This is a genomic window from Streptomyces spirodelae, from assembly GCF_017676385.1.
GTDB lineage: Bacteria > Actinomycetota > Actinomycetes > Streptomycetales > Streptomycetaceae > Streptomyces > Streptomyces spirodelae.
Window position 1 is genome coordinate 1 of sequence record NZ_JAFFZN010000009.1, and the last position, 54,987, is coordinate 54,987.

Sequence of the window (54,987 nt, forward strand, 5' to 3'; positions counted from 1 at the left end):
CACCCTGGTACTGACGGTGCGGGACCCGGGCGGCGACCGCAGCGAGGTGCACCGGGTGCGGTTCGGCTTCCGGAAGCTGACCTTCGGCCCCGGCAAGCTGGAGATCAACGGCAAGCCGCTGCTGTTCGCGGGCACCAACCGGCACGAGACCGACCCCGTGTACGGGCAGGCCGTGCCGGAGGAGACGATGCTGCGCGACATCAAACTGATGAAGCAGCACAACATCAACGCCGTCCGCACCTCGCACTACCCCAACTCGCCCCGCTGGCTGGAGCTGTGCGACGAGTACGGGCTGTATGTCGTGGGCGAGACCAACCTGGAGACCCACGAGGTCCGCGACACCCTCCCAGGCTCACTCGCCGAGTGGACAGCGGCCTGCCTGGACCGGGCGCGCAGCATGCTGGAGCGCGACAAGAACCACCCCTGTGTGGTGCTGTGGTCGCTCGGCAACGAGGCGGGCAGTGGCGACAACTTCCGCAAGATGGCCGACTGGTTCCACCAGCGCGACCCGAGCCGTCCCGTGCACTACGAGGGCATGAGCTCCGTGGCCGACGTGGAGTCCCGGATGTACGCCAAGCCCGACGAGGTCGAGAAGTACGGCAAGTCGGGCGACAAGAAGCCGTTCATGCTGTGCGAGTACGCGCACTCCATGGGCAACAGCACCGGCAACCTCCAGGAGTACTGGGACCTCTTCGAGAAGTACCCGAACCTGCACGGCGGCTTCATCTGGGACTGGGTGGATCAGACGATCAAGAAGCCGGTGCCCTCGGACTCCTCGCGCAGCTATCTGTCGTACGGCGGCGACTGGGTCGCGGGCTATCCCACGGACGGCAACTTCTGCTGCAACGGCGTCATCCGCTCCGACCGCGAGATCAACCCCGCCATGCACGAGGTCAAGCACGTCTACCAGCGGATCGCCTTCTCGGGGGACAAGGCGGCCGAGGGCGAGGTGAAGCTCACCAACAAGCAGCTCTTCACCGGCCTGGAAGGCTACGAGCTGCGCTGGGAGGTCACCCGCGACGGCGAGCGCGTACAGCACGGCACCGTACGGCCGCCCCGCACCGGGCCCGGCGACACCAGCACGGTTCGGCTGCCACTGGACCGACCCGCCAGGCCCGCGCCCGGCGCCGAGTACTGGCTCAACCTCTCCCTCGTACTGCGGCGCGGCACCTCCTGGGCGAAGGCCGGACACGAGGTGGCGGGGGGACAGCTCCAGCTCACCGACTGGCAGCAGGCGGCCCCCAAGGAGCCGGAAGAGGCCGAACTGCCACCCGTGGAGTACGAGGAGACCGGCAAAGAGGTCACCGTCACGGGGCGGGACTTCACCCTCACGCTCGACAAGCGCCGCGGCACCCTCACCGACTTCCGGCACAGGGGCGTGGCCCTGCTCACCGAGGGCCCGGTGCCCAACTTCTGGCGCGCTCCCACCGACAACGACCGCGGCCGGAACTTCCACGAAAAGGCCAAGACGTGGAAGCAGGCCGGCGCCAAGCGCACCACCGACGCGGTGAAGGTCGCCCGCGAGAGCCGCTCGGTGGTCACCGTCGAGGTACGCAGCACCCTCCCGACCTCCCCCGCGGCCAGCGCGTACACCACCGTCTTCACCGTGCGCGGCGACGGGGAGGTGCGTGTCGAACACACCCTGGAACCCGGTGCGGGGCTGCCCGATCTCCCGCTGGTCGGAGCGCTGCTCACCCTTCCCGCGGGCCTGTCGGCCTTCACCTGGTACGGCAGGGGCCCGCACGAGAACTACCAGGACCGGGCGACCGGAGCCCCGGTCGGCCGGTACCGCTCCAGCGTGGCGGAACAGTTCACGCCGTACGTACGCCCGCAGGAGTGCGGCAACGTCACCGGGGTGCGCTGGGGCGAGCTGACCGCCAAGCACGGCGGCGGACTGCGCGTCACCACTCAGGACGGCGACCATCTGGAGCTGAGCGCCCTGCACCACGCCCCCGCCGACCTGGACGGGCCCGGGCACCCCTACGAGCTCGAACCCCGGAAGGAGACGGTGTTGGGCGTCAACCACCGGCAGATGGGCGTCGGCGGCAACGACTCGTGGGGCGCGCCGCCGCTGGAGAAGTACCTCCTTCACGCGGACCACACCTACCGCTACGGTTACTGCTTGCGCGCGGTGCGGTGATCCGCTCTGGGCAGTGGACGCGGCTGCCGCGCCGCAGCAACGCGGCAGACGAGTCGGCGAGCGGAGAGGAGCCCAGCGTGGCGGAACGGCGGGACGATTTCACGACCGTGGCGGACGGGACCCAGGTGGCCACCTACACCTGGCTGCCTCAGGGCGATGTCCGCGCGCTGGTGCAGATCGCGCACGGTGCCGCCGAACACGCGCTGCGCTACGACAGGTTCGCCCGCCGACTCGTCGCCGGCGGCTACGCCGTCGTCGCCACCGACCACCGGGGGCACGGTGCGACGGCGTCCGCCACCGGCGGCCGGGGCGCGGTGGGCGCCGAGGGCTGGCGGGCCACGGTCGCCGATCTCAAGGAGGTCGGCGACCGTGTCCGTGCCCGGATGCCCTCGGACGCCCCGCTCTTCCTCCTCGGGCACAGCATGGGCTCCCAGCTCGCCCGCGACTACGCACAGGAGCACGGCGAGGGCCTTTCCGGGCTGGTGCTTTCGGGTACGTTCCGCTCGCTGCCCGGCTGCGAGACCGAGGCCGCGGTACGGGTGCTGGAGCGGGAGATCGCACAGCGGGGCCGGGACGCGCCGTCCGAATTCACCGCCGTGCTCTTCAGCTCGTTCAACGACCCGTTCGAGCACCGCACCGGCTTCGAGTGGCTCTCCCGCGACGAGGCGGAGGTCGACGCCTACGTACAGGACGAGAGGTGCGGTTTCCCGTTCAGCGCGGGCCTGTCCCTGGACTGGGTGCTCGGCTCCCGCAAGATCAACGACCCGGAGCAGTTCTCCCGCATCCCGCGCCGGCTGCCGGTCCATATCGCCGTCGGCGACCAGGACCCGTGCAACCAGGGCATGACGCTCGTCTACGAACTGCTGGAGGACTTCCGCTACCTGGGTACGCGCGATCTGAGCTGGCGCGCGTACGAGGGCGCACGGCACGAGATCCTCAACGAGACCAACCGGGACGAGGTCGAGGCCGACCTGGTGGAGTGGTTCGAGACCCACTTGGACGTGGGGCCCTAGAGTCCTTGGACGTGGGGCCCTGGAGTCGGCCCGCCTTCACCCCGCCGTCGCCCAGTCCCTCGCGAACTCGCCAGGTGAGGACGGACGCGCGTAGTACCAGCCCTGGGCCGTATCGCAGCCCAGATCGCGCAGTTGGTCGGCCTGACTCTCGGTCTCCACCCCCTCGACGGTGACGGCGAGACCCAGCGCGTGCGCGAGCGAGACGATGCCCTCCACGAAGGTGAGGTCCACCGGGTCGGCCGGATGCCGCTGCAGGCCCTGGGTGAAGGAGCGGTCCAGTTTGAGCGTGGTGGCCGGCAGCTTGCGCAGATTGGCGAGGTTGGAGTAACCGGTGCCGAAGTCGTCCAGTGCGATGTCCACGCCGATCTCGGCCAGCTGCCACAGCGGCTTGAGCTCGTCCTCGTCCGCGCCGATCAGCGCGCTCTCGGTGACCTCGAGGCACAGCGACGAGGGCGCCACCCCCGCGGCCTCCAGTACCGCGATGGTGTCCGGTACCAGATCCGGGTGGTGCAGCTGCCGCGGGGAGAGGTTGACGTTGACGCGCAGCGGCTGCCCGCCCGCCCATGTGCACGTCTGCGCGACGGCCTGCTCCAGCACCCAGCGGCCCAACGGCACGATCAGCCCGGTGTGTTCGGCCAGTGGGATGAACCGGTCGGGGCCCAGCCGCCCGTGTACCGGATGCCTCCAGCGCACCAGCGCCTCGGCGCCGTCCACCTGGCCGTCGCTCATCCGGATCAGCGGCTGGTACTCCAGGAAGAACTCGTCCCGCTCCAGCGCGGCCGGCAGCCGGTTGGTGAGGCTGTGCCGGTCTATGGCCCGGGCCTCCGAGTCCGGGTCGGCCAGCTCGTAGCGGTTGCCGCCCGCGTCCTTGGCCCGGTACATGGTGATGTCGGCGCTGCGCAGTACCTCGGCGGGCTCCAGCTCGCCCGCCGCGCCCTCGACGATGCCGATGCTGGCGCGGACGGACAGCTCGCGCCCGTCCAGCGAGATCGGGGTCGCCAGGGCCGCCAGCAGGGCCCGGGCCAGGCAGGTGACCTCTTCCGTGCCCTGGGGGTCGGACATCAGCACGGCGAACTCGTCGCCCCCGATCCGGGCCACCAGGTGGGCGGGGGCCGTGGTGCAGGACTGGAGACGTTCGCCGACGGCGACGAGGAGCTGGTCGCCCACGGCGTGCCCCAGGCTGTCGTTGACCGTCTTGAAGCCGTCGATGTCCAGATAGCACAGCCCGAACCGGCTCACCCCGTTGCCGGGGGTCAGGATGCGGTCCAGCCGCTCGGCGAACAGCGTGCGGTTGGGCAGCCCGGTCAGCTCGTCGTGGGTCGCCTCGTAGCGCAGCCGCAGATGCAGCAGCCGGCGCTCGGTGATGTCCTCCATCAGGGCGAGCTGGTAGCGGGGTTCGCCCTCGGCGTCCCGCAGCAGCGAGACGGTCAAATTGGTCCACAGCACGGTGCCGTCGGGGCGCTGGTAGGGCTTCTCCACCCGGAAGTGGTCGCGACGTCCCGCGGCCAGTTCGCGGTGCAGCCGCCACACGTCCGGGGCGTCGTCCGGGTGCACCCAGTCGTTGATGTTGCGGCGGCGCATCTCCTCCTCGGAGTGGCCGAACATCCGGGCGAGGGCGCCGTTGGCGTCCCGCAACCGGCCGTTCATGTCAGCGATGCCGATGCCGATGGTGGCGTCCTTGAAGACGGCCCGGAACCGGGTCTCCGAGGCGTGCAGGGCCTCCTCGACGGCGGTCTGCGCGGCCAGCGCTGCCCGCGAGAGGGCTTCCTGCTCGGCCAGGGTGCGCTCCCGCACGGCGAGCGCGAACCCCGCCGCGATGGCGTGCTGGAGCCGGGCACAGCGCGACCGGGCCTCGTCGACGCCGACGCTGTCGGGGGTGCCCGCGTACAGCACGAGGTAGGACTCGATGACGCCGAGGATGTGCGGCAGCGCCTCGGGGCTGGTGCAGTGCGCCTCGTTCACCAGCACCTCGCCGACCTCACGCCCGGGTGCGGGGCTGAACGGGAAGGTCTGCAGGGCCTCTCCCAGCCGGACGGCCAGCGGGTGGAGGAAGTCCTCCAACTCGGCGCGGGAGAGCGAGGTCTGGGTGGCGGGATAGACCGTACGGCTCCAGATCCGTGCGAAGCGTCGCAGTCCGTCCTCGCCGTCCGCCGCTCCGCTGCCGTCCGGGGACGGGCTCGTATGCTTCTCGTGTTCCTCGGACGCGTCCTTGGAGGTCACTCGGCGAGTCCCGCCTTGCGGCCCACTCCGGCGAACCCGCTGAAGACGACCGGGTCCTCGTACTCCGTGGGGCTGTCGGGGCGCCAGCGTGGCAGCGCGACCAGACCCGGATCCACCATCTCGAACTCCTCGAAGAACTGCGCGATTTCGGCCTTGGACCGGATGACGAGCGGGGCGCTCGCGGCGCTGTAGACCTCCTGCAGCGCGGCGCCCCCGTCGCGTGGCGGCCCGCCCTCGGCGGAGCCGTGGGAGAGCACCAGCAGACTGCCGGGCGCCAGCCGGCGGGCCAGCTCCGCCACGCACTTGCGGGGCTCGTCGCGGTCCTCGATGAAGTGCAGCAGTGCGACAAGCATCAGCACGACCGGCCGGTCCAGGTCCAGCAGGTTCTCGGTCTCGGGGCTGCCCAGGACGTCCTGCGGCGAGCGGAAGTCCGCCGAGACCATGGCCACCCGCTGGTCGCCCTCCAGCACCGCACGGCTGTGCGCGACGGCCACCGGGTCGTTGTCGACGTAGACGACCCGTGCGCTACGGTCCAGCGCGTGGGCCACCTCGTGGACGTTGCCGAAAGTGGGGATGCCCGAGCCGATGTCGAGGAACTGGGTGATCCCCTCCTGGACGGCGAACCGGATCGCCCGGCGCATGAAGGCGCGGTTGGCCTGCATGATCTTCGGCAGCCCCGGCCACGCCCTGATCGCCTGCCGTGCCGTCTCCCTGTCGACCTCGAAGTTGTGCGACCCGCCCAGGTAGTAGTCGTACATCCGCGACACGCTCGGCACGTTGAGGTCGATGCCCTGCGGGGCCCAGGCGGGACGTTCCATCGAGGGGTCTCCAGCTCGCTTCATTCACCGGGGAGTTCCGGTCGGGCCCATGAGGCTACTGACCGAGATGCGGCGCGTGGAAGAAAACAGCGTTACTGGGGCTGGATCTTGCCCGGGCCTTGACAGCCCTCCCGGGAGGTATCCGGGCAAAGCGCACCGGATCACCCGTGATTTAATCGGTCTAATTGCGAATCGCTTGCAAGAGCGATCGTTGTTGAACAAGGAGGATGCCACATATGACTGCCCGGACGGTACGGACAGCCACCGTGACGGCGGCCGCCATGGTCGTCCTCGCGGGTACCGCGGCGTGCTCAGCGCCCGGCGACGGTGACGGTCCGGGCGACGGCAAGGACTCGCTGACGGTGGGCGTGGCGCAGGAACCGGAGACCCTCAGCCCTCTGTTGGGCTACGGCAAGGAGGGGAACTCCAAGATCTTCGACGGCCTGCTCACCCACGACGCCAAGATGCATCTGAAACCGGCACTCGCCACCCGCCTGCCGAAGGTGAGCAAGGACGGCCGCACCTACACCTACGACCTGCGCAAGGGCGTCACCTTCAGCGACGGCAAGCCCTTCACCTCCAAGGACGTCGTCTACACGTACCAGACGATCCTCGACAAGAAGACCAACAACCCCTCCAAGAGCGAACTGGACGCCGTCGACAGCGTCCGGGCCCAGGGCAAGTACCGCGTCGTCTTCCGGCTCAAGTACCCCTACGCCGCGTTCGCCGAGCGCACCGTGCTGCCCATCGCCTCCCGGGCCGTCGCCTCCAGGACGGACGTGAACACCGGCTCCTACAACACCGAGCCGGTCGGCACCGGTCCGTACGTCCTCACCAGCTGGCGCAAGGGCGAGAAGCTCAGCTTCAAGGCCAACCCGCACTACTGGGGCGGCAAGCCCAAGGTCGAGCGCTTCACCGTGGCCGTCATCGAGGACGACGACGTACGCGCCACCAGGCTGCGCTCCGGCGACCTGGACGGCGCCATCCTGCCGCCCACCCTCGCCAAGGCGTACGAGAAAGGCCCCGAGAACGCGGACAAGCGCACCTTCTCCGCCAAGACCGCCGACTACCGTGCGGTGACCCTGCCCAGCGGCAATCCCGTCACCAAGGACAAGGCCGTCCGCCGCGCCCTCGACCTCGCCGTCGACCGCAAGGCCATGGTCAAGTCCGTACTCAACGGCGCCGGCAAGCCCGCCTACGGCCCGCTGCCCACCGACAGCCCCTGGTTCGCCAAGGGCACCGAGCGCCGTCACGACCTGGGCCGCGCCAAGAAGATCCTCGACGAAGCCGGCTGGAAGCCGGGCAAGGACGGCATCCGTGTCAAGCACGGCAGGCGCGCGGCTTTCACCCTGTGGTACTTCTCCGGCGACAAGCTCCGCCAGGACCACGCGCTGGCCTACGCCTCCGACGCGAAGAAGGCCGGTATCGCCGTCAAGGTCCAGGCCGGCAGCCGCGAGGTCGTCCGGCCCAAGCTCGACCACGACGCCATGCTGATGGGCAACGGCTTCCCCGCCGACCCGGACTTCGACCTCTACCCGACGCTGCACTCCTCGCAGATCGGCGACGGCTGGAACAACCTCGCCCAGTACCACGACAAGACCGTCGACGAGCAGCTGGACATTGCTCGTCGGAGCCGCGACCCGCAGGTGCGCAAGGACGCGTACGACAAGGTGCAGCGCGCGCTGACGAAGAACCCCGGCTATACGTTCCTCACCCACATCGACCACGTCTACGTCATCGACGACAAGTGGCGCGGCCTCACCACCCAGGTCGAACCCCACGACCACGGCATCGGCGCCGGCCCCTGGTGGGACCTCCAGGACTGGCAGCCGGAAGAATGAGGGCGGGCAGGGTCGTTGCCCACAAGCGATGGGGCCCCGTGGCGCGCATGGTGGGGCGGCGGCTCGTGGCCGCGGTGCCGATCCTGGCGGCGGTCACATTCGGGGTGTTCGCCGTAGCGGCAGCGTCCCCGTTCGACCCCGTACAGCAGTACGCGGGCACCGCCGGCCTCCACGCCTCGCAGGAGACGCTGGACCAGCTGCGCGCCAACCTGAACGTCGACGGGCCGTTCCCGCAGCGCTGGTGGCACTGGGTGACCAGCGCGCTGGCGGGCGACCTGGGGGACTCCACCTCGCTGCGGCAGCCGGTCTCCCAGGTGATCGGCGAGCGGCTCGGCTGGTCGGTGCTGCTGTGCGCGGTGGGCTTCACCTTCGCCGTCCTGGCCGGTACGGCCCTCGGCGTCGCCGCGGCACGCTGCAGGGGCGGCGTGCTCGACCGGACCGTCACCTCGCTCGCCTACACGCTGGAGGCGGCGCCCCCCTTCTGGATCGGTCTGCTGGGCATCTGGCTGTTCGCCGTCCAGTTCGACCTGCTGCCGGCCGGTGGTCTCACCGACTCGGGCAGCGACCTGGTCACCGCCGGCGCGCTGCTGCGCCATCTCGCGCTGCCTGCGCTGGTGCTGGGTGTCTCCCAGTTGCCGTGGTTCGTGTTGTATGTACGCCAGGGCGTCGGGGACGCGCTGGAGGAGGACGCCGTTCGCGGGGCACGCGCCCGGGGCCTGGCGGAGCGCACGGTGCTGCTGCGGCACGCGCTGCGCTCGGGGCTGCTGCCGCTGCTGACGCTGGTCGGCTCGCGGATACCCGAACTCATCACCGGCGCACTGCTGGTGGAGACGGTCTTCAGCTGGCCCGGTATCGCCTCCGCCACCGTCAAGGCCGCGACCGCGACGGACTTCCCGCTGCTGGCGGCTCTCACCGCCCTCGCCACGGTGGCGGTGCTCGCCGGAAATCTGCTCTCCGACCTGCTGTACGGGCTGGCCGATCCGCGCGTGGCGCTGGAGGAGATGTGAGCGCCCAACTCAAGGCCGGTCCGGCGGTCGGCGCCGGCACGGGCCGCGCGCTGCGCGTGCGCGCCTCCGCCGCCGTAGTGGTGGCCGTGCTCGGCGCTGTACTCCTGGTGCCGCTGCTCTTCCCGCTGGACGAGCAGGCCGTCGACATGGCGAACAAGCTCCAGGCACCCTCGCTCGCCCACCCGTTCGGCACCGACGATGTCGGCCGTGACGTGCTGCTGCGCTGCGTCTACGGGATGCGCGTCTCGCTGCTGGTCGGCGTGGTGGCCGCGCTGACCGCCACCGTCATCGGTACTGCTGTCGGCGCGGCCGCGGGTGCCGCGGGCGGCAGAGCTGACCGCATGGTGATGCGCCTGGTGGACGTCTTCTCCTCGGTGCCGCACCTGCTGTTGGGCATCTTCATCGTCGCCATGTTCCGCCCGGGCGTCTGGCCGGTCGTCGCCTCCGTGGGGCTGACGCACTGGCTGTCCACGGCGCGGATCGTGCGCGCAGAGGTACTGTCCCTGCGCTCCAGGGACTTCATCGACGCCGCCGTCTCCGGCGGTGCCTCGCGGTGGCGGGTCGCCGTACGCCATCTGCTGCCCGGGGTGCTGCCGCGGGCTGGGCTGGCGGCAGTGCTGATGGTGCCGCACGCCATCTGGCACGAGTCCGCGCTCTCCTTCCTGGGGCTCGGCCTGCCCACGCACCGCGCCAGCCTCGGCAACATGATCCAGAGTGCGCGGGGCACGCTGCTGGCCGGTGACTGGTGGCCCACGCTCTTCCCCGGGCTGTTCCTCATCGTGCCCACCCTCGCCATCGCCTCGCTGGCGGGCGTGTGGCGGGAACGGATCAATCCGCGCCGCCGATCGGAGCTGATGCTGTGAGCCGGAAGAGCGACACCGTCCGTCCCCTGCTGCGCGTGAGGGAGCTGTCCGTACGCTTCGGGATGCGCGGCGGGCGTGACATCGCCGCTGTCAGTGACGTCTCCTTCGACCTGGCGGCGGGGGAGTGCCTGGCGCTGGTGGGGGAGAGCGGCTGCGGAAAGTCGGTGCTGGTCTCGGCGCTGCTGGGGCTGCTCCCGGCGAACGCCCGTACCAGCGGCAGCGCCCTGCTGCACCGGCCCACGCACGACGGGGGTCCCGGCCCCGCGGGGCAGGACGAGCCCCTCGACCTGCTCGCCGCCGACGAGGCCACTCTCGCCCGCACGGTACGCGGGAGGCGCGTCGGCCTCGTACCGCAGAGCCCGGCAGCCCATCTGACTCCGGTGCGCACCGTGCGCTCCCAACTCGCCGAAACCGTACGGGAGCTGAAGGGGCTGCGCGGCAAGGAACTGGCCGAGGCGACCCGCGCGGCAGCCGGCCGCGCCGCGTTCCCCGCCGACCACCTGGACCGCTATCCGCACCAGCTCTCCGGCGGGCTCGCCCAGCGGGCCGCCACGGCGCTGGCGCTGGTCGGCGACGCGCCGCTGCTGCTCGCAGACGAGCCGACCACCGGACTCGACCGCGATCTGGTGGAGCGCACCGTGGACGAACTGCGCGCCCACACCGGCGAGGCGCGCGGCCTGCTGCTGATCACCCACGATCTGGCGGCCGCCGAGCGCATCGCCGACCGGGTCGCGGTGATGTACGCGGGCCGTGTGGTCGAGGTGGCAGCGGCGGGGGACTTCTTCGGCGGACCAGGGCCCCGCCACCCCTACGCCCGCGGCCTGCTGGCGGCACTGCCCGAGCGGGACTTCACGCCCATTCCCGGAATGCCGCCCGAGCTGGGCCGCCTCCCGGACGGCTGCGCTTTCGCGTCCAGATGCACCCGGGCGAGCGCCGCATGCGCTCGGCTGCCCGCACCGGACGGCGGTGTGGCCTGTCACCACCCGGTCACCACCGGCCGGCCCGCCTGCCGACACCGCGAAGGGAGCACCGTATGACCGGGACGGCCCTCCCCGCGCTGGAGTTGGACAGCGTCACCGCTGGCTACCAGCGGCGCGCGCCCGTGCTGCGCGACGTCTCGCTGACGGTGGCCGCGGGCGAGTCCGTCGGACTGCTGGGCCCGAGCGGCTGCGGCAAGTCCACCCTGGCCAAGGTCGCGGCCCTGCTGCACCGTCCCTACGCGGGCACCGTACGGCTCGGTGGCGAACCCGCCGGGGGCTGGCGGCACCGGGCGCCGCGCGCCCAGCGCACCGCCGTCGGTGTCGTCTTCCAGCAGCCCCGGCTCGCGGCCGACCCCCGGCTCACCCTCGCCGCGCTGATCGCCGAACCGCTGCGCGCCACCGGGCGGGGCGCTCAGGCGACGGAGCGGGTCGCCCAGCTGGCACAGGCCGTCGGGCTCGGCGACGATCTGCTCGCCCGCCGCCCGCACGAGGTCAGCGACGGTCAGCTCCAACGCGCGTGCGTGGCACGCGCGCTGGCGCTGCGGCCCCGGGTACTGGTCTGTGACGAGATGACCGCGATGCTGGACGCCTCCACCACGGCGGCGCTCGTCGCCGTGGTGGAGGACTACCGGCAGCGCTCAGGAGCGGCGCTGCTGGCCGTCGGGCACGACCGCGCGCTGCTGGAGCGCTGGTGCGACCGTACGGTCGCACTCGGCGCGGTCGCGGGCCCGCGGGACGGTACGGAGCTCAGATCCGTACCCCGCGCCCCCGCAGATAGGTCAGCGGGTTGATGTCGCTGCCGTAGCCGGGGCCGGTACGGACCTCGAAGTGCAGGTGCGGGCCCGTCGAGTTGCCTGTCGACCCCGAGCGGCCGATCTGCTGGCCGGTGGCCACCGACTGCCCGGAGCGCACCGAGATGGCCGACAGATGCCCGTACTGGCTGTACTTGCCGTCCGCGTGCCGCAGCACCACCTGGTATCCGTAGGCGCCGCCCCAGCCTGCCGAGACGACCGTGCCACTGGTGACCGCCTTGACGCTGGTGCCGGTGCCGACGGGGAAGTCGACGCCGGTGTGATGCCCGGAGGACCAACTGCCGCCGGCCGCGCCGTAGGGGGTGCTGGGACCGACACCGGCCACGGGCGCGGTGGCCGCTGACGAGGGCGCCTTGTGCTTCGGAGCCTTGGGCTGCGGTGCTTTGCGCGGCGTTTCCTTGTGCGGCGTTTCCTTGTGCGGCGTTTCCTTGTGCTGCGATTTCTTGTGCTGGGGGCTCTGCTTCTGCGGGCTCTGCTTGTCCGGGGCCTGGCTGGCAGGGGCCTGCTTGTTCGGGGTCTGCTTGCTCGGCTGGTGTTTGCTGGGCGACTCGGCCTCGGGGGCGCGCTCCGTCCGGCGCGGGCTGCCGGTCAGGCTCAGCTGCTGGCCGGGCAGGATCAGGTCCGGGTCGGCGCCGATGGTGGAGCGGTTGTTGTCGTACAGGGCGTGCCAGCCGCCGGCGACCCGGTGTTCGTCCGCGATACCGGAGAGCGTGTCCCCGCTGATCACCCGATACGTCGTCAGCTGCTTGCTGCGCTGCGCCCGGGCGCGGTCGGCCTTGGCTTTGGCGGCCCGTTCAGCCTCGGCTTTTGCGGCTCGTTCAGCCTCGGCCTTCGCGGCCCGCTCCGGCTTGGCCTTCGCGGCCCGCTCCGGCTTGGCCTTCGCGGCGCTCTCCGTTTCCGGGGCGGCCTTGGGGGGCGAGGCGTCGCCGCGTGCGAGTCCCGCGCGGGGCCCGCAGTTGGGCCAGGCGCCCGGACCCTGGCCCTTGAGCACCTTCTCGGCGACGGCTATCTGCTGGCTTCTGGTGGCCAGGTCGGCGCGTGGGGCATAGGCGGTGCCGCCGTAGGCCGCCCAGGTGCTCTGGGTGAACTGGAGGCCGCCGTAGTAGCCGTTTCCGGTGTTGGTCTTCCAGTTGCCGCTGCTCTCGCACGCGGCGACTTTCTCCCACACGTCCGTGGGCGCCGCCTGTGCGACGTGGGCCCCGATCAGGGGGATGGCTATCCCCGCGCCGCCCGCTGTCACCTTCAACGAGACGCGGGATGTGGTGCTCGGCTGCGGGCGGCGATGGCGTCCACGTGGGGACATGGGGGGTTCCTCCGTTGGTAGGCGGCCTACGGCGACCGTGGCCGGGTCTACAGGTCCAGGCCCCGCTCCCGTGCGAGGCGGTGTGCTGCCTGATCGGCCACGGACTCGTCCAGGTAGACCTCGCACGCCAGACGACCGCTGCCCGTCATGTTGTGCTCCAGCTCGTACAGGCTGACCTCGGTGCCGTCGGCCAGCAGGAAGGCGTGTTCGTAGACCGAGCACCACACCTGGCAGTCGACGGTGTGCATCCGGGGACCCGGTACGTGCATGATGTGGTGCCCGAGCGCCGAGGAGAGCAGCCGCAGCGTCTCCTCGCCCGGTCGGTCGGGGTTCTCGGCCCGTCGCAGCAGCCTGCGCGCGTGCTCGGCCGAGTCGCCCTCCGGGTACTCCCGCCGGGGATAGGCGGTACCGGGTGCGCCGGTCAGGAAGTCGAACGAGACGGTCGTACGGGCGGCTCCTTCCGGTTCGCCCTCCTCGCCCATTCGGTGGTGCACGCGGCGCTCGGAGCGGCGCAGCGCGTCGGCGTCGTCGTACACCTCGTACAGCTCTCCGGTACCGTCGGGGCTGTCGTAGCACAGCTCCCACAGCAGCATGCTGCTGCCGTCGGCGAGCAGGAAGACATGGCGGAAACTGCTGCATTGCAGCGCGGGCGGCGGGGAATTGCGGTGCCGCCAGCCGTACAGCTCGATCTGGAACATCACAGCGCTGCGTAGTCGGTCGAGGACCTCGTCGCTCACGTCGAACGGGTTCTGGGCGCGGGCCAGCAGCTCGTCGAGGTGGTGAGCAGGCGTCAGGTGTGCTTTGTCGCCCATCGCGGAACCCTCCCGGCGTGCAGCAAACAACCGACCGTCCCCGCGCGCACACACCGTAGCGCTACCACCCTGCCGTGCGGGAGGAGTTGAGGAGATTCCGCTGCCGGAAACCCGGCAGCGAAGGGATTTTGAGCCGAATCCCTGCGATTTGCCGGACGCGCGGCGGGGGTGAGCGGCGTGCCAGCGGGAACCACAGGTACGAAGAACCGGGGCTGAAGGGAGGCGGCGGTGACCACATTGCCCGTCGGATACGAGTCCTACTGGATGCTCTCGGCCGCGGGGGAGCCCTGCCCGCCACTGCCGCCCGACAGCCGGATCGAGGTGGACGTGGCCGTGGTGGGCGGCGGAATGGCGGGGCTCTCGGTGGCCTGGGAACTGGCGCGTGCCGGGCGCAGCGTCGCCGTGCTGGAGTCCGACCGGCTGGCCGCGGGAGTCACCGGGCACACCACGGCCAAGCTCTCCGCGCTGCACGGGCTGCTCTACAGCTGGCTGCGGGACAGCCGGAGCCCGCAGGACGCGGAGCACTACGCCCGCTCGCAGCAGGGTGCGGTCGATCATCTGGCCGCCGTCAGCGCGCTGTTGGGGGCCGACTGCGAGCTGGAGCGGGTCCCGGCGTACACCTACGTCGAGTCGGCGGGCCATGTGGACGAGGTGCGTGCCGAGGCCGAGGCGGCCGCCGCCGCCGGGCTCGCGGCCTCGCTGGTCACCGACACCGGGCTGCCCTTCCGGGTGCGTGCCGCCGTCCGCGTCGAGAACCAGGCGCAGTTCCATCCGCGCAAGTATCTGCTGGCGCTGGCCGACGACATCCGGCGGCGCGGCGGGCTGCTGTTCGAACGCACCCGCGTCGTCGAGCTGGACGAGGGCGAGCCGTGCCTGCTGGAGACCGAGAACGGGGGAGAGGTCGCGGCGCGCGATGTGGTGGTGGCCACCCACTACCCGGTCTTCGACCGGGCGCTGATGTTCTCCCGGCTGGAGCCGCGCCGGGAGCTGGTCATCTCCGCGCTGCTGCCCGAGGACGAGGACCCGGGTGGCACCTACCTCTCGCCCGAGCGCTGCACCCGCTCGGTGCGCACCGCGCCCTACCCGTTCGGCACCGGTCGGCGGCTGCTGATCGTCACGGGGGAGCAGTTCAGCCCCGGTATGCCCGGCTTCGGTTCGGTCGGCGCCCGCTACGAGCGGCTGGCGGCCTGGGCCTACGAACGCTTCCCCAGCGCCCGTCTCGCCCACCGCTGGGCCACCCAGGACAACGAGAGCGCCGACCGGGTGCCCTATATCGGCCGCTTCCACGCGGGCACCCAGCACGTCTATGTGGCCACCGGGTTCGGCGGCTGGGGGATGAGCTCCGGGGTACTGGCCGGGCAGCTGCTGGCCGCGTACCTCACCCGTGAGCCGCTGCCGCCGTGGGCACGGCTGTACGACCCGGTCCGGCTCAGGCCCAGGGAGGCGCCCACCCTGCTGCGCCTGCAGTCGGCGGTGGCCCGGCGCTTCGTGGGGGATCGGCTGCGCCCCAGCCATGTGGACTCGGTGGACGAGATCCCGCCGGGAACGGGCGCCATCGTTCGGGTGCGGGGGCGGCGCTGCGCGGTCCACCGGACGACCGAGGGCGAGCTGCTCGCCGTATCGCCGCGCTGTACGCACCTGGGCTGCCTGGTGCGGTTCAACGACGCGGAGTCGGCGTGGGAGTGCCCCTGCCACGGCTCGCGCTTCGGTACGGACGGCGCGGTGATACAGGGCCCTGCCACCCGCCCCCTGGAGCGGCGGGACCTGGGCGAGGGCTGAGTCCTCGGCCGGGTCCCACCGCGCTCACAGCCAGTCGGGGTCGGTCTCCAGCGCGACGGTGTCCAGCGCGGCCAGCAGGTCGAACTGCGGTCCCGTACGCGGCAGTTCCGTACGGAAGAAGTACCGGGCCGCCTGCCGCTTGCCCCGCAGGAACGCCTCCCTGTCCGGGCTGCCGGGTCCGGCGTCGGCGGAGAGCGTGGCGAGGAACTGTCCCAGCCAGATCCACGCCACCACCACGTGCCCGACGGCCTCCAGGTAGACGGAGGAGTTGGCCAGCGCCACCGCCGGGTCGCCGCCCTCCCACAACCGCGCGGTCACCGTGGTCACCCGGTTCCAGCTCTCGCGCAGCGTCCCGGCCAGCTCAGCGGCCTCGCCGCCGGTGGCCTCGGCGCGGTGCAGCGTCTCCCGTACGGCTTCGTCCAGTGCCCGCAGCCCCGACCCGCCGTCCTGCACCACCTTGCGGCCCAGCAGGTCGAGCCCCTGGATTCCGTGGGTGCCCTCGTGGATGGGGTTGAGGCGGTTGTCGCGGTAGTGCTGCTCGACGTCGTACTCGCGGGTGTAGCCGTATCCGCCGTGCACCTGGATGGCGAGGCTGTTGGCCTCCAGGCACCACTGCGACGGCCAGCTTTTTGCGATCGGCGTCAGCACGTCCAGCAGCAGCCCGGCGCGGGCCCGGTCCTGCTCGGAGGCGGCCGAGCGCTGTTCGTCCACCAGCAGGGAGCAGTACAGCAGCAGCCCCAGCGCGCCCTCCACGTAGGACTTCTGGGCCAGCAGCATCCGGCGCACGTCGGTGTGCTCGACGATGGGCACCTGCGGTGCCGTCGCGTCCTTGCCGCCCGCCGCCAGCGGCCTGCCCTGCGGCCGTTCGCGGGCGTAGGCCAGGGACTTGAGGTAGCCGGTGTAGCCCAGTGCCATGGCGCCGGCGCCGACCCCGATCCGGGCGCCGTTCATCATGTGGAACATGTACGCCAGTCCGCGGTGCTCCTCGCCCACCAGGTGGCCGACGGCGCCGGCCGCGCCGCCGGGGCGGTGGCGTGCGCCCTCCCCGAAGTTGAGCAGGGTGTTGGTGGTGCCCCGGTAGCCCATCTTGTGGTTGAGCCCGGCGGCCACCACGTCGTTGCGTTCGCCGAGCGCGCCGTCCGGCCCCACCAGGTACTTGGGGACGACGAAGAGCGAGAGGCCCTTGACGCCGGGCGGTCCGCCGGGGACGCGGGCGAGCACCAGGTGGACGATGTTCTCGGACAGCTCGTGGTCGCCACCGGAGATCCACATCTTGCTTCCGAACAGCCGGTAGGTGCCGTCCTGCTGCGGTTCGGCCCGGGTGGCGACATCGGCGAGCGAGGAGCCTGCCTGCGGCTCTGACAGGCACATGGTGCCGAAGAACCGCCCTTCGAGCATCGGCCGCACATAGGTGTCGATCTGTTCCCTGGTGCCGTGGGCGCACAGCAGACGCGCGTTGCCGAGGGTGAGGAACGGGTAGGCCGAGGTGCCCACGTTGGCGGCCTGGAAGTAGGAGAAGCAGGCGGTGGCGACGGTGTGCGGCATCCCCATGCCGCCGAACTCCTCGTCCATGGCGGCCGCCAGCAGTCCCGACTCGGCGAAATGGCCCAGGGCTTCGGACACTTCCTTGACGGTGTGCACCTGTTCGCCGTCGAACCAGGGCTCTTCCTGGTCGTTCTTCTTGTTGTGCGTGGCGAAGTGCCGGGTGGCGATCCGCTCGCTCAGTTCCAGCGCGTCGTCGAAGGTCTCCCTGGAGTGCTCCGCGTAGCGTGCGCGCCGGGTGAGCGACTCGACGTCCAGCCAGTCGTAGAGCTGGAAGTCGAGGTCGCGGCGGGAGAGCAGCAGCGAGGCTGAGGGCATGAGGGTGGTCCGATCCCGGGGGCGGCGAGCATGGAGCGCTCGGTTTCTAAGCGCTTGCTTATGGTCGCGCCGGCGCCCTGCCCTGTCAACGCCGTCACGGCTTCCTGGCCACCCCCGCGTACAGCGTCAGGGTGCCCTCGGGCAGACCGCCGAGCGGGTCGCTGTCGGGACGCCACAGATGCACCTGGGTGATGCCGGGATCGAGCAGCTCAAGCCCCTCGAAGAACCGGCCGACCTGCTCGCGGCTGCGCGGGACCAGCACCGTGCCGTTCCGCTTGTAGATGTCGACGACGGCGTTGATCCGGTCGGCGCCGTCCTGGTCGGTGACATCGCCGATGCCGTGGCTCAGCGACAGGAAGCTGCCGGGCGCCAGCCGGTCGAGCAGCGTGCGCAGTATCCGCTCCGGGCCCTGCTCGTCGGGGATGAAGTGGAAGAGTGCGTTGACCGAGACGGCGACGGGACGGTCCAGATCCAGCGTCTCGGTCAGCTCGGCCGACCCCAGTACGCTCTCGGGCCGGGTGACATCCGCCTGCAGATAGGCCGTGCGGCCCTCCGGCGTACTGTGCAGCAGCGCCTGCGCGTACTGGCGCACGATGGGGTCGCTGTCGGTGTAGACGACGCGGGCCTCGGGGACCACGGACTGGGCGACCTGGTGGAGGTTGGGTTCGGTGGGGATGCCGCTGCCGATGTCCAGGAACTGCCGCACGCCGTACTCGGCCGCCAGCGTGCGGGTGACCCGGATCATGAAGTCGCGGTTGGTGCGGGCCGCTGTGACGATCTCCGGCAGTTTGGCGACCACCGCCTCGGCCGCCTGTACGTCCGCCTCGTAGTGGGTCTTCCCTCCGAGGTAGTAGTCGTACATACGCGCGGAGTGTGGTTTGGCCGTGTCGACCGGCGGTGCGCCGCCCTGCTCGGACATGCGGTTCCCCCTCGGTGATTCCTGTCTCGTGGTCCTCGTGGTCCCGGTGGTTCAGGGCTTGCGCGCCACACCGGCGAGCATGCTGGGCCGGCCCTCTTGGAGCTCGGTGGTCGTGCCGGGCTCCGGGCGCCAGTCGTGCGCCATCACGATTCCCGGCTCCACCAGCTCCAGCCCCTCGAAGAAGCGGGCGATCTCGGCGCCGCTGCGCAGCCGGAGCGTGGTGCCGCCCCTGGCGTAGATCTCCTCCACATCCCGGCCCAGCGCCGCCAGCGCCGGGTCGTCGATGTCCGAGGTGGCGTGCGAGAGGCACAGATAGCTGCCGGAGGGCAGCCGCTTCAGCAGCCCTGCGAGGATCTCGTACGGGCCCTGCTCGTCGGGGACGAAGTGGAAGAGCGCGTTGACCGAGAGCGCCACCGGCAGGCTCAGATCGAGTGTGGCGTGCAGCTCGTCGGAGTCGATGATCGTCTCCGGCTGGACGGCGTCCGCCTGCAGATAGGCGGTGCGGCCTTCGGGGGTGCTGTGCAGCAGCGCCTGCGCGTACTGCAGCACGATCGGGTCGCTGTCGGTGTAGACGACCCGCGCCTCGGGGGCCACCGACTGGGCGACCTGGTGGAGGTTGGGTTCGGTGGGGATGCCGCTGCCGATGTCCAGGAACTGCGAGATACCGGCCTCGGTCGCCAGCCAGCGGGTGGCGCGGACCATGAAATCCCGGTTGGCGCGGGCCATCGCGCCGGCGAACGGCACGGTCGCGATGACCGCCTCGGCCGCCTGTACATCCACCTCGTAGTGGGTCTTGCCCCCGAGGTAGTAGTCGTACATCCGGGCCGAGTGCGGCTTGGTGGTGTCGATGCCGGGGACGTTCCCCTTCGCGGTCATGCGGCCTCTCCCTTCTCCGGGTCCATGGCGGGGCGTGCGGTCAGTCGGAGGCCAGCAGGAAATCGGCCACGCCCTGCTTGGCGCCCTGGAGGAAGGTCTCGAACTCGTGGGTGGTGTAGATCAGCGCCGGACCTTCGGGATCGGTCGACTGACGCAGCGCGACCCGGCCGTCGCCGAGCTTCATCGCTTCGACGCAGCTGCCGCCGTTTGTGCCGCTCCACGGCTTCTGCCAGCCCTCGGTGCCGAGGTGTTTCGCGGGCATGCCGTTGTATATGTGTGGGGGGTGGCCTGAATGACCCATGGTTCTAAAACTCCTTGCGGATCTCACCGAGGACAGCCTCGGTGTGTGGTACTGGCGCGGCCTGCGCGCCCATGCGGTCCAGCACCTCCAGATAGGCGGCGGTGTCCGGACGCTGGTCCAGGTACGTCGCTCCCGTCAGCCCCTCCGTGTAGACGATGTCCGGGAGTTCCGGGATGTCGAAACGGAAGAGCTGGAACGGCCCGAACATGCCGGGGTGCGCACCTGAGGTGAACGGGATGACCTGCAGCGTGATGTTCTGCTGCCTGGACAGCTCGATGAGCCGGTCGATCTGCTCGCGCATCACCGCGGGGGAGCCCACATGGCGGCGCAGCACCTGCTCGTCGAGCACGGCCCAGAGCACCGGCGCGTCGGGGTCGTGGAGGAGCCGCTGGCGCCCCATCCTCAGCTGAACCCGACGGTCGAGCTCTTCCTCTTCGGCGGAAGGGAAACCTGTACGCAGCAGCGCGCGGGCGTACTCCTCCGTCTGGAGCAGCCCGGGTACGCAATGCGGCTCGTACGCTCTGATGAGGCTGGCCTCGCCCTCCAGGCTCACATAGAGGCTGAACCAGGGCGGCAGAACATCGCGGAAGCTGTGCCACCAGCCGGGCCGGTTCGCCTCGTCCACCAGGGACAGGAACGAGGCGGTCTCCTCGTCGGAGAGCCCGTACATCCGCAGCAGTTTCTCCACGTACGGCGGCTTGAGTCCGACCTCCGCCTTTTCCATACGACGCACCGTGGTGGTGTTGACACTGAGTGCGTACGCGGCGTCGGCGAAGGAGCAGCCCGCACGTTCCCGGAGGTCACGAAGGCGCAGGCCGAGCACTATCTGCCCCACAGTCGGCGCGGAACGAGCCTCGGCCACTACTGCCTCCTTGACTGCCTCCCCTGGCGGACCCTGGCGTCAGCAGTGTGCCATGGCTCCAATGCAGCAGCCATACTGCCCGTGCGATTCTGCGAATTGCAGAACTACTCTTGCCATCTGTGAAAGTTGCTGGGCATAGTGAACAGCGTGACCCAGCTCATGAGGCTGCGGCACCGGAGCCGCACAGCATCGCACGTGTCACCGGAGGGACGGCCGGGCCCGGCCCCCCGGTTCTTCTACGCGTGCCCCGGCCCCTCCGGGCCCTGTGCGGAGTCTTCCCCGGCAGCCGTCCCCTCACCTCACAGGTAGACGGAAGGCGTTCCCCCGTGGCCTCCTCGTATCCCCTCGCGCAGCTCTCCTCGCCCGCCCCGTCGGCCGTACCGGCTGAGGAAGCACGCCAGGAGGGGTTCGAGCTCCCCGCTCACACCTCGTCCGTCGCCCGTGCCCGCGCGCGGCTGCGCAGCCGGCTCCAGCACTGGGGTCTGACCGAGGAGCTGGGCCACACCGCGCAGCTGGTGATCTCCGAGTTCGTCACCAACGCGCTGCTGCACACCGACACCGTCCGGATAAGGTGCCGCATCCAGCTGGAGGGCGAGCGACTGCGGATAGAGGTCAGCGACGAGGGCACCCAGAACTGCGCCCCTCAGCCCCGCAGCGCGACCGAGGACGAGGTCAACGGCCGCGGGCTCCAGCTCGTCGGCGCACTCGCCCAGCGTTGGGGCGTCACCGCGCGCGGCGCCCGGTGCGGCCGCGTCGTCTGGGCCGAACTGGGCATCAGCAGCGTGTTGTGACCTCTCGCGCGGCGGCTCCACGGACCGTTCGGGCCCGCCCTGCCGACTCCTCCCGGTCTGTCCTCCGGTCGCGTCAATTTCCGTTGTACAGAAGTGACTTGGCGTTGGTCCTGGGCCAGCGGTCGTGGCATGCTTCCCGCCAGGACAGGCGCCCGCGCGGTCGGCGCGCGGTGCGCCCGTGGACTCAGTGGGGCACATACATGCGGGAAGAGAAGACCGGCAGCGGGGACGACGTGGACATCAACGTCCCGAGCGTGGCCCGGATGTACGACCACTACCTGGGCGGCAAGGACAACTACGCCGTCGACCGCGAGGCCGTCGCGGCGCTGGACGAGGTGGTGCCGCGCACCCGGGCACTCGCCCGCAACAACCGCCGCTTTCTCCAGCGTGTCGTGCGCATCCTGGCTGAGGACTACGGCATCCGCCAGTTCCTCGACCACGGCTCCGGGCTGCCGACCCAGGACAATGTCCACCAGGTCGCGCAGCGCACCGACCCCGGTGCCCGGGTCGTCTACGTCGACAACGACCCCATCGTGCTCGCCCACGGCCGGGCGCTGCTGGAGGAGAACGCCAACACGGCGGTGATCCAGGCGGACATGCGCGAGACCGGGACGATCTTCGAGAGTGCCGAGGCGCGCCGGCTGCTCGACCCGTCCCAGCCCGTCGCGCTGCTGTTCATCTCGGTGATGCACTGCATCCCTGACGAGTCCGACCCCGCCGCCGTGGTGCGCCGCGCCCTGGAGCGGGTGCCCTCGGGCAGCTTCGTCGTGCTCAACCAGCTGGTGAGCCACGAGAAGAAGACCCGCGACTTCGTCACCGACTTCATGAACAGCAGCACCAACGGCAGCTGGGGCCGGGTGCGGGAGCCGGGCGATGTGGAACCGTACTTCGCCGGGCTCGAACTGCTGGAGCCGGGCCTGGTCGAGATCAACGACTGGCGGCCCGACTCCGAACTGGACGCGCGCCGACTGGAGGACGAGACCTGGTTCGAGTTCGGCGGGGTGGGACGCAAGCCGTGACCGGCGGCCCTGCTCAGAACTCGCTCAGCAGCTTCTCCAGGAAGGCGACCGTCCCGGCCGGCGGCTCGGCCATCGCGCACAGCCGGTCCATCACCACCAGATAGCCCTCGACCTCGTCACGCTTCTCCAAGTACAGCGACGAGGTGAGCTGTTCGAGGTAGACGATGTCGGGCAGGTCCGGTTCCAGAAAGCGCAGGATGGTCACCGGGCCGCCCGCCGCCGCCAGCCCGCCCATGCTGAACGGGGCGATCTGCAGCGTGATGTTGGGCCGCTGTGCCGCCTCGATCAGATGCTCCAGCTGGGCGCGCATCACCTCGCGCGAGCCGAGCGGGCGACGCAGCGCCGCCTCGTCCATCACGGCCCACAGGCGCGGTGCGTGCGGCTTGTCGAGAATGGCCTGCCGCTCCATGCGCAGTTCGATACGGCGTTCGCTGCGCCTGCCGTCGTCGCGCGGGTGGCCCAGCCGGATCACCTCGCGGGCGTAGTCGCGAGTCTGCAGCAGGCCGGGCACGAACTGCACCTCGTAGGTGCGGATCATGGAGGCGGCCTCCTCCAGGCCGAGCAGCCGGTCGAACCACGGCGACATCACGTCGTTGTACTTCTGCCACCAGCCCGGGGAGCCGGCCTGCCGGGCCAGCTCCAGATACTCCTCGCGCTCCTGCTCGTCCCACACCTCGTACAGCGTCAGCAGGTCGGCGATGTCGCGCTCCTTGCAGCCGACGCGGCCGAGCTCCAGGCGGCTGATCTTGGCGTGCGAGCCGCGGATCGCGTCGCCCGCCGCCTCCCGGGAGATGCCCCGCTCCTCGCGCAGCCGGCGCAGTTGGGTGCCCAGGACGATACGCAGAATCGTGGGCCCGCCCCTGGGGGTGTCCAGGATGCGTCCGAGCGACTCCTCGCGCCGCGGCTGTGCTCCCATCGGCCCGCCTTGCTCCCCTGAGTGATTGTTCGGATGCTCAGTGTCCCACTCCGCCAAGTGGGCGTACAGCCATAACGGTTATGCGACCGGATTCCGACCCTGGCATGTGAACCGCCGCCGCACGTCCGTGTCGTGCGGCGGCGGTGTCCTGGTGTTGCCCTTGGCGCTGTCCGGCCGTGTCCACGGCTGATCCGTGGTCAGCAGCCGTGGGGGCGGCTCAGTTCTGGGCGTCGAGCAGGTCGTCGAAGTCGCCGTCCTTGGCGCCCTGGACGAACGCCGCGATCTCGGCCGGCGTGTAGACCAGAGCGGGGCCCGACGGGAAGCGGGAGTTGCGTACGGCGACTCCCTGCCCGGGAAGAGTGGCGACCTCGACGCAGTTGCCGTTGGGGTTGCTGCGGCGGCTCTTGCGCCAGACCGCGCCCTCGATCTTCGTGGCCTCGATGCCGTTCTCGATCTGCATGTACGTCTCTCCCTACGTCACTTTCCCCCGTGAGCGGTTGCGACATCTGGAAGCGTCTCACAGCCGAGCGTGATTGCAGATGTACTTGCAGACGTGCTTGCAGAAGTAAGTACGGAGCAGTCACAATGCCCGCGTACTCCACCCCTGGCCCCGAAGAAGCGGACTCAACTCCGCGAGCGGCCAGCGGAGTTCACAACCTTCGGGGTGCACGGTCGTCCGTCCGTCTACAGGAGTCCCAGTGACCACACCAGGCGCACAATTCCCCGCCCCTGCGGACCAGGCGGACGGCAGCCTCAGTTGCGACCACCCGCTCACCCGGCTGCTGCTCCTGTTGGAGATCGCCGATCAGCCCGACTGGCTGCGCGACCTTGCCGCGACCGCCCGGACGCCTGCCGGTGCGGCCTCAGCCGCGCAGGGCCTCGGGTAGCCCGGCCGCGTGCAGGATCTCCAGCCGTGAGACCGCACGGGTGAGCGCGACATACAGGCGCTGGGGTCCGTACGGCCCGCTGTCGGCCATCTCGGCCGGCTCCACCAGCACCACGTGGTCGTACTCCAGGCCCTTGGCCAGCTCCGCACCGACCACGGTCACCCGCTCGGCGCCCTGCTCGCCGCCCGGCTCCTCCGTGGCGATCCCGGCCGCGGCCAGGGCCGCGCGCAGGTCCGCGACGCGCTCCGCGTGCGCGATCACCCCGACGGAGCCCTCCCGGCCGAGGGCGGCGGCCACTCGCGTCGTCACGCCCTCGGCCAGCCCCCGCGCCGTCGGCACCCGTACTGTCCGCAACTCCCCGCCGGTGCGCAGCGATCTGGCGTGCGGCACCCGCACCGGCAAGGAGTCCAGCAGCCGGTTGGCCGGCGCCAGCAGTTCGGACGGCACCCGGAAGCCGGTGGTCAGCGGGGCCACCGTCGCATCCGGCGCGCCCAGGTGCGCCAGCTGCTCCGGCCAGTCGCGCGCCGCCCACGGGGTGGTGCCCTGGGCCAGGTCACCCAGCACGGTCAGCGAGCCGAAGCGGCTGCGGCGGGCGAGCACCCGGCACTGCATGGGGGAGAGGTCCTGCGCCTCGTCCACCACCACGTGCCCGTAGCTCTCCGGTGGGTGGGCGATCAGCCCCGCCACCTCGTCCAGCAACAGCAGGTCCGGCTCCGACCAGTGGGCCGTCCGGGACGACCGCGGGCGGCGCCCCCGCCACACCAGCGCGAGCTGTTCGTCCTCGCTCAGCAGCCCCTCGGCCGCCCGGGCCAGCGCCTCGGCGTCGCCCAGCAGTCCGGCCACCACTTCCTCGGGCCGCACCCGCGGCCAGACGGAGTTCAAAAAGGCGGTCAGCTCCTTGGTTCTGCCCATCCGGCGCAGCCATGCGTCGCCCGGCGGCCCGGCCCTGCGCTCGGCCTGGTCCCGCAGCAGCGCCACGGTACGGGCCCGCACCCGCTCCCTGCCGACTTCGTACGGTGGCCGCTGCGCCAGCGTCTCCCGTACCACGGCGCGCAGTTCGTCCTCGTCGAGCCGCCAGCGATAGGAGCCGTCCGGGACCGTCACCGGGCCTTCGGGCAGCCGTACGCGGGCATGTAGCGCGTTCCGCAGCACCGTCGCCATCCGCGCGCTGTGCTTGAGCTCCACCGCCTGCGGGCCGTCCTCGGCGCGCACCGGCTGGTCGGGTAGCAGGTCGCGCACCGTGCACTGGCGCACCCCTACCTCGCCCAGCGCGGGCAGCACGGCCGAAATGTAGCCGAGGAACGCCGGGTTGGGGCCGACGACCAGCATGCCGCCGCGCTCGATGCGGCGGGGGTAGGTGTAGAGGAGGTAGGCGGCGCGGTGCAGGCCGACGGCGGTCTTCCCGGTGCCCGGCGCGCCCTGGACGCACAGCGAGCCGTCGGGGCCCGAGCGCACCAGATCGTCCTGCTCGGGCTGGATGGTGGCGACGATGTCGCGCATCGGCCCGACCCGCGGGCGCTCGATCTCCCCGGCGACGATCCGGGAGGCGAGGCCCCCACCGGCCGCCGCGGCCCTGCCTGCGCCGTCCGTGCTGCCGGTCCCGGCCTGGCCGCCTGCGCCGTCCGTTCCCTCCGCACGGTCCCGCAACCACTCGTCCTCAAGGCCCGTCAGGTCCTCCGCTGTGCCTGTGCCGCCCGGAGTCCATCCGAACCGCCGCCGCGTCACCACGCCCTGCGGGTCCCGCGCGGTCGCCTGGTAGAAGGCGCGGGAGACGGGAGCCCGCCAGTCCAGCACCAGCGGTGGCGCCGAGGGATGTTCGCCGACCCTGCGGCGGCCGATGTAATAGCGCTGGCCGCGGTGTTCGCCGGCCTGCTCGCCGCCGTCGGCCTCGGTGGCGAAGTCGAGACGCCCGAAGAACGGCGGCCCGTCGGCCTCCTCCTGCAGCTCCTTGGCCTGGCTGCGCAGATAGCGGCCAAGCGCCTCGGCGCTCGCCCCGTCGCCCGCGACCCCTTCTCCCGCGGCCTCGCCCGAGTGCTGTCCGGTCAGCACCCCGGCGCCCTCCAGCACCCGGCGCTGCGCGGCGGCCTTCGTACGGTCGAGCGTGGCGCGGCACCGGTCGGTATAGGCGCGCTCGGCGGCCAGTTCAGCCTGCAGGACGTCCTCCTCGGCGGTGCTGTCGCCCTCCTCGGCGGTGCTGTCCCCCGGCATGTCGTCACTCGGCGTGGAGTCCTTCGGCATGTCGTCCCCCGGTGTGTCGTTCCCCGGTCTGTTGTCCCCCGGCATGAGGTGGCGTTCCTCTCTTCCCGTTCCGTCCGGGCTGTCGTTCCTGTCTCCCCGTCAGGCGAGCGGTCTCAGGCCGGTACGCAGCAGGGCGAAGGCGTGGTGTGCTTCGTCGCGGGCCGCCTCGAAGGTGCTGTCGGCGTCGGCGCCCTGGGCGATCCGCTGCCAGTTGGCGGTCGCCAGCACCCGCTGGGACGTCACGATCTGCCCGGCCGCCAGCCGCGCGGTCAGCTGCGGGCCGCCCCGCACCGCGGGGACCTGGGCCAGCTCGGCGGCCAGGGCCTCCTCGGAGCGCGCGGTGTAGGAGTGCAGGCGGGCCACCAGGCTCGGGGTGCCGTACAGCAGCCGGTGGAAGGCGAGCACTTCCGGCTCGTCGCACAGGCCGGTGACCGGGTCGCGGGACTCCAGCCCGGCCAGGAAGTGCTCCTCCAGCGCGGTGAGCGGGGAGACGCCCGTGCCGCGTCCGGCGACCACCCGGGCTGCCTCGTCCTCGTGGTCGGCGAAGCGGTGGAGGGCCATGTCCTCCTTGGCAGGGAAGTAGCGGAAGAGGGTCGGCTTGGAGACCTCGGCGGCCTCCGCGATCTCGGAGACGGAGACCGCGTCGAAGCCCTTCTCCAGAAAGAGGGAGACGGCCGCTTCGGAGATCGTCTGGTAGGTGCGTTGCCGCTTGCGTCGGCGGAGCCCGGTCGGTTGCTCGCTCATGGGGATGAACGTACCAGCAAAATGTAACCGAGTTAAATTTGTTCCCGAGTTGCCCACCGCTTCCCCAGGGGACTCGCGACGGCTCCTACCGCATCAACCCCGTGTGCACCAGACTGACGGGGTACCCGCGTATCGAGGCGAGGACGCGAGGAGAGGACGGACATGTCGGAGACCAACCAGCCCCCCGAGGAAACCCCCGCACCCGCCCCCGCAGCCGGCCGTGTGGTGGTCGGCGTCGATGGTTCCCCGCACTCCCTCCGCGCGCTGGACCGTGCCGCGGACGAGGCGCACCGCAGGGGCGCCGAACTGGAGGTCGTGTGCGGCGGGCTGTCGGCCAGGCGCAGCGCCTACCCGGAGACGGAGGCGGACCGGGAGCGGATGCGCCAGGCCACCCGGGAGGTCGCCGTCGGCGCCGCCGACCGGGCCCGCGAGCGCGTACCGGGGCTGACCGTCACAGCGATCGGGCTGAGCGAACCGGCGGCCGACGCGCTGGTGCACCGCAGCCGCACCGCCGAGCTGACCGTGGTGGGGACCCGTGGCCACGGCGGGTTCCGCGGGCTGATGGTCGGCTCGGTCAGCCTGCGGCTGGCCGCACACGCCGCCGGCCCGCTGATGGTCGTACGCGGCGACTCGCCCGAGCCGGGCGCACCGCCCGGTGAGACGGTCGTCGGCCTCAAGTGGGAGGGCGCCACCGAACCGGTCGAGTTCGGTTTCGAGGCAGCGCGGCGCACCGGGGCGCCGCTGTGGGTGGTGCACAGCTGGATCTACCCCATGCTGCCCGGGGTGGCGCTGCGGCTGTCACCGAGGGAGCCCTCGACGGAGACCAAGCGCGCCGAGCAGTTCCTCGAGGACACGCTGCGGCCCTTCCGCGAGCGCTTCCCCGATGTCCAGCTCGGTGCCGAGCAGCACCAGGGGCAGGCGGCCGAGCATCTGATCAAGCTGAGCGAGGGCGCCGACATGCTCGTGCTGGGCGTACGGCGCCAGCACCGGCGACTCGGCCTCCAGTTGGGTCCGGTGGTGCATCAGGTGCTGCACCACGCAAAGTGCTCGGTGGTGCTGGTGCCGGTGGCCTGAGGGCCGGCGTGTGAGGCCGAGTGGCGTCGGCCGCGTGTGGCGAGGGCCCGCTCCGGTGCGGGCCCCGGTCGGAGGGGTGCGGGCTGCGCGCCGCTGTGGTCGTGCGCGTAAGTCCCGACGCTCCTGTGGCGGGGAGCGGCTCCCCTTTTGAGCCCCTCTCGGGGCCCCTGTTGAGCCCTTTGGAGGTTCGCCCGACGCGCGAGGGGCCGATCGTGTGACTCTGTACGATGGAGGGCGTCTTGCAACGCGCGTAGAGTCCCCGGCACGTCCTGGTCAGGACCCTGCAATGACGCACGTCGCACCAGAGAACCACGCACGGAGCCCCACCCATGGCAGTCTCCCCCGGCGTCTCCGACGCCGACGGCGCCGCCCCGGCGCCCTCCTCCGCCTCCCCGTCCTCCTCGGCCGCCCCGGCCACCGCCGTGCTCGACGAGACCGTCGAGACCCGCGGTATCGAGCCCGTTCCCGATCACGAGCGCCGGGGCCGGGTGCGCGAGCTGTTCCCCACCTGGGTGGCCGCCAACATCAGCGTCCTGCTGCTCACCATGGGCGCCGGACTGGTCGTCTTCAACGGCCTCAACTTCTGGCAGGTGCTGCTCGCGGCCGCCGTCGCCGGCAGCGTCTCCTTCGGTCTCGTCGGGCTGCTGTCCGTGTCCGGCAAGTGGGGCGGCGCGCCCGGTGCCATGCTCTCGCGGGCGACCTTCGGCGTGCGGGGCAACTACTTCCCCGGCATGATCCTGTGGGTCGCGCGCTTCGGCTGGGAGACGATCAACGCGGTCACCGGCGCCTACGCCGTCCTCACGGTGCTCAGGCTGCTGTTCGGCGTGCGGAGCAGCACGCCGCTCATCGTCGTCACGCTGCTGCTGTTCGTGGGTGTCACGTTCCTGGTCAGCGGGATGGGGCGGAAGGTCCTCAACCTGTGCAACACGTGGTCGACGTACTTCTTCGGGCTCTTCACCGTTCTCGTCCTGGGCTACCTGGTCACCACCATGGACTGGGCCGATGTCTTCTCCAGGCCGGCGGGCAGCACCGCCATGCTCATCGCGGGCGTCGGCACCATCGCGGCCGGCGGCATCAGCTGGATTCCCACGGGCCCGGACTTCGCCCGCTACCTGCCGCACAGCGCCGAGGGACGGAAGATCTTCGGTACCACTGTCTCGGGCGCCCTGCTGGTGCTGGTGCCGATGGTGCTGATGGGTGGCGTGATGTCGGTGAAGGACCCGGCGCTGGCCAAGACCGACGACCCGGTCTCCTTCCTCGGTGAGGCGCTGCCGATGTGGCTGGCCGTGCCGTACCTGGTCATCGCGGTGATCGGCATGCTGCTGATCAACAGCCTCTCGATGTACTCGGCCGGCTTCACCGCGCAGACCATGGGCGTGAAGCTGCCGCGCGCCTGGGCCGTCAGCGTCAACGCCGTGATCAGCCTGGTCGGCGGTCTGCTGCTGATGCTGGTCGCCAAGAGCTTCTACGGCTCGTTCATCTCCTTCCTCTCGCTGCTCGCCGTCTCCTTCTCCGCCTGGGTCGGCGTCTACGGGATCGACATGCTGCGCCGCCGCAACCGGGCCGTGCGCTACGACCCCGCGGGACTGGTCGACACCTCGCGCACCAGCCGCTACTGGTACGTCGGCGGCTACTGCTGGCAGGCCATGACGGCCTGGGGTATCGCCTTGCTGCTGGGCCTCGCCTTCACCAAGTGCGACTGGTTCACCGGCCCGCTGGTCTCCACCTGGATCGGTGAGAACGGGCTGGGCTGGGCCGCCACCGCGCTGCTGGCCGCACTGCTGTACGCGGCGCTCCCGGTGCCCCGCGAGGGCGAGCCGGCCGCATCGGTCCCCGCCTCCCGCGAGGGCGAGCCCGCCGCGCGGACAGTGCGGGGCTGACCGGCACGGGCAGCCGGACCGCAGGGCAACCGACGCCGCCGGGCCCGCAGGGGTGAGGAACCCCCGCGGGCCCGGCGGCGTATTCGTGAATGGATCTCGGCAGAGCGGAAACCCCGGCTGACGGACAACGCCAGTGGGCGCCCCAGCGGCGTCACCCCTACAGAGCCGAGGTCGCACAGTGAGCAGCGCACACGTCCCCACTGTCCTGCTGAACAGCGGCACCGAGATGCCGCAGCTCGGGTTCGGGGTGTACCAGGTGCCGGACGACGAGGCCGCGGACACCGTCTCCGCCGCGCTGGAGGCCGGCTACCGCAGCGTCGACACCGCCGCGCTCTACGGCAACGAAGGCGGCACCGGCAAGGCTCTGCGCGAGTCGGGAATCCCCCGCGAGGAGCTGTTCGTCACCACGAAGCTCTGGAACACCGACCAGGGCCACGACACCGCGCTGCGGGCCTTCGACGACTCTCTGGAGCGGCTCGGGCTCGACTACATCGATCTGTATCTCATCCACTGGCCCGCCCCAGCGCGCGAGCTGTACGTCCAGACCTGGCGGGCGCTCGCGGAGATCCACGACAGCGGCCGCGCCCGCGCCATCGGCGTCTCCAACTTCGAGACCGACCACCTCCACCGGCTCTTCGACGAGACCGGCGTGGTGCCCGCCGTCAACCAGATCGAGCTGCACCCACGGCTCCAGCAGCCGGAGCTGCGGCGCTTCGACGCGGCCAACGCCATCGTGACCGAGGCGTGGTCCCCGCTCGGCCGGGGCAACGGCGTCCTCGACGATCCCGTCGTGCGCAAGGCCGCGGCCAAGCACGGCAAGACACCGGCGCAAGTGGTGCTGCGCTGGCACATCCAGCTCGGCAACGTCGTCATCCCCAAGTCCGTCACCCCCTCCCGGATCAAGGAGAACCTCGACGTCTTCGACTTCGAGCTGGACGGCGACGACCTGCGGGAGATCCAGCACCTGGAGAGCGGCACCCGGATCGGCCCCGACCCCCGCACCCTGAACTGACCATGGCGCCCGCAGGCAGCGCCGCGTGCGTCTTCTGCCGGATCGTCGCCGGTGAGGCGCCGGCGTACCGGGTCCACGAGGACGGCGCCGTCGTCGCCTTCCTCGACCAGCGCCCCCTCTTCCCCGGCCATACCCTCGTCGTCCCCCGCACCCATCTGGAGACCCTGACCGATCTGCCCGAGGAGTCGGTCGGTCCGTACTTCACCGCGGTACGCCGCCTCACCGGCGCCGTCGAGCGGGCCATGGAGGCCGACGGCTCGCTCGTCGCGGGGAACAACCGGGTCAGCCAGTCCGTGCCGCACCTGCATACGCACGTGGTGCCGCGCAGACGGAAGGACGGGCTGCGCGGCTTCTTCTGGCCACGCGGGCACTACGCCGACGAAACGGAGGCCCGCCGGATCGCAGCCCGCATCCGGGCCCAGCTGTGACCACAGCGGCACCACTGCCCACGGCAGCTCCGGCCAAGGCAGCAGCTTCGGCTACAGCAGCACCCGCTATGGCAGCAGCCTCGGCTGCAGCAGCTCCCGCTATGGCAGCAGCGCCGCGACCGCCTCCACCGTGTCGGCGTCCTCGGGCCGCTTGTCCTCCCGGTACCGCACCACCCGTGCGAACCGCAGCGTGACGCCCTCCGGATAGCGGCTGGAGCGCTGCACCCCGTCGAAGGCGATCTCCACCACCAGCTCGGGCGCCACCACCACGCCCCAGGACTTCTCCTCGACGGCCAGTGTCCGGAACCGCTCGGTCTGCCAGGCCAGCAACGCGTCGGTCAGCCCCTTGAAGGTCTTGCCCAGCATCGCGAACGAGCCGTCCGCGCGCCGCGCCCCCAGATGCAGGTTCGAGAGCTTCCCCGCGCGCCGACCGTGCCCCCACTCCGCGCCGAGCACCACCAGATCGAGGGTGTGCACGGGCTTCACCTTCAGCCACGAGGCCCCGCGCCGCCCCGCCGAGTAGGCCGCGTCCAGCGCCTTGACCATCACGCCCTCGTGGCCGCGTGCCAGCACCTCGTCCGCGAACTCCCGTACGGCGCCACGCGCCGGCCCGTCCGCCGGGTCGGGCACCGGGACCCGGCGCACCCTGAGCTCCTCGGGCACGATCCGGGCCAGCGCCGCGTGCCGTTCGACCGACGGGCGGTCCAGCAGGTTCTCGCCGTCCAGGTGGAGCACGTCGAAGAAGACCGGATGCAGCGGCAGCTCGCTGCTGGCCGCCGCCACGTCCAGCCGGGAGGCGACCCGGCCGGAGACCTCCTGGAACGGGCGCGGCCAGCCGTCCTCCTTGAGGGCGATCACTTCCCCGTCCAGCACCACCTGCCCGGCCGCCACCCGCCGGGCCACCTGCGCCGCCTCCGGCAGCCGCTCGGTGATCTCCTCCAGCGTCCTGGTGTAGACCCGGACCCGCTCGCCGTCCTTGTGCACCTGCACCCGGATACCGTCCAGCTTCTCCTCGACCGCGCACGGCCCCAGCTTGTCCAGGGCCTCGTCGACGTCCTTGGCGGTGTGCGCCAGCATGGGCAGCACCGGCCTGCCCACCTCCAGCCGGAACCGCGCCAGCGCGCCGGGCCCCTCCGCCAGCACCGCCTGAGCGACGGCCCCCAGAGACCCGCCGAGCATCACGGCGCGCCGCACCTCGCCGGGTTCGGCGCCCACGGCGGCGGCCAGGCCCTCCACGGCGAAGGCGTCCAGTGCACCTTGCCGCAGCTCGCCCCCGATCAGCCGGACCAGGAACCACTGCTCGTCCCCGGTGGCTGCCCCCATCAGCTGGTCCACCTGCCGCTTGCGCTCGGCCTGGGCACCCTTTCCGGCCACCCGCGCGAGCCGGGAGAACGCCGCGTCCACCTCCGCGATGGTCAGCGCCGGCTCCTCGGCGGGCGGCGGCAGCTCGCGCAGGCTGCGCCAGCCGACCCCCGTACGGCGCTGCGGCAGGCGCCCGGCCAGGTAGGTGACGACCACCGGGACCTCGGCGGTTTCGGCCCGCCGGAACAGCTCAGCGAGCAGCGTCACCTTCTCGTTCCGGGCGGTGGCCTGCGCGATCCGTGCCGAGGTGCGTGCGATGTCCTCCAGCAGCATGGCTTCATGGTCACCCATCGGGCACGGGAGTGCCCACGGCGTCGTATGTCATGCGTGCCGCGTCCGCCCGGCGCAGAATCGGCGGTGTGGACCTCCCGGTGCTGCCGCCAGTCAAACCGATGCTCGCCAAGCCCGTGTCCGCCGTCCCGGAGGGGATGCAGTACGAGGCGAAGTGGGACGGCTTCCGCTGCCTTGTCTTCCGGGACGGCGACGAGGTCGAGCTGATCAGCCGGACCGGCAAGTCTCTCGTCCGCTACTTTCCCGAACTGGTCGAGGGGCTGCGCGCCCGGATGCCGCGGCGCTGCGTGCTGGACGGCGAGATCGTGCTCCCGCTGGGCGGACGCCTCGACTTCGAGGCGCTGCAGCAGCGCATCCACCCGGCCGCCTCCCGGGTCCGGCTGCTGGCGGAGCGGACGCCCGCCTCCTTCGTCGCCTTCGACCTGCTGGCGCTGGGCGACACCAGCACCATGGAGGCCCCACTGGCCGAACGCCGCCGGATGCTGGAGGCGGCGCTGGAGGGGACCCGTCCGCCGCTGTACCTGGCGCCGGTGACCTACGACAGCGCGGTGGCACGCGACTGGTTCGCGCAGTACGAGGGTGCGGGACTGGACGGTGTGGTGGCCAAGCGCACCGACCTGCCGTACCGGCCGGGGGAGCGGGTGATGCTCAAGGTCAAGCACGAGCGCACCGCCGACTGCGTACTGGCCGGACTGCGCCCGCACAAGAGCGGCCCCAAGGCGCTGGGCTCACTGCTGCTGGGCCTCTACGACGCCTCCGGCGCTCTCCAGTACGTGGGTGCCTCGTCCTCGTTCCCGGCCACGCGCCGACGCGAGCTGATGCGTGAGCTGGAGCCGCTTGGCATGGACCGCCCCCAGGAGCACCCCTGGGCACGCTGGGAGAGCGAGGCCGCTCACCTGGAGGGCCGGATGCCGGGTGCGCCCAGCAGGTGGAGCGGCGGCAAGGACGCCTCCTGGGTGCCGCTGCGCCCCGAGCGGGTGTGCGAGGTGGCCTACGACCACATGGAGGGGGAGCGTTTCCGGCACACGGTGCTCTTCCGCCGCTGGCGCCCGGACCGGGACCCCGCCTCGTGCACGTACGAGCAGCTGGAGCAGCCGGTGCGCTACGACCTGGAAGAGGCACTCGGCGGCCGGTGAGCCGCTTGCGCGCACGCCCTGGTCAGCTGCGCCTGGGCCGTCGGCCGGTCCCTGTGCAACGGTCGGTCCGGGGACTGCGGCGGGGGAGAGGCCGCGTGGTGGGGGAGGAACGTCCGACGGGGGAGAACAGCCGACGGCCGCCCGACGATGCCGGGCGGCCGTCGGCGTGGTGCGGGCGGCGGGCGCCTCAGGCGCCGGCGCCCTCGGAGCCGTCACCGGCCTGGCCGGCGCGGGCCTCCTCCTCGGCGGCGCGCCGCACCTCCTCCATGTCGAGCTGCCGGGCCTGGCCGATCAGGTCCTCCAGCGTCGCCTCGGGCAGCGCCCCGGGCTGGGAGAAGACCAGGGTGCGGTCCCGGATGATCGCGAGGGTCGGGATGGACTGCACCTCGAAGGCGGCCGCGAGCTCCTGCTGGGCCTCGGTGTCGACCTTGGCGAAGGTCAGATCGGAGTGCCGCTCGGCAGCGGCTTCGTACACGGGTGCGAAGCTTTTGCACGGGCCGCACCAGGAGGCCCAGAAGTCGATCAGGACGAAGTCGTTCTCAGAGATGGTCTCCTCGAAGTTTTCCTTGGTCAGCTCGATGGTGCTCATGCTGTCTCCTGCCATGGGGGCATCAGGACGGGCCGCGCCCTGGGCGCTGGGGAACGCTTTTCGCCAGGGTCCACATTCCCCCGACCGTTCCCCGGCACAGCCATGGCAACACACCCGGACCGCGGCCCGTACGGCCGGGTCCTGGTGCGCCCGGTGGGCGCGGGAGCCCCGCCCGGGATGACCGGCTCACCGCGGCCCGGACGCGCCCCGTACGTCGAAACCGCCGAGGCCGTCGAACCGTACCTCCAGTACGAGATCGAAACCGTCCGCAAGCGACGGCCTGCGCAGCCGCTGGTGGGTGGCCCTGAGGCCCACGTCCGGGACGCGGGCGCGGCCCTCCCGCGCCGCGTTCCGCTCCAGGGAGGCCGCGAGGTCGGGCGGGAACCAGTACGCGGTCACCCGGGCGCCGTGTGCGTGGCCCAGGGCGATCAGCGGCGTCCACTCCGCCGGCGAGGGGTTGGTGTTGTCGACCGCGACCGCCTGCCCGGCGGCCAGCGCCTCGTCGATCAGCCGCAACTGGCGCCGCTGCTTGTTCCGTGCGGACCTGGGGAAGAGGTCCTTGCTCACCAGGGCGTGGCCGCGGGAGCCGGAGCCCGGGCGGTCACCGGCGAGGTGCTGTCGGTAGAAGGAGGACTTCCCGGCCGCCTGGAGCCCGACCAGAACGGCCAGCTCCGGGCGGGAGCCCCCGGCCGGTTTCCGCTCCGTCACGCCCTGCGGGTGGCCCGGCGACCGACCCGCCAAACGGGCCGCCACCGCGCGGGCGACCTCCTCGGCCGTCAGAGAGAAGAACTCGCCGGTGCCGTCGGCCGCGAACAGCCCGCTCCGTCCAGGAGCGACCACTTAGGCTACGCCCATGCCGGCAGCCATGGACGCCCTGATACGTGATCTCTCGGACCCGGACCGCACCGTGCGCAGGGAGGCGGAGGACAACCTGATCGCGCTCGGAGCCCTGAGCGTCGACGTGCTCCTGCCGTACGTCCGTGACACGCGACGGGGAAGTCCGAGGTTCGGCGCCGAGTCCGTCCTCCGGCGGCTGGGCGACCAGGCCCTGCCGAGGCTTCGACAGATCCGGCGTGGGGGCCCCGGGCAGTTGCGCCGCAAGGCTCTGGAGGCGCTGGTTGACCTGGGCGGCGCGGAGGTGCTCGACGCTGCCGACCGGTGTGCCGTGGAACGCCTCGTGCGCGTCAAGCTCCTGGACGAGAGCGAGGTGGATCTCCCTCTGGACGGCGGTCGCTGGCTGGCCTTCCCGGCAGACCGGTTCGACGAGGCCGTGGCCGCGCTCGGTCTGCACGACCTTCGGCCGGCCACCTCCGCCATGGGTGTGGAGGCGGCCACCCGGGCCACCGACTTCATGGAGTTCGAGGATTCTCAGGGTGCGAAGCAGAGGGCCTATCGGGTCTTCGTCACACCGGAGTTCGAGAACTGGCGCCAGGACCAGCCGATCCGGAACTGGCGCATGGTGTGGGGGAATTCATTCGTGGACGAGCTGGACGGCTTCCTACTGGCCGACAAGCTCAGCGAACGGTGCGGGGAGGCGCACTTCTACGTCCTCGACCCTTACCACTCGGGTTCGAGCTGGTATGTCGCCCGCAACGGCCGAAGGGTACGAAGCTGCCACAACTATGACGACTGCCCGCAGTTCTGGGGCGATCCACTGTCCTTCGAGGCCGGCTCCATCAAGGACGCCGCGGAAGGGCTCGAAGACGAGGAATACGCCAAAGGCGTGCCCCATGCGGACGTGGCAGCCGACAACCTCTCCGTCGAGCCCGGCCCCAAGTCCGCCGACGAGACCCACGGCCACGGCTGGCTCGCCACCACCCACCCCGACCTGCCCACCATCCGCTTCAAGGGCGCCCTGCCCGTCTGACCGGCCGCGTCGTCGAGAGACCGGCCAAAGGGCTCCGGCACCCCGGGCCCGCACGCGCCGGACAGCAGCCCGCTCTCCCGGAAAGCAGACCCGAAGGGGCAAGAGGTGGCCGGAGTGCGGCATTCCGGCGCGGCTGATTCTGTGCGATGAAACAAGCGCGGAGGTGTCTCCCCGGGCGGGAATGGGGACCGGCTTGGGTGGAGGCGGGGCAGCCCGCTTCCTGCCCGGGAACACCGGCGCGGCGAAAGGTGGCGGACGATGACCGGCGGAAGAGGCGAACACGCGAGCGAACCGCTGAGCGAGGCGGCCGCGCTGGCATATGTACACGGCATCTGTTTCAAGACAGGGCCGCCGCGCCGCGTCGGCGTCGAACTCGAATGGCTGGTCCGCCCACTGCCACCCGCCGACGCCGGCTCGCACGGGCACCGCGCCCCGCGACAGCACGCCCCCGAAGCCGCGACCGCTGAAGCGGCCACGGCCGGTCCGGCCACCACCGAAGCCGCGACCACCGAAGCCACCACCGAAGCCACGACCGCCCAGCACCCGCTCCACCAGCGCCCACCCCACGGGCCACTGCCCCACCAGCACCGCCCCCGGCCCTCGCCGCCGCCCCAGGCCGTCCCCCGCACCCGGCCCGGGGAGCGCATCGGGGCGAGCGCCCTTCGCGCCGCCGCCGAGGCGCTCCGAGAAGCGCCGCTGACCTCGGCGATCTCCCTCGAACCCGGCGGTCAGCTGGAGTTCAGCTCCCAGCCCGCCGGCTCGCTCGCCGCATGCGTACGAGCGGTCTCAGCGGATCTGGCCGCAGCCCGCACGCAACTGCGCCGGCACGGCATCGCCCTCGTCGGGCACGGGCTCGACACCCGCCCGCCCCTCCGGCTGCTGGAGGACCCGCGTTACCGCGCCATGGAGGCGTACTTCGACCGCACCGGCCCGGCCGGACGCGCCATGATGTGCTCCTCCGCCTCCGTACAGATCTGTCTGGACGCGGGCACGGCCGAACCGGGACCGTTCGGCCTGGGCCGCCGCTGGCTGCTCGCCCATCTGCTCGGCGCCGTGCTCACCGCGGCGTTCGCCAACTCACCGGCCACCGAGGGTCCCTGGTCCGGGTGGCGCTCGGCCCGGCAGGGCGTATGGGCCTCGCTCGACGGCTACCGCAATCTGGCACCGCCCGAGAGCGGCGGCAACCCCCGCCGGACGTGGGCGCGGTACGCGCTGGACGCGCCGTTGCTCTGCGTCCGCACCCCGGACGGCCCCTGGACGGTGCCCGGCGACGGGATGACCTTCCGGCAGTGGATCAGGCGCAGCACACGCGCCGGGCCGGCCCGCCAACGGCTGCGGCCGCCCGGGCTGGACGATCTGGTCTACCACCTGACCACGCTCTTCCCGCCCGTACGCCCGCGGGGCCATCTGGAGCTGCGGATGATCGACGCGCAGCCCGGCCCGGACGGCTGGATCGTCCCCCTCGCGGTGACCACGGCGCTCTTCGACGACGCACAGGCGAGCGAGAGCGCCTACCGCGTCGTCAAACCACTGGCCGACCTGGCGACACTGGGACCGGCCCCCCGCAACGCCCTCTGGGAGCGTGCCGCCAGGGACGGGCTGAGCGATCCCGAGCTGCACGCCGCAGCCCGCGAGTGCTTCGACCTCGCCCGCCGGGCACTGCCCCGGCTGGGCGCGGGGGGCCGGGCGCGGGCCGCCGTTGAGGAGTTCACCGCGCGCTACGTCGTACCCGGCCGCTGCCCCGCCGACGACCTGCTCGACACGCACGAGACCGCACCCGGACAGCAGGGAGAACCATGGTGACCGCTGCCCATGGGCACGCCGAGCTGCGCGCCCATGCCTTCGATGCCCTCACCCGCGCCCGCACTCGCACCCTGGCGCTCTCCGACTGTGTGGAGGACGCCGAACTGATTGCCCAGCACTCCCCGTTGATGTCTCCCCTGGTGTGGGACATGGCGCACATCGGCAACCAGGAGGAACAGTGGCTGCTGCGCGCCGTGGGCGGCCAGGCGCCGCTGCGCCCCGAGATCGACTCGCTCTACGACGCCTTCGAACACCCGCGCGCCGAGCGCCCCTCGCTGCCGCTGCTGCCGCCCGACGAGGCGCGCACCTACCTCGCCACGGTACGCGGCCACGCCTTCCGGCTCCTGGAGGGCGCACAGCTGCGGGGGCGCCCCCTGGTGGCGGACGGCTTCGCGTTCGGCATGATCGCCCAGCACGAGCAGCAGCACGCCGAGACCATGCTGATCACCCACCAGCTCAGGCGCGGCCCGGCGGCGCTGAGCGCACCCCAGCCGCCCCCGCCTCCCGCCGGGACCGAACTGCTCCCTGGCGAGGTGCTCGTCCCCTCGGGCCCCTTCACCATGGGCACCGATGACGAGCCGTGGGCGCTGGACAACGAACGGCCCGCACACCGCCGCGAGCTGCCGGCGTTCTGCATCGACACCCTCCCGGTCAGCAACGGCGCCTACCTCCGCTTCATCGAGGACGGCGGCTACGACGACCCCCGCTGGTGGACCCCCGCGGGCTGGGACCATGTGCGGCGCACCGGACTGCGTGCCCCGCTGTTCTGGAAACGCAGGCAGGACGGCTGGTGGCGCCGCCGCTTCGGAGTCCTCGAACCCGTGCCGGAAGCGGAGCCGGTGATGCATGTGAGCTGGTACGAGGCCGACGCGTACGCCCGGTGGGCGGGACGGCGGCTGCCCACCGAGGCCGAGTGGGAGAAGGCGGCCAGGTTCGAGCCGGACAGCGGCCGCAGCCGCCGCTTCCCCTGGGGAGAGGCCGACCCCTCACCCGACCACGCCAACCTGGGCCAGCGCCACCTGGGCCCCGCGCCCGTGGGCGGCTTCCCGGCCGGCGCCTCGGCGCTGGGCGTGCGGCAGCTCATGGGGGAGGTGTGGGAGTGGACCTCCAGCGACTTCGCGCCCTACCCGGGCTTCACCGCCTTCCCCTACCGGGAGTACTCGGAGGTCTTCTTCGGGCCCTCCTACAAGGTGCTGCGCGGCGGCTGCTTCGGCACCGACCCGGTGGTCGCCCGCGCCACGTTCCGCAACTGGGACCACCCGGTACGCCGGCAGATCTTCGCCGGGTTCCGCACCGCACGCACCCCGGAACTGGAGGAGGCGGCGTGAACGGTGCCCGCCGCCATACGAAGAGGGACCGCTGATGTGCCGCCACCTGGGCCACCTGGGCCCCGCACGCGCGCTGAGTGAGGTGCTCCTGGCGCCGCCGCACTCGCTGTACCGCCAGTCCTGGGCGCCGCGCCACCAGCGGTACGGCACGGTCAACGCCGACGGGTTCGGCGTGGGCTGGTACGCGGACGGCGATCCGGAGCCGGCCCGCTACCGCAGATCGGGACCGATCTGGGCGGACGGCTTCCTGCCCGACCTGTGCCGGGTCGTACGGTCCACCGCGCTGCTGGCCGCTGTCCGGGACGCGACCAGCGGCTGTGCGCCCGGCGAAGCTGCCGCAGCTCCCTACGCCGAGGGCCGGTGGCTCTTCAGCCACAACGGCGCCCTCACCGGCTGGCCCGGCTCCGTGGCCCGGATCGCGGCCACCCTGTCGCCCGAGGAGCTGCTGGGCCTTGAGGCGCGCTGCGACTCCGCGCTGGCCTGGGCGCTGGTCGGGCACCTGTTGCGGGCCGGTGCGGGGCCGGGCCCCGCACTGGCCGAGGCCACCGCGCGACTCGGCGCCGCCGCGCCCGGCTCCCGGCTCAACTTCCTGCTGACCGACGGCAGCACCCTGGCCGCCACCGCGTGCGGCGACACCCTCTGGTACCTGCTCGAGGCCGGTACGTCCCTGACCGTCGCCTCCGAACCGCACGACACGGACCCGGGCTGGCGGCCCGTCCCGGACGCGTACCTGCTCACCGGCGACCCGGGTGGCATCGAACTGACCGCTCTGAAGGAGTCTCACGCGTGACCCCGAACTCCCGGTTCACCCTCACCCGCACCCTGCCCATCGACGCCACAGCAGCCGCCCTGGCCACCGACGTCACCCAAGGTCTGACCCGCTTCCCCAAGACGCTGCCGCCCAAGTGGTTCTACGACGCCCGCGGCAGCGAACTGTTCGAACAGATCACCGAGCTCCCCGTCTACTACCCCACCCGCGCCGAGGCCCGAATACTCCAGGACGCGGCGCCCGAGACCGCCCGGCTCACCGGCGCGCGCACCCTGGTCGAGCTGGGCTCAGGCTCCTCGTCCAAGACCCGGCTGCTGCTGACCGCGCTGGGCACCCCGCTGACCTATGTGCCCGTCGACGTCAGCGAGTCGGCGCTGACCGAGGCCGGGCACGCGCTGACCGCCGAGCACCCCGGTGTGACCGTGCACGCACTGGTCGCGGACTTCCAGCAGCGGCTGCGGCTGCCCGAGTGCCCGGAACCGAAGATCCTCGCCTTCCTCGGCGGCACCCTCGGCAATCTGCTGCCCGCCGAACGCCACCGGTTCCTCGCGGCGCTGCGGGCCCTGCTGGGGCCGGACGACGCGCTGCTGCTCGGCACGGACCTGGTCAAGGACCCCGCCACACTCGTCGCCGCCTACGACGACCCCGAGGGCGTCACCGCCGCCTTCAACAAGAACGTCCTGCACGTACTCAACCGCGAACTGGGTGCCGACTTCGACCCCGACGACTTCACCCACGTCGCCGCCTGGGACAGCGAGAACGAGTGGATCGAGATGCGGCTGCGGGCCCGCCGGGCGGTCGCCGCCAAACTGCCCGGCGTCGACCTGAGCGTCGACTTCCAGCCCGGCGAGGAGCTGCGCACCGAGGTCTCGGCGAAGTTCCGCAGGCAGGGCATCCGCGCCGAGCTCGCCGCCGCCGGGATGCGGCTGCACCGCTGGTGGACCGACCCCGGCCACCGTTTCGCCGTCAGCCTCGCGGTGCCCGCTCCGCTCGCGCCGTGAGGGTGGCGGCGCGCATCCTGGGAGGGTGCGGTACGAACAGACGGCGACCGTTGCCGACGGCGACGCGGACGCGGTCTTCTCCGACGCCGTCGCGGAGCTGCTCCGGCGGGAGCCGACGGCGGAAGTGGACGGTGACAGCCGCGTCGCCGCGTGGCGGGCCTCCGGCCCCGGCGGTGTGTGCGCCGGCCAGCTGTATGTCACCGACGCGCGGCCCCGCGGGGTACGCATCACGGTCACCGTCGAAACCGACTCCGCCGCCGGTGCCCGGGCTCGCGCCGAGCTCGACCGGGCTCTTGCCGCCCGGTGCGGCCCGTCGGCCCGATGAGGGGGTGCCCCTGTCGGAGGTGTGCGGGCTGCGGGTGCTTCGTGGTTGCTCGCGCAGTTCCCCGCGCCCCTGACGGGGCGCGTCCTCCTACCGGCTCAGTTCGACCTTGCCGAACAGCGCGGCGTAGCCGCTCGGCAGCTGGCTGAGGAGCTGGTTGAGCTCTCCGCCGGAGACGGTCTCGGCCAGCGTCGACAGCACGGCGCTGGCATCCCACTCGGCGGTCCGCGGCCGCGCGTTCGTCCGCTCGGCGACGCGTGCGCAGAACTGCTCGACGCCGTACGTCTCCGCCGGCTCCTCGCCGGCCTCGGCCACGAGCGGACCCAGCGGACCGGGCAGCTGGGCGGCCAGCTCCTGCGCCTTGACGGGGGTGATCCGGGATGCGAGGACGCTCAGTACCGCCCGGGTGACCTCTTCGGCTTCCGCCTGGTTCTGGTACTCGCCGCGCTCGCGGACCTGGGCCAGGAACTCGTCGTACCTCATGATCAGCTCCTTCGTGCCGCTGGACCAGTGCTCCTACCTGCCCCGCGGTACCCACTCAGGGTCGGTCTATGGCCCGGTCGAGCGGCCCGCCGCCGGGACACCGGCCAGGAGCAGGTGCCGCCATCCACCCCCACCGAGCGCACTCCTTCCGGCACGGTACGCACACAACCCCGCGCACCAGCCCGGCGATGTCCGGGCGGTCGTTTGCCCACCGCGTCGTGTGGGCGACGACGCGGTGGATCTCGGCGGCGCGCGCGGGCGGGAGGTTCGGGCTCGGGGGTGGGGTCGTGGGTGGCACCGTGGCAGCGTAAGGCGCGACGGAGGGCGGGTCAGCGGGTGCTGTAGGGGAGGAGGGCCATTTCGCGGGCGTTCTTGATGGCGGTGGCGAGTTGGCGCTGCTGCTGCGCGGTGACGCGGGTGACACGGCGGCTGCGGATCTTGCCGCGGTCGGAGATGAACTTCCGCAGCAGGTCGGTGTCCTTGTAGTCGATGTAGGTGATGCCTGCCGCGTCCAGCGGGTTGGGGCGGGGGCGCTGCTGCTTGCGGTCGGAGTTGCGGCGGGGCATGGGGGCTCCTCGGGTCTGTGGGGACAGGGGTCGGGACAGGGGACGTCGGACGTCGGGGTCAGGAGACGGGGGAGAGGAGGGCGTCGAAGGCGGCGGGGAAGCGTTTCCACGCCTCGCGCCCGGCGGCGTACTCCGCGTCGGTCAGCAGGCAGGTCTCCAGCAGCCGGGTGAGCCCTTCGCGGTCCAGGCCCGGCGAGGTGAACACCAGGTGCTGGCAGCGGTCGCCGTGCTCGGGGTGCCAGTCGAGGGAGGCGGCGGCCCGGCGCATGGGCGGCACCATCTCCCAGGCGGCGTCGGGGAGGGAGGCGAGCCAGGGGCCCGCGGTCTCCACGCTCAGCGCGCCTCCTGCGGCGTCCCAGCCCAGCAGCGTGTCGGGCCGGTCGACGACGCGTCGGCGGGCGTCGGCGTGCATGCCCCCGACGAGTACGACGGGCAGTTGTGCTCGCTCGTCGCCGGTCATCGCTCCGCTCCGTTCCCCGTCTCCCGGCCGTGCCCGGTGGAGCGGCCGTAGCGGCGCTCGAACCGCTCCACGCGGCCCGCGCTGTCCACGACGCGCGCTGTGCCGGTGTAGAAGGGGTGGCTGCGCGAGGAGATCTCCACGTCGACGACGGGGTAGGTGTTGCCGTCCTCCCACTCGATGGTCCGTTCGCTGGTGAGCGTGGAGCGGGTCAGGAAGGCGAAGTCGGCGCTCTTGTCGCGGAAGACGACGGGGCCGTATGCGGGGTGGATACCGGGTTTCACGGGGTTGCTCCCTCGGTTCGGCTGGGTACGGGCGGCTGTTCAGGTCGTGGACGGCCGCCGTCAGCGCTGTTCACGGAAGTCGACATGGCGGCGGACGCGCGGGTCGTACTTGCGCAGGGTCAGCCGGTCCGGGTCGTTCCGCCGGTTCTTGCGGGTCACGTAGGTGTAGCCGGTGCCCGCTGTGGAGCGGAGCTTGACGAGGGGGCGGAGTTCGTTGCGAGCCATGACGGCCACTATATTGTTAATGGAAATCATTTCCAACTGAGCCAAACGAGAGGTAGGCAACACCCGTGTCAGCCCACTGCCAGCTCACCGGGGCGCAACCGCGCTTCGGCAAGACCGTCTCCCACTCCCACCGACGCAGCAGCCGCCGCTTCGACCCCAATGTGCAGCGCAAGCGCTACTGGCTGCCGAGCGAGGGCCGCTACGTGCGGCTGCGGCTGAGCGCAAAGGGCATCAAGACCGTGGACGCCATCGGCGTCGAGCGGGCCGTGGCCCGGATCCGGGCGCGGGGAGGCCGGGTCTGATGGCCAAGAAGAGCAAGATCGCGAAGAACGAGAAGCGCCGGGCGACGGTGGCGCGCTACGCGGCCCGCCGCGCCGAGCTCAAGGAGATCCTGCGCGCGCCGGCCTCCACGGACGCCGAACGGCGCGCCGCGCTGGCGGAGTTGCGGCGACAGCCCCGCGACGCCAGTGCCACCCGGGTACGCAACCGGGACAGTGTGGACGGCCGCCCCCGCGGCCATCTGCGCGCTTTCGGGCTCTCCCGGGTCCGCTTCCGGGCGCAGGCGCACGCCGGGTATCTGCCGGGGGTCACCAAGTCCTCCTGGTGACACGTCCGTCGGGCCGGGTTTCCTGCCCCCGTCCCCCCTGGACACCCCGGCCCCTCCCGTGGGCCCCGTCTCCCCTGGGCGTCCCCGTCCCCCTGTGGACGCACAACGGCGTGGAGAGGCTCATCCTTGGAGGTTCGGAGTGAGCCTCTCCACGCCCGTCGTGGACGCGGCCGGTCGGACCGGCCGCCCGGTCAGCGACTGATCATGGGCCCGAAGGCGAAGAACGCCGAGTCGCTGATGATGTTGTCGTCGTCCGAAATCTTGACGACGGACTTCTTCTTGTGGACCTCCTTGTGGCAGCAGTGGTGTCCGTGGCCACCTGCCGCCGCCGAGGCCGTGCCGGCGGCGGCGAGCCCGAGGGACGCCAGGCCGACGGCGAGAGAGCGCGTGAGGGCGCGTGTGCGCATGAAAACCTCCGTTGAAGGTCCGAAAGAACGAGACAGTCCCATCCTCGCCGCCCATCCGGGCATCCCAGTTCAATATATGAAGGACACGGCATAACAGACCCGAATGGCGCAGGTGTCCGGCCGGCCCACGCCGACCCCCGCGGCCCGGCGTTCCTCCGATCGGGTGGGCGGCCCACCATTTGGCGTGGCGACGGAATCCGGTCTTCGGCGGTGGGTGCACTCTTGTGCGCGTCTGGCACAGAAAACAAGGGAGGACACCATGCGCATCCGTACTGCGGCTGCTGCCTCTGGTCTTGCCGTCACCGCCGTCCTCGGCGGGGCCACGGCAGCGGTCGCCGACTCCGGGGCCCAGGGCGGCGCGGCGGGATCACCGGGGGTCATCTCCGGTAACGTCGTTCAGATCCCGGTGCACGTTCCGATCCAGGTGTGCGGCAACACCATCGACATCGTCGGGATTCTCAACCCCGCGTTCGGCAACACCTGCGTCGCCGACTGACGCATTCCCCGCCGTCCGCCGGGCGGCCGCCCCGCCCGCGGCGCGGATTCCCCGTTGCCACACCGAACGCCCCGCCAGTGGCGGGGCGTTCGCGTATGTGTACGAGGGCTCGGCGGCCGCGACGAGCAGCGCGCGCTGCTGCTCCTCGTCGAGCGCTTCGGCACTGCGGCGCCAGCGGGTCGGGCCGCCCCGGGTAGGTGCGCAGCCCTGCCCGCTCCTACCCCCGCAGGACCGGTGCCTCGGTGGGCGGGGGCTCCTTGCGCAGGAACGCCGCGCGCAGCGCGTGGTGCGGGGCCGCCGGGTCGAACAGGACGCGGTGCATCGCGGCCAGCTCCCGGTCCCGGTAGGCGGCCAGCGGTTCGGTGGCCTCGTCGCGGGCGCGGTTGGTCTTCTTGACGGCGAGCCGCTGGTGGGTGGCCGGATCGTCGGCCAGGGCCGTCGCCAGCTCCGCGACGCGCTGGGCGAAGCCCGTCGGCGAGGTCGGCAGCACCCGGTCCACCAGCCCGATCCGCCGCGCGGTGGCGGCGCTCATCGGCTCGGCGTCCCGCATCAGCGCCTCGGTGATCTCCGGCCCGACCCGGCGCGGCAGCGTGTACGTCCAGAACTCCGAACCCGGCAGGCCCATGAGCCGGTAGTGCGGGTTGAGTACCGCGCCCGCCCTGCACCACACCTCGTCGGCGGCCGCGGCCAGCATCGCGCCGCCCGCCGCCGCGTTGCCGCCCAGCGCCGCGACCACCAGCCGGTCGGTGGTGGTCAGCACCGCCTCGACCACGTCGTCGATGGCCTGGATGTTGGCCCAGCCCTCGGCGGCCGAGTCGCGGGCGGCCTCGATGACGCCCAGGTGGATGCCGTTGGAGAAGAAGTCACGCGCGCCGCCAAGCACCACCACCCGGGTCGGTCGGGTGCACGCGTACCGGTAGGCGGCCAGCAGCCGCCGGCACTGGACGGTGCTCATCGCCCCGCCGGGGAAGGAGAAGCGGACGAAGCCGACGCCGTCCCGCTCCTGGTAGCGGATCTCGGCATGGGTCAGACGTTCGGGCGCCAGCTCCAGCGGCGCCGGCCGCTCCGGGACGTCGGGCAGGCGGCTGCCCAGCGCCAGCGCCGCCGGCAGCTTGAACGTGCGCCTGCCGCCGACGGCCCGGCGCGGCCGCAGCTGCGAGATCCACACCGCGCCGTCGACCGTGGCCCGGCAGATCGCACCCGCGCGGGTGGCGAGGATCTTCCCGGGGGTGCCGTGCAACTGGTCCTCTGCGTGCCCACCGTGCAGGAACCACTCCTCGCCCAGCAGTTCGTCCAGTACCCCGGGCTGTGAGTCGGCGGCGCGCAGGGTGCGCAGTACGTCGAGGGTCCGGAAGGTCTGCCAGTCGATACGCCGCTCGGCCTGACGCATCCGCGGTCTGACCGACGGCTGGATGTCGTCCTGCGAGCGCGGACGGTAGCCGCCGGCGGCGAACCGGGCCACGGCGTTGCGCACCGCCTCCAGCGCCGCGTCGGCCACCTCGCCCCGGTACAGCTCGCTCTTGCTCGCCCCCTCCGGCAGCGTGCACTCGGCCGAGGCCCAGACGGCCCCCGCGTCCAGCTCGGCCTCCGCCTGGAGCACCGTCACACCCCAGTGGGTGCGCCCCTCGTGCACGGCCCGGTCGAGCGAGGAGGGGCCGCGGTCGCCCGGGGGGCCGGGGTGCACGATCAGGCAGGTGATGCGCGACCACACGTCCTCGGGCACGGGGGTCCGCAACATCGGCGCGACCACCAGCTCGGGGCCGTGCCGCTCCACCGCGCGGCGCACCCCGTCGCCGTCGGCGACCACCTCGGCCGCGACGGTGTGGCGGGCGTCCCGCAGCTCGGCCTGGACGCGCTGGGTCAGACTGTTGAAGGCGCTCGCGATGAGCAGGATCCGCACCACGACCTCCTGGTGATGGCTCGTTGGTGTGCCGGCCGAGAGGGATGGCTCAGCCGGGAAGGGACGGCTCAGCAGATGCGGGGCAGTTGTTCGCCCAGTGGCAGATCGACCACGCGGGTGCCGCCGAGCCCGGTCCGGGCGACGACCATCCCCGGATGCTCCGTGACGCACTCGCCGACCACGGTGGCCTCGGCCCCCAGCGGGTGCGCCCGCATCGCGGCGAGCACGGCGTCCGCCTCGGCGCGCGGCACGAAGGCCAGCAGCTTGCCCTCGTTGGCGACGTACAGCGGGTCCAGGCCCAGCATCGAGCAGGCGCTCGCGACCTGTTCGGGCACCGGTACGGCACGCTCCTGGAGGACGACGCCGACCGAGGCGGCCGCCGCGATCTCGTTGAGCGCCGCCGCGACGCCGCCGCGCGTGGGGTCGCGGAGCACGTGCAGCTCGCGGGTGACGGCCAGCATGTCGGCGACCAGGCCGCCGAGGGCCGCGCAGTCGCTCTCGATGCCGACCTCGAACTCCAGCCCCTCGCGCCGGCTCAGCACCGCCACCCCGTGCACCCCGATGGCACCGCTGACGATGATCACATCGCCGGGTGCGGCGCGCTGCGGGCGGATGTCGACGCCGTGTGGGATCACCCCGATCCCGGCGGTGTTGAGGTAGATCCCGTCGCCGCGCCCCGCCTCCACGACCTTGGTGTCCCCGGTGGCGATCTCCACCCCGGCGGTCCTGGCCGCCGTGCCCAGCGCCTCGGAGACGCGCGCCACCAGCTCCAGCTCCACGCCCTCCTCCAGGATGAAGCCGCAGGAGAGATAGGCGGGCCTCGCCCCGCTCATCGCCAGGTCGTTGACGGTGCCGTTGACGGCCAGGTCGCCGATGCTGCCGCCGGGGAAGAACAGCGGGCGCACCACGTAGGAGTCGGTGGAGAACGCCAGCCGTACGCCGTCGACCTCCAGCGCCGCCGAGTCGGCCAGCGGCGCCAGCGCGGGCCCGCCGAAAGCGGGCGCGAAGACGTGCTCGACCAGCTCGGCCGAGAGTGCGCCGCCCCCGCCGTGGCCCATCACGACGCGATCCCCGCCGCGCAGCGGCGCCGGACACGTCCAGCCGGAGAAGTCTGCGGCCGTCTCAGCCGTCTCAGCCGCCTCAGCCGTCTCGGTGCTAGTCACGGGTGCTCGCCTCCAGTGGTGCGGTCGTCTTCCCGCCGAGCCGGCGGTAGAGGTAGTAGGCGGCGCAGGCACCCTCGCTGGAGACCATCGTGGCGCCGAGCGGGGTGCGCGGCGTACAGGTGGTGCCGAACGCCTCGCACTCGTGCGGCTTCAGCAGCCCTTGCAGCACCTCACCGCTGCGGCAGGCCGCGGGTTCCTTGGTGGTGACACCCTCGACGCTGAAGCGGTGCTCCGCGTCGTACTCCCGGTAGCGCGGGGCCAGCCGCCAGCCGCTGTCCGGGATGACGCCGATGCCGCGCCAGCCGCGGTCGCACGTGGTGAACACCTCGTCCAGCATCGCCCTGGCCGCCGGGTTGCCCTGGGCCACCACGGCGCGCGGATAGGCGTTCTCCACCGTGTGCCGGCCCGCCTCCAGCTGGCGCACCGCGCGGCGTACACCCTCCAGGATGTCCAGCGGTTCGAACCCGGTGACGACGATGGGCACCTCGAAGCGCTCCGCCAGCGCCGGGTACTCCTCGGTCCCCATGACGCTGCACACGTGCCCGGCCGCCAGGAAGGCACGCACCCGGCTGTCGGGGGCGCGCATGATGGCCTCGATGGCGGGCGGTACCCGCACGTGCGAGACCAGCAGACTGAAGTTGCGCAGTCCCAGCTTCGCCGCCTGGTGCACGGCCATCGCGTTGGGCGGTGCCGTGGTCTCGAAGCCGATACCGAAGAAGACCACCTCCCGGTCCGGGTTCTGCCGGGCGAGGGCGAGCGCGTCCAGCGGTGAGTAGACGACCCGGACGTCACCGCCCTGAGAGCGGACCTGGAACAGGTCGCGGCCGGTTCCCGGGACCCGCAGCATGTCGCCGAAGGAGCAGAAGATCACCTCGGGTCTCGACGCGATCTCCAGTGCCTTGTCGATCAGTTCGAGCGGGGTGACGCACACCGGGCACCCGGGACCGTGGATCAGTTCCAGCTCCTCGGGCAGCAACTGGTCGATGCCGTGCCGGATGATGGAGTGCGTCTGGCCGCCGCACACTTCCATCAGCGCCCAGGGCCTGGTGACGGTGGCGTGGATGTCCTCCAGCAGCCGTTCGGCCAGCATGGGGTCCTGGAACTCCTCGATGTACTTCACAGCCGCACCTCCCGCTGGGCGTCTTCGGGCTGTCCCATGTCCGCCGCCGCCTGCCAGGGATCGCCGAACTCCTCCTCCAGCAGCCCGAGGTTCTCGAACAGTTCGAGCGTCTGCCGTGCCGACTCCTCGTCCAGCCGCTGCAGCGCGAAGCCGACGTGGACGATCGTGTACTCGCCGACCCGCAGGTCGGGCACGTACTCCAGGCACACCTCCTTGACCACTCCGCCGAAGTCGACGGACGCCATCCGGGTGCCGTCACGCTCCTCGGTCCGCAGGACCTTGCCGGGTACCGCCAGACACATGGCCTCTCCTCGATCGCTGGTGGTCAGTGCGCCGCGGCACCCGTCAGCGCCGCAGAACTCGTCCTGCCCGGCTGCTCACGCGCCGCGACCACGAGCTGGCCCAGGGCCAGACCGCCGTCCCCGGGCGGGACGAGCCGGTGCCGCAGCACCGTGAAACCGTCCGCGCGCAGCCCGCGCAGGCAGCTGACGGACAGCACCGCGTTGGCGAACACGCCGCCCGTCAGCGCCACGGTCTCCACTCCGTGCCGCTCGCGCGCCGCCGCGCAGGTTCGCCGGACCAGCGCAGCGACGGCCGCGTGGAACCGTGCCGCGATCACTTCCGGCGGGACGCCCGCGCGCAGTTCGTCGGCCACGGCCGCCAGCAGCGGACCGGGATCGGCCAGCAGCGCGCCTTCGGCTCCTCCGGGCAGCAGCGGGAACTCGTAGGCCGCGGGCTGCTCCTCGCCGTGCGCTGCCGCGGCCGCCTCCAGCTCGATGGCGGCCTGGGCCTCGTAGCCCGACCGGTGGCAGATGCCGGTCAGCGAGGAGACGGCGTCGAAGAGCCGCCCCATGCTGGAGGTCGGCACACAGTGCAGGCTCCGCTCCAGCTGGCGCCGCAGCACTTGGAGTTCGGCCGCCGGGCAGGCAGCTACGGGCGGCAGCTCCGCCTCCCAGGGGAGCCCCGCAGCCCACAGCCGGGCCAGCGCTGTCCGGTAGGGGTGACGGACGGCCGCGTCGCCGCCGGGCAGCGGCGCGTACCGCAGGTGCGCGAAGCGGCGGTAGCCGTCGTAGTCGGCGAGCAGGAACTCGCCGCCCCACACCGCGCCGTCGTCGCCGTACCCGGTCCCGTCGAAGGCGACGCCGAGCACCTTGCGGGAGCCGTCCAGGCCGTTCTCGGCCATCGCGGAGGCGATATGGGCGTGGTGGTGCTGGACGCGGTGCAGCGGCCGGCCGTCCGCGTTCCGCTCGGCCCACCGCGCGGAGCGGTAGCCGGGGTGGCGGTCGGCGACCAGCAGCCGGGGTGCGACACCGGTGATGCCCTCCAACTGCTCCTCGGCGCGCTCGAAGGCCCGCAGCGTGGCGAGGTCGTCCATGTCCCCGATGTGCGCCGACAGCCAGGCGTGCCGCCCCTGGCCCAGGCAGAAGGTGTTCTTCAGGTCCCCGCCGACGGCGAGCGCCGGGCGCACCGGCACCGGCAGCGCGATGGGCAGCGGTGCGTACCCGCGCGAGCGGCGCACCGGCAGCTCCTCGCCCGCCAGGACGCGCACCACCGAGTCGTCGCACGGCACTTGGATGGGTCGGTCGTGACCGAGGAAGGCGTCCGCGAGGTGGGCCAGCCGCGCAAGCGCCTCGTCCTCGTCGGTGACGATGGGCTCGCCGCCGAGGTTGCCGCTGGTCAGCACCAGCAGCCGGGGCCCTGGCCGGTCGCCGGGCAGACAGCCCGCGAGCAGGTGGTGCAGTGGGGTGTAGGGCAGCATGACGCCCAGGTCGGGGCTGCCGGGCGCGACGGCGGCGGCGAGCCCGGGCCCGGTGCCGCTCGCCTCGGCGCGTCTGCGCAGCAGCACGATGGGGCGGCGGCCTCCCGTCAGCAGCGCGCGCTCGGCCGGGCCGACGACGGCGAGGTGCTCGATGTCGGCCACCTTCCCGGCCAGCACCGCGAACGGCTTGTGGCCGCGCGCCTTGCGGCGGCGCAGCAGCCGCACCGCCTCCTCGTTCCCGGCGTCGCACGCCAGGTGGTAGCCGCCCAGCCCCTTGACGGCCACCACCGCACCGCCCGCCAGCAGCCGCCGGGCCTCGGCCACCGGGTCGCCGGGGAACTCGCTCCAGCCCGGCCCCGGGGCCGCCGGAAGCAGCAGCCGGGCGCGGGGCCCGCAGTCGTGGCAGGAGACCGGCTGGGCGTGGAAGCGCCGGTCGGCCGGGTCCTCGTACTCGCGGGCGCACCGCTCGCACATCGCGAAGCGGGCCATCGTGGTGTTGGCCCGGTCGTAGGGCAGGCCGGTGACGATGGTGAAGCGCGGCCCGCAGTCGGTGCACGTGAGGAAGGGGTGCCGGTAGCGGCGGTCCGCAGGGTCGGCCAGCTCCCGCAGGCACGCCCGGCAGGTGGCCATGTCCGGGGCGACCAGCGTGCGGCGCTCCCCGCCGGAGCGCGAGGCGACGATACGGAAGCCCGAGGTGCCCACCGGCGGCAGCGGCTGGTGGGTGACCGATTCGACGACGGCCAGCGGCGGTGCCTCGGCGCCGATCCGCTCCCGGAAGGCGGCGACCGCCTCCCAGGCACCCTCCACCTCGGCCACCACGCCCTCACCGGTGTTGGTGACATGGCCGGAGAGTCCCAGCCCCTCGGCGAGCGCGTAGACGTACGGGCGGAACCCGACGCCCTGCACCACGCCCCGGACCAGGACGCGGCTGCGCTCGGCGCTCCCGGCCCCGGCCCCGGCGACGTCAGCCTTGGACATGCGCGTGGGGCTCGGCGTGCGGGTGGGGCTCGGCGTGCGGGTGGGGCCCGGAGTGTGCGTGGGGCTCGGCGTGCGCGTGCGAGTCGCCGGGGGCGTGCTCTCTCGCCTGGCGGGCCATCACCGGGCGGTGCACCGCGGCTCCTTCGCCCACCGACAGCGCCCGCTCCAGGAGCGTGCCGAGGTTCAGCCCGGTGCGTGCCGAGGTTTCGAGGACCTCGACGCCGGGGTTGACCTGCCGCACATTGGCCAGGAACGCCTCACGGTCGAAGCCGGCCGCCTGCGCCAGGTCCTGCTTGGTGACGACCACCAACTGCGCCAGCCCGAAGGCCGTGGGGTACTTCAGCGGCTTGTCCTCGCCCTCGGTCACCGAGGCGAGAACCACGCGCAGCGACTCACCGAGGTCGTAGGAGGCGGGGCAGACCAGGTTGCCCACGTTCTCCACGAACAGCAGCCGCGTGTTCTTGGGCAGCCAGCCGGCCAGGTGCCCGGCGAGCATCTCCGCCTCCAGGTGGCACAGCCCGTCCGTCAGCACCTGCTTGACCGGTACCCCGGAACGGGCCAGCCGCCGCGCATCGTTCTCGGTGGCCAGGTCGGCGGTCAGCGCCGCAGCGGGCAGGCCGCGCTCTCGCGCCAGCCGCAGCTCCGCCTCCAGCAGAGCGGTCTTTCCGCTGCCCGGGCTGGAGAGCAGATTGACGGCGACGGTTCCCCGCGCGGCCAGCTCGGTGCGCAGCCGCTCGGCACGGCTGTCGTTCCGCTCCAGTACGGCCTGGCGCAGATCGGTGAGACGGCACATGGCTTCACAGCTCCTCAAGGGCTAGGGCGTGCCGGGGGTCATGGACCCACCGCACACCGGCGATCTGCAGCTCGCGGCCGGACAGCAGCTCGGTACGGGAGTCACCGCACTGCTCGCAGCACAGCCGCGGGGGCATACCCGTGGCCCACTCACGCGCGCAGGAGGCACAGCGCGCGAGACCCGGCACGTGTTCGGTCACCAGTTCAGCGCCGTCCAGCACGGTCCCCTCGCAGGCGAGCCCGAACGAGAAGCGCAGCGCCTCGGGGACGACGCCGGCGAGCTCACCCACCCGCAGGGTCACCGCCTCGACGCCCACGGCGGCGTGCTCCCGCGCCGCCTCCTCGACCTGGCAGACCACTGCCATCGCGATGGACATCTCGTGCATCGGTCACTTCCCCTGCGCGGTACGGACCAGGCTGCGGCCCGCACCATTACAGGGGCGCCGGTGGCCGCCCCTCCGCCGCCACGCCGCTGTTCCGGTCGGCCGTCCGCCGTTCGGCCGCCCCGCGCCCGGACGGGTCCTCCAGCAGTCGCAGCACCGACTCCACCGCCTCGTCGACGGCGGCCGCCACCGGCGCGCTCAGCCCGATTCCCTCCGTGAGATCCGCCGGTTCGCAGCCGACGACGAAGACCCGCCGGGGCGCACTGCCACCGATGCCCGTACGCAGCGTCTCCAGCAGGGCGAGCACGGCGTCGGGCGTCATACGGTGCCCGTCGACCACCGGTACCTCGTCCGGGGCGGCGCGGTCCTGCTCGGTCACCTCGATCAGCCGCACGGTGCCGGGCGTGCCGCCGCGGTGCACGGCGTCGACCAGGATCAGCGTGTCGCAGCCGTCCAGCGCCTGGTACGCCAGGTGGACGCCCCGCACACCGATGTCGACGGCCTCCACGTGCGGGGGCAGCGGGCGCCGCGCCAGCCGCTGGACGACCTCGACGCCGAAGCCGTCGTCGCCCAGGAAGACATTGCCGATCCCCGCGACGAGAGTGCGCTCGGACGGCTCGGGGGAGGGGGAGGCGGTCATACGGACTCCGGGGACGGGCGGTTCGGTACGGCATCCGGGCGCCGTACCGAACCGCGCGGAAGGGAATCGGAAGCGAACGCGGACAGGAAGCGGCGGCTTCAGGCGTGCTCCAGCACCGGCGACTCGTCGGTGGCTGCGAGCGCGCCCGGCGCGGGGCGCCAGCGGTCGGTGCCGTCCTGCTCGGCCAGCCCGTGCTCGGCCAGGCCCTGCAGGTGCTTGAGCACGGTGCGCTCCTGGTACCCGACGGCGGCGGCCAGCTCCTCGACCGTCGTTCCGCGCGCACCGGCCTCCCGCACCCGCTCCCAGGTCCGCCCCGCGCTCTGTCCGAGCCCGCCGTCCCGCACGGGCGTACGGAACAACTCGCCGACCGCCTGGGGCGTACGGGTGCCTGCGGCTTCGGCGGCGGCTTGCGGTGCGTTTGCCTGCGGCGCCGGTGTCTGCGTGGGCGCGGTCCCGTGCGAGGTCTCCGGTGCGGGCGCCGGGCGCGGCGCGGGCGCGTCCGGGAGGTCGCCCGGCGTCCCGGTCGCCCGGGCGGCCCTCGCCCGGGTGGCGGAGGCGACCGGGCGGGGAGTGCGGTTGACCCGGCGGTGCTTGCGTCCTTTCTGCCGCTTGCTCATCGCGCGCCCGCCTCTCCGTGGTGCAGCTCAGTGGCCAGAGACGGAAGGGGGTGTCGTTGTGCAGTGATCATGTGGGGCTTAACGAACGACCCCGCCCACGGTCGATCGGCCGATCGGGGCTTGGTCGTATCCGGGAGGGCACGCGGCCCGTCAGGGGCGGACCCGACCCGGACCCGGACCCTGAACCGATCAGGGCAGCAGCCCGTGCCGGCGGGCTGCTGCCACCGCATGGTGGCGGCTGTGCACG

Annotated in this window: 56 protein-coding genes and 1 pseudogene (1 of these 57 only partly in view); 25 read left to right on the top strand and 32 right to left on the bottom strand. The window is 72.1% G+C overall.

The window, feature by feature from the left end; translation table 11 throughout:
• Together JW592_RS11805 and JW592_RS11810 are read left to right on the top strand one after the other, a co-directional pair.
• Positions 1 to 2,140 (top strand): glycoside hydrolase family 2 TIM barrel-domain containing protein (locus JW592_RS11805; RefSeq protein ID WP_209264959.1); only part of this gene is annotated, 2,140 nt, incomplete at its 5' end.
• Positions 2,141 to 2,217: 77 nt separating this feature from the next.
• On the top strand, positions 2,218 to 3,153 hold the full coding sequence (locus JW592_RS11810; RefSeq protein ID WP_209264960.1) for an alpha/beta fold hydrolase: 936 nt from the start codon (positions 2,218 to 2,220) through the stop codon (positions 3,151 to 3,153).
• 36 nt (positions 3,154 to 3,189) lie between these two features.
• On the opposite strand, the gene JW592_RS11815 is transcribed toward JW592_RS11810, so the two are convergent.
• Positions 3,190 to 5,373, bottom strand: coding sequence for a putative bifunctional diguanylate cyclase/phosphodiesterase (locus tag JW592_RS11815; RefSeq protein ID WP_372446496.1), 2,184 nt, complete (start codon positions 5,371 to 5,373; stop codon positions 3,190 to 3,192).
• A complete protein-coding gene (locus JW592_RS11820) occupies positions 5,370 to 6,191 on the bottom strand; it encodes an SAM-dependent methyltransferase (RefSeq protein WP_209264961.1) in 822 nt (273 codons plus the stop codon). The genes JW592_RS11815 and JW592_RS11820 overlap by 4 nt, the downstream gene beginning before the upstream one ends.
• A gap of 236 nt (positions 6,192 to 6,427) precedes the next feature.
• Here JW592_RS11820 and JW592_RS11825 point away from each other — a divergent pair, with 236 nt between their 5' ends.
• From JW592_RS11825 to JW592_RS11845, 5 genes are all read left to right on the top strand, one after another.
• Positions 6,428 to 8,032, top strand: a complete 1,605-nt coding sequence (locus tag JW592_RS11825; RefSeq protein ID WP_209264962.1) for an ABC transporter substrate-binding protein — start codon at positions 6,428 to 6,430, stop codon at positions 8,030 to 8,032.
• Positions 8,033 to 8,079: 47 nt separating this feature from the next.
• On the top strand, positions 8,080 to 9,039 hold the full coding sequence (locus tag JW592_RS11830; RefSeq protein ID WP_209265145.1) for an ABC transporter permease: 960 nt from the start codon (positions 8,080 to 8,082) through the stop codon (positions 9,037 to 9,039).
• Positions 9,036 to 9,902 carry an ABC transporter permease gene (locus tag JW592_RS11835; protein ID WP_209264963.1) on the top strand — a complete coding sequence of 289 codons (867 nt, stop codon included), beginning with the start codon at positions 9,036 to 9,038 and terminating at the stop codon, positions 9,900 to 9,902. Before JW592_RS11830 ends, JW592_RS11835 begins: the two co-directional genes overlap by 4 nt.
• A gap of 62 nt (positions 9,903 to 9,964) precedes the next feature.
• A complete protein-coding gene (locus JW592_RS11840; RefSeq protein ID WP_209265144.1) occupies positions 9,965 to 10,939 on the top strand; it encodes an ABC transporter ATP-binding protein in 975 nt (324 codons plus the stop codon).
• The gene (locus tag JW592_RS11845; protein WP_209264964.1) at positions 10,936 to 11,673 is read left to right on the top strand and encodes an ABC transporter ATP-binding protein; all 738 of its coding nucleotides are present in this window, start codon (positions 10,936 to 10,938) and stop codon (positions 11,671 to 11,673) included. Before JW592_RS11840 ends, JW592_RS11845 begins: the two co-directional genes overlap by 4 nt.
• Here JW592_RS11845 and JW592_RS11850 read toward each other — a convergent pair.
• Positions 11,630 to 12,997 carry a transglycosylase family protein gene (locus JW592_RS11850; protein ID WP_209264965.1) on the bottom strand — a complete coding sequence of 456 codons (1,368 nt, stop codon included), beginning with the start codon at positions 12,995 to 12,997 and terminating at the stop codon, positions 11,630 to 11,632. The two genes, JW592_RS11845 and JW592_RS11850, sit on opposite strands and share 44 nt — an antisense overlap.
• A 47-nt stretch (positions 12,998 to 13,044) precedes the next feature.
• Positions 13,045 to 13,809 carry a DUF6227 family protein gene (locus tag JW592_RS11855; protein WP_209264966.1) on the bottom strand — a complete coding sequence of 255 codons (765 nt, stop codon included), beginning with the start codon at positions 13,807 to 13,809 and terminating at the stop codon, positions 13,045 to 13,047.
• A 228-nt stretch (positions 13,810 to 14,037) separates the two neighbouring features.
• Here JW592_RS11855 and JW592_RS11860 point away from each other — a divergent pair, with 228 nt between their 5' ends.
• The gene (locus JW592_RS11860; RefSeq protein ID WP_209264967.1) at positions 14,038 to 15,588 is read left to right on the top strand and encodes an FAD-dependent oxidoreductase; all 1,551 of its coding nucleotides are present in this window, start codon (positions 14,038 to 14,040) and stop codon (positions 15,586 to 15,588) included.
• A gap of 24 nt (positions 15,589 to 15,612) precedes the next feature.
• Here JW592_RS11860 and JW592_RS11865 read toward each other — a convergent pair whose 3' ends face one another.
• The 5 genes from JW592_RS11865 to JW592_RS11885 all read right to left on the bottom strand — a co-directional run bounded on the left by JW592_RS11865 (position 15,613) and on the right by JW592_RS11885 (position 20,406).
• Positions 15,613 to 17,448: an acyl-CoA dehydrogenase gene (locus JW592_RS11865; protein WP_209264968.1), complete on the bottom strand. Its 1,836-nt coding sequence runs from the start codon at positions 17,446 to 17,448 to the stop codon at positions 15,613 to 15,615.
• Positions 17,449 to 17,542: 94 nt separating this feature from the next.
• Positions 17,543 to 18,367, bottom strand: coding sequence for an SAM-dependent methyltransferase (locus JW592_RS11870; RefSeq protein WP_209264969.1), 825 nt, complete (start codon positions 18,365 to 18,367; stop codon positions 17,543 to 17,545).
• 51 nt (positions 18,368 to 18,418) lie between these two features.
• The gene (locus JW592_RS11875) at positions 18,419 to 19,243 is read right to left on the bottom strand and encodes an SAM-dependent methyltransferase (protein WP_209264970.1); all 825 of its coding nucleotides are present in this window, start codon (positions 19,241 to 19,243) and stop codon (positions 18,419 to 18,421) included.
• Between the two features lie 40 nt (positions 19,244 to 19,283).
• Positions 19,284 to 19,544, bottom strand: coding sequence for a DUF397 domain-containing protein (locus tag JW592_RS11880; RefSeq protein ID WP_099885342.1), 261 nt, complete (start codon positions 19,542 to 19,544; stop codon positions 19,284 to 19,286).
• A 4-nt stretch (positions 19,545 to 19,548) separates the two neighbouring features.
• Entirely contained in the window at positions 19,549 to 20,406 is an 858-nt protein-coding gene (locus tag JW592_RS11885) for a Sco1979 family transcriptional regulator (protein WP_209264971.1), read from the bottom strand.
• Between the two features lie 326 nt (positions 20,407 to 20,732).
• On the opposite strand from JW592_RS11885, the gene JW592_RS33180 reads away from it, so the two are divergent.
• The gene (locus JW592_RS33180) at positions 20,733 to 21,197 is read left to right on the top strand and encodes an ATP-binding protein (protein WP_209264972.1); all 465 of its coding nucleotides are present in this window, start codon (positions 20,733 to 20,735) and stop codon (positions 21,195 to 21,197) included.
• Between the two features lie 200 nt (positions 21,198 to 21,397).
• Positions 21,398 to 22,216, top strand: coding sequence for an SAM-dependent methyltransferase (locus JW592_RS11895; protein WP_209264973.1), 819 nt, complete (start codon positions 21,398 to 21,400; stop codon positions 22,214 to 22,216).
• Positions 22,217 to 22,229: 13 nt separating this feature from the next.
• Here the strand turns inward: JW592_RS11895 and JW592_RS11900 are convergent, their stop codons facing one another.
• The gene (locus tag JW592_RS11900) at positions 22,230 to 23,132 is read right to left on the bottom strand and encodes a Sco1979 family transcriptional regulator (protein ID WP_209264974.1); all 903 of its coding nucleotides are present in this window, start codon (positions 23,130 to 23,132) and stop codon (positions 22,230 to 22,232) included.
• Positions 23,133 to 23,349: 217 nt separating this feature from the next.
• On the bottom strand, positions 23,350 to 23,592 hold the full coding sequence (locus JW592_RS11905) for a DUF397 domain-containing protein (RefSeq protein ID WP_209241489.1): 243 nt from the start codon (positions 23,590 to 23,592) through the stop codon (positions 23,350 to 23,352).
• A 238-nt stretch (positions 23,593 to 23,830) separates the two neighbouring features.
• Here JW592_RS11905 and JW592_RS11910 point away from each other — a divergent pair, with 238 nt between their 5' ends.
• The gene (locus tag JW592_RS11910) at positions 23,831 to 24,019 is read left to right on the top strand and encodes a hypothetical protein (protein WP_209264975.1); all 189 of its coding nucleotides are present in this window, start codon (positions 23,831 to 23,833) and stop codon (positions 24,017 to 24,019) included.
• On the opposite strand, the gene JW592_RS11915 is transcribed toward JW592_RS11910, so the two are convergent.
• Positions 23,996 to 26,227: a HelD family protein gene (locus JW592_RS11915; RefSeq protein ID WP_209265146.1), complete on the bottom strand. Its 2,232-nt coding sequence runs from the start codon at positions 26,225 to 26,227 to the stop codon at positions 23,996 to 23,998. The genes JW592_RS11910 and JW592_RS11915 overlap by 24 nt on opposite strands.
• Positions 26,228 to 26,356: 129 nt before the next feature.
• Positions 26,357 to 27,001, bottom strand: coding sequence for a TetR family transcriptional regulator (locus JW592_RS11920; protein WP_209264976.1), 645 nt, complete (start codon positions 26,999 to 27,001; stop codon positions 26,357 to 26,359).
• A 162-nt stretch (positions 27,002 to 27,163) separates the two neighbouring features.
• Here JW592_RS11920 and JW592_RS11925 point away from each other — a divergent pair, with 162 nt between their 5' ends.
• The 4 genes from JW592_RS11925 to JW592_RS11940 all read left to right on the top strand — a co-directional run bounded on the left by JW592_RS11925 (position 27,164) and on the right by JW592_RS11940 (position 31,395).
• Entirely contained in the window at positions 27,164 to 28,075 is a 912-nt protein-coding gene (locus tag JW592_RS11925) for a universal stress protein (protein ID WP_209264977.1), read from the top strand.
• Between the two features lie 329 nt (positions 28,076 to 28,404).
• A complete protein-coding gene (locus JW592_RS11930) occupies positions 28,405 to 29,955 on the top strand; it encodes a purine-cytosine permease family protein (RefSeq protein WP_209264978.1) in 1,551 nt (516 codons plus the stop codon).
• A gap of 226 nt (positions 29,956 to 30,181) precedes the next feature.
• Complete coding sequence (locus JW592_RS11935) at positions 30,182 to 30,967, top strand: aldo/keto reductase (RefSeq protein ID WP_209265147.1); 786 nt, start codon at positions 30,182 to 30,184, stop codon at positions 30,965 to 30,967.
• Between the two features lie 2 nt (positions 30,968 to 30,969).
• On the top strand, positions 30,970 to 31,395 hold the full coding sequence (locus JW592_RS11940; RefSeq protein WP_209264979.1) for an HIT family protein: 426 nt from the start codon (positions 30,970 to 30,972) through the stop codon (positions 31,393 to 31,395).
• Between the two features lie 99 nt (positions 31,396 to 31,494).
• Here the strand turns inward: JW592_RS11940 and JW592_RS11945 are convergent, their stop codons facing one another.
• Positions 31,495 to 33,030, bottom strand: coding sequence for an ATP-dependent DNA ligase (locus JW592_RS11945; protein WP_209264980.1), 1,536 nt, complete (start codon positions 33,028 to 33,030; stop codon positions 31,495 to 31,497).
• An 86-nt stretch (positions 33,031 to 33,116) separates the two neighbouring features.
• Here JW592_RS11945 and JW592_RS11950 point away from each other — a divergent pair, with 86 nt between their 5' ends.
• Entirely contained in the window at positions 33,117 to 34,184 is a 1,068-nt protein-coding gene (locus JW592_RS11950) for an ATP-dependent DNA ligase (protein WP_209265148.1), read from the top strand.
• Between the two features lie 187 nt (positions 34,185 to 34,371).
• On the opposite strand, the gene trxA is transcribed toward JW592_RS11950, so the two are convergent.
• Together trxA and JW592_RS11960 are read right to left on the bottom strand one after the other, a co-directional pair.
• Positions 34,372 to 34,773: a thioredoxin gene (gene trxA, locus JW592_RS11955; RefSeq protein ID WP_209264981.1), complete on the bottom strand. Its 402-nt coding sequence runs from the start codon at positions 34,771 to 34,773 to the stop codon at positions 34,372 to 34,374.
• 186 nt (positions 34,774 to 34,959) lie between these two features.
• Positions 34,960 to 35,613 (bottom strand): AAA family ATPase, encoded by a 654-nt coding sequence (locus tag JW592_RS11960; RefSeq protein ID WP_307805382.1) that lies wholly within the window; start codon positions 35,611 to 35,613, stop codon positions 34,960 to 34,962.
• Positions 35,614 to 35,626: 13 nt separating this feature from the next.
• Between JW592_RS11960 and JW592_RS11965 the strand changes: the two genes are divergently transcribed.
• From JW592_RS11965 to JW592_RS11990, 6 genes are all read left to right on the top strand, one after another.
• Positions 35,627 to 36,640 carry a HEAT repeat domain-containing protein gene (locus JW592_RS11965; protein ID WP_229375800.1) on the top strand — a complete coding sequence of 338 codons (1,014 nt, stop codon included), beginning with the start codon at positions 35,627 to 35,629 and terminating at the stop codon, positions 36,638 to 36,640.
• A 258-nt stretch (positions 36,641 to 36,898) separates the two neighbouring features.
• Positions 36,899 to 38,443 carry an ergothioneine biosynthesis glutamate--cysteine ligase EgtA gene (gene egtA / locus JW592_RS11970; RefSeq protein ID WP_209264982.1) on the top strand — a complete coding sequence of 515 codons (1,545 nt, stop codon included), beginning with the start codon at positions 36,899 to 36,901 and terminating at the stop codon, positions 38,441 to 38,443.
• Positions 38,437 to 39,771 carry an ergothioneine biosynthesis protein EgtB gene (egtB, locus tag JW592_RS11975; protein WP_209264983.1) on the top strand — a complete coding sequence of 445 codons (1,335 nt, stop codon included), beginning with the start codon at positions 38,437 to 38,439 and terminating at the stop codon, positions 39,769 to 39,771. Before egtA ends, egtB begins: the two co-directional genes overlap by 7 nt.
• Positions 39,772 to 39,805: 34 nt before the next feature.
• Positions 39,806 to 40,561, top strand: a complete 756-nt coding sequence (gene egtC / locus JW592_RS11980) for an ergothioneine biosynthesis protein EgtC (protein ID WP_209264984.1) — start codon at positions 39,806 to 39,808, stop codon at positions 40,559 to 40,561.
• On the top strand, positions 40,558 to 41,541 hold the full coding sequence (egtD, locus tag JW592_RS11985; RefSeq protein ID WP_209264985.1) for an L-histidine N(alpha)-methyltransferase: 984 nt from the start codon (positions 40,558 to 40,560) through the stop codon (positions 41,539 to 41,541). The genes egtC and egtD overlap by 4 nt, the downstream gene beginning before the upstream one ends.
• Positions 41,542 to 41,566: 25 nt before the next feature.
• Positions 41,567 to 41,866, top strand: coding sequence for a hypothetical protein (locus JW592_RS11990; protein ID WP_209264986.1), 300 nt, complete (start codon positions 41,567 to 41,569; stop codon positions 41,864 to 41,866).
• An 87-nt stretch (positions 41,867 to 41,953) separates the two neighbouring features.
• Here the strand turns inward: JW592_RS11990 and JW592_RS11995 are convergent, their stop codons facing one another.
• From JW592_RS11995 to rpmG, 5 genes and pseudogenes are all read right to left on the bottom strand, one after another.
• Positions 41,954 to 42,346, bottom strand: coding sequence for a DUF2267 domain-containing protein (locus JW592_RS11995; RefSeq protein ID WP_209264987.1), 393 nt, complete (start codon positions 42,344 to 42,346; stop codon positions 41,954 to 41,956).
• 329 nt (positions 42,347 to 42,675) lie between these two features.
• Entirely contained in the window at positions 42,676 to 42,912 is a 237-nt protein-coding gene (gene rpsR / locus JW592_RS12000; RefSeq protein ID WP_209264988.1) for a 30S ribosomal protein S18, read from the bottom strand.
• A 58-nt stretch (positions 42,913 to 42,970) separates the two neighbouring features.
• Positions 42,971 to 43,300 (bottom strand): annotated as a pseudogene (locus JW592_RS12005) (CobW C-terminal domain-containing protein); the annotation flags it as partial.
• A 68-nt stretch (positions 43,301 to 43,368) separates the two neighbouring features.
• Positions 43,369 to 43,653, bottom strand: a complete 285-nt coding sequence (locus JW592_RS12010; protein ID WP_209264989.1) for a type B 50S ribosomal protein L31 — start codon at positions 43,651 to 43,653, stop codon at positions 43,369 to 43,371.
• Between the two features lie 60 nt (positions 43,654 to 43,713).
• Positions 43,714 to 43,878 carry a 50S ribosomal protein L33 gene (gene rpmG / locus JW592_RS12015; RefSeq protein ID WP_209264990.1) on the bottom strand — a complete coding sequence of 55 codons (165 nt, stop codon included), beginning with the start codon at positions 43,876 to 43,878 and terminating at the stop codon, positions 43,714 to 43,716.
• 65 nt (positions 43,879 to 43,943) lie between these two features.
• Between rpmG and rpmB the strand changes: the two genes are divergently transcribed.
• Together rpmB and rpsN are read left to right on the top strand one after the other, a co-directional pair.
• Positions 43,944 to 44,180, top strand: coding sequence for a 50S ribosomal protein L28 (gene rpmB / locus JW592_RS12020; protein ID WP_209264991.1), 237 nt, complete (start codon positions 43,944 to 43,946; stop codon positions 44,178 to 44,180).
• Positions 44,180 to 44,485 (top strand): 30S ribosomal protein S14, encoded by a 306-nt coding sequence (gene rpsN / locus JW592_RS12025; RefSeq protein ID WP_209264992.1) that lies wholly within the window; start codon positions 44,180 to 44,182, stop codon positions 44,483 to 44,485. Before rpmB ends, rpsN begins: the two co-directional genes overlap by 1 nt.
• Positions 44,486 to 44,676: 191 nt before the next feature.
• Here rpsN and JW592_RS12030 read toward each other — a convergent pair whose 3' ends face one another.
• The gene (locus JW592_RS12030) at positions 44,677 to 44,892 is read right to left on the bottom strand and encodes a hypothetical protein (RefSeq protein WP_209264993.1); all 216 of its coding nucleotides are present in this window, start codon (positions 44,890 to 44,892) and stop codon (positions 44,677 to 44,679) included.
• A gap of 259 nt (positions 44,893 to 45,151) precedes the next feature.
• Between JW592_RS12030 and JW592_RS12035 the strand changes: the two genes are divergently transcribed.
• Positions 45,152 to 45,388: a chaplin gene (locus JW592_RS12035; RefSeq protein ID WP_209264994.1), complete on the top strand. Its 237-nt coding sequence runs from the start codon at positions 45,152 to 45,154 to the stop codon at positions 45,386 to 45,388.
• A 217-nt stretch (positions 45,389 to 45,605) separates the two neighbouring features.
• Here JW592_RS12035 and JW592_RS12040 read toward each other — a convergent pair whose 3' ends face one another.
• The 10 genes from JW592_RS12040 to JW592_RS12085 form a co-directional block, all read right to left on the bottom strand.
• Entirely contained in the window at positions 45,606 to 47,288 is a 1,683-nt protein-coding gene (locus tag JW592_RS12040) for an enoyl-CoA hydratase-related protein (RefSeq protein ID WP_209264995.1), read from the bottom strand.
• Positions 47,289 to 47,356: 68 nt separating this feature from the next.
• Positions 47,357 to 48,346 (bottom strand): hydrogenase expression/formation protein HypE, encoded by a 990-nt coding sequence (gene hypE, locus JW592_RS12045; protein ID WP_209265151.1) that lies wholly within the window; start codon positions 48,344 to 48,346, stop codon positions 47,357 to 47,359.
• 97 nt (positions 48,347 to 48,443) lie between these two features.
• A complete protein-coding gene (hypD, locus tag JW592_RS12050; RefSeq protein ID WP_209264996.1) occupies positions 48,444 to 49,571 on the bottom strand; it encodes a hydrogenase formation protein HypD in 1,128 nt (375 codons plus the stop codon).
• Positions 49,568 to 49,873 (bottom strand): HypC/HybG/HupF family hydrogenase formation chaperone, encoded by a 306-nt coding sequence (locus JW592_RS12055; RefSeq protein WP_209264997.1) that lies wholly within the window; start codon positions 49,871 to 49,873, stop codon positions 49,568 to 49,570. Before JW592_RS12055 ends, hypD begins: the two co-directional genes overlap by 4 nt.
• A gap of 23 nt (positions 49,874 to 49,896) precedes the next feature.
• Positions 49,897 to 52,308 (bottom strand): carbamoyltransferase HypF, encoded by a 2,412-nt coding sequence (gene hypF, locus JW592_RS12060; RefSeq protein WP_209264998.1) that lies wholly within the window; start codon positions 52,306 to 52,308, stop codon positions 49,897 to 49,899.
• Entirely contained in the window at positions 52,295 to 53,101 is an 807-nt protein-coding gene (gene hypB / locus JW592_RS12065; protein ID WP_209264999.1) for a hydrogenase nickel incorporation protein HypB, read from the bottom strand. Before hypB ends, hypF begins: the two co-directional genes overlap by 14 nt.
• A gap of 4 nt (positions 53,102 to 53,105) precedes the next feature.
• Positions 53,106 to 53,486, bottom strand: coding sequence for a hydrogenase maturation nickel metallochaperone HypA (gene hypA, locus JW592_RS12070; RefSeq protein WP_209265000.1), 381 nt, complete (start codon positions 53,484 to 53,486; stop codon positions 53,106 to 53,108).
• Positions 53,487 to 53,532: 46 nt separating this feature from the next.
• Positions 53,533 to 54,123, bottom strand: coding sequence for a hydrogenase maturation protease (locus JW592_RS12075; RefSeq protein WP_209265001.1), 591 nt, complete (start codon positions 54,121 to 54,123; stop codon positions 53,533 to 53,535).
• 98 nt (positions 54,124 to 54,221) lie between these two features.
• Positions 54,222 to 54,740 (bottom strand): IclR family transcriptional regulator, encoded by a 519-nt coding sequence (locus JW592_RS12080; protein ID WP_209265002.1) that lies wholly within the window; start codon positions 54,738 to 54,740, stop codon positions 54,222 to 54,224.
• Between the two features lie 189 nt (positions 54,741 to 54,929).
• Positions 54,930 to 54,987 carry the end of a helix-turn-helix transcriptional regulator gene (locus tag JW592_RS12085; RefSeq protein ID WP_229375802.1) on the bottom strand. 881 nt of this gene lie beyond the right edge of the window, so the window shows 58 of its 939 coding nt (coding positions 882-939); its start codon lies off the right edge, out of view — the gene reads right to left on this strand; its stop codon occupies positions 54,930 to 54,932.

What these genes read in the sequence shown, in the direction of transcription:
- JW592_RS11820 (WP_209264961.1), bottom strand. Translation starts at nt 6,191, where the DNA reads ATGGAACGTCCCGCCTGGGCCCCGCAGGGCATCGACCTCAACGTGCCG.
- JW592_RS11825 (WP_209264962.1), top strand. Translation starts at nt 6,428, where the DNA reads ATGACTGCCCGGACGGTACGGACAGCCACCGTGACGGCGGCCGCCATG.
- JW592_RS11830 (WP_209265145.1), top strand. Translation starts at nt 8,080, where the DNA reads ATGGTGGGGCGGCGGCTCGTGGCCGCGGTGCCGATCCTGGCGGCGGTC.
- JW592_RS11840 (WP_209265144.1), top strand. Translation starts at nt 9,965, where the DNA reads ATGCGCGGCGGGCGTGACATCGCCGCTGTCAGTGACGTCTCCTTCGAC.
- JW592_RS11845 (WP_209264964.1), top strand. Translation starts at nt 10,936, where the DNA reads ATGACCGGGACGGCCCTCCCCGCGCTGGAGTTGGACAGCGTCACCGCT.
- JW592_RS11850 (WP_209264965.1), bottom strand. Translation starts at nt 12,997, where the DNA reads ATGTCCCCACGTGGACGCCATCGCCGCCCGCAGCCGAGCACCACATCC.
- JW592_RS11855 (WP_209264966.1), bottom strand. Translation starts at nt 13,809, where the DNA reads ATGGGCGACAAAGCACACCTGACGCCTGCTCACCACCTCGACGAGCTG.
- JW592_RS11865 (WP_209264968.1), bottom strand. Translation starts at nt 17,448, where the DNA reads ATGCCCTCAGCCTCGCTGCTGCTCTCCCGCCGCGACCTCGACTTCCAG.
- JW592_RS11870 (WP_209264969.1), bottom strand. Translation starts at nt 18,367, where the DNA reads ATGTCCGAGCAGGGCGGCGCACCGCCGGTCGACACGGCCAAACCACAC.
- JW592_RS11875 (WP_209264970.1), bottom strand. Translation starts at nt 19,243, where the DNA reads ATGACCGCGAAGGGGAACGTCCCCGGCATCGACACCACCAAGCCGCAC.
- JW592_RS11880 (WP_099885342.1), bottom strand. Translation starts at nt 19,544, where the DNA reads ATGGGTCATTCAGGCCACCCCCCACACATATACAACGGCATGCCCGCG.
- JW592_RS11895 (WP_209264973.1), top strand. Translation starts at nt 21,398, where the DNA reads ATGCGGGAAGAGAAGACCGGCAGCGGGGACGACGTGGACATCAACGTC.
- JW592_RS11900 (WP_209264974.1), bottom strand. Translation starts at nt 23,132, where the DNA reads ATGGGAGCACAGCCGCGGCGCGAGGAGTCGCTCGGACGCATCCTGGAC.
- JW592_RS11905 (WP_209241489.1), bottom strand. Translation starts at nt 23,592, where the DNA reads ATGCAGATCGAGAACGGCATCGAGGCCACGAAGATCGAGGGCGCGGTC.
- JW592_RS11915 (WP_209265146.1), bottom strand. Translation starts at nt 26,227, where the DNA reads ATGCCGGGGGACAGCACCGCCGAGGAGGGCGACAGCACCGCCGAGGAG.
- JW592_RS11920 (WP_209264976.1), bottom strand. Translation starts at nt 27,001, where the DNA reads ATGAGCGAGCAACCGACCGGGCTCCGCCGACGCAAGCGGCAACGCACC.
- JW592_RS11925 (WP_209264977.1), top strand. Translation starts at nt 27,164, where the DNA reads ATGTCGGAGACCAACCAGCCCCCCGAGGAAACCCCCGCACCCGCCCCC.
- JW592_RS11930 (WP_209264978.1), top strand. Translation starts at nt 28,405, where the DNA reads ATGGCAGTCTCCCCCGGCGTCTCCGACGCCGACGGCGCCGCCCCGGCG.
- JW592_RS11935 (WP_209265147.1), top strand. Translation starts at nt 30,182, where the DNA reads ATGCCGCAGCTCGGGTTCGGGGTGTACCAGGTGCCGGACGACGAGGCC.
- JW592_RS11940 (WP_209264979.1), top strand. Translation starts at nt 30,970, where the DNA reads ATGGCGCCCGCAGGCAGCGCCGCGTGCGTCTTCTGCCGGATCGTCGCC.
- JW592_RS11945 (WP_209264980.1), bottom strand. Translation starts at nt 33,030, where the DNA reads ATGCTGCTGGAGGACATCGCACGCACCTCGGCACGGATCGCGCAGGCC.
- trxA (WP_209264981.1), bottom strand. Translation starts at nt 34,773, where the DNA reads ATGAGCACCATCGAGCTGACCAAGGAAAACTTCGAGGAGACCATCTCT.
- JW592_RS11965 (WP_229375800.1), top strand. Translation starts at nt 35,627, where the DNA reads ATGCCGGCAGCCATGGACGCCCTGATACGTGATCTCTCGGACCCGGAC.
- egtA (WP_209264982.1), top strand. Translation starts at nt 36,899, where the DNA reads ATGACCGGCGGAAGAGGCGAACACGCGAGCGAACCGCTGAGCGAGGCG.
- egtB (WP_209264983.1), top strand. Translation starts at nt 38,437, where the DNA reads ATGGTGACCGCTGCCCATGGGCACGCCGAGCTGCGCGCCCATGCCTTC.
- egtC (WP_209264984.1), top strand. Translation starts at nt 39,806, where the DNA reads ATGTGCCGCCACCTGGGCCACCTGGGCCCCGCACGCGCGCTGAGTGAG.
- JW592_RS11995 (WP_209264987.1), bottom strand. Translation starts at nt 42,346, where the DNA reads ATGAGGTACGACGAGTTCCTGGCCCAGGTCCGCGAGCGCGGCGAGTAC.
- rpsR (WP_209264988.1), bottom strand. Translation starts at nt 42,912, where the DNA reads ATGCCCCGCCGCAACTCCGACCGCAAGCAGCAGCGCCCCCGCCCCAAC.
- rpmG (WP_209264990.1), bottom strand. Translation starts at nt 43,878, where the DNA reads ATGGCTCGCAACGAACTCCGCCCCCTCGTCAAGCTCCGCTCCACAGCG.
- rpsN (WP_209264992.1), top strand. Translation starts at nt 44,180, where the DNA reads ATGGCCAAGAAGAGCAAGATCGCGAAGAACGAGAAGCGCCGGGCGACG.
- JW592_RS12030 (WP_209264993.1), bottom strand. Translation starts at nt 44,892, where the DNA reads ATGCGCACACGCGCCCTCACGCGCTCTCTCGCCGTCGGCCTGGCGTCC.
- JW592_RS12035 (WP_209264994.1), top strand. Translation starts at nt 45,152, where the DNA reads ATGCGCATCCGTACTGCGGCTGCTGCCTCTGGTCTTGCCGTCACCGCC.
- hypE (WP_209265151.1), bottom strand. Translation starts at nt 48,346, where the DNA reads ATGGGCCACGGCGGGGGCGGCGCACTCTCGGCCGAGCTGGTCGAGCAC.
- JW592_RS12055 (WP_209264997.1), bottom strand. Translation starts at nt 49,873, where the DNA reads ATGTGTCTGGCGGTACCCGGCAAGGTCCTGCGGACCGAGGAGCGTGAC.
- hypF (WP_209264998.1), bottom strand. Translation starts at nt 52,308, where the DNA reads ATGTCCAAGGCTGACGTCGCCGGGGCCGGGGCCGGGAGCGCCGAGCGC.
- hypB (WP_209264999.1), bottom strand. Translation starts at nt 53,101, where the DNA reads ATGTGCCGTCTCACCGATCTGCGCCAGGCCGTACTGGAGCGGAACGAC.
- hypA (WP_209265000.1), bottom strand. Translation starts at nt 53,486, where the DNA reads ATGCACGAGATGTCCATCGCGATGGCAGTGGTCTGCCAGGTCGAGGAG.
- JW592_RS12075 (WP_209265001.1), bottom strand. Translation starts at nt 54,123, where the DNA reads ATGACCGCCTCCCCCTCCCCCGAGCCGTCCGAGCGCACTCTCGTCGCG.
- JW592_RS12080 (WP_209265002.1), bottom strand. Translation starts at nt 54,740, where the DNA reads ATGAGCAAGCGGCAGAAAGGACGCAAGCACCGCCGGGTCAACCGCACT.